Origin of the sequence: Pseudalkalibacillus sp. Hm43 (assembly GCF_051842935.1) — a bacterium.
Classification (GTDB): Bacteria; Bacillota; Bacilli; order Bacillales; family Fictibacillaceae; genus Pseudalkalibacillus.
The window spans coordinates 1-56,783 of sequence record NZ_JBPXRR010000003.1; the positions used below are offsets into that span (position 1 = coordinate 1).

Here is a 56,783-nt window from a genome sequence, read left to right on the forward strand (position 1 = left end):
AGATTTCCCATCGCGTCAAGCGAGTAAGATCCCTCAGAGATGATGAGGTTGATAGGTCTGGTGTGGAAGCGTGGTGACACGTGAAGCTGACAGATACTAATCGATCGAGGACTTAACCATAAAAATGAACGCGGACTAACAACGTCACGTCCTGTGACAACGTCCGCACTAGCACATCCTGTGCGTCGTGTTTTCAAGAACCGTTAGTTATCTAGTTTTGAGGGAACATTTTTCTAAAAAAGTCCTTGCAAAAGCATTTTCTTTTTAGTAATATATATCTTGTCCTTACTAAGGATTGTGATTGTGGATCATTTTGAAATGGTCTGGTGATGATGGCGAAGAGGTCACACCCGTTCCCATGCCGAACACGGAAGTTAAGCTCTTCAGCGCCAATGGTAATTGGGGGCTTCCCCCTGTGAGAGTAGGACATCGCCGGGCCAACCTATTTAATTTCAATGATTATTCCACAGTAGCTCAGTGGTAGAGCTATCGGCTGTTAACCGATCGGTCGCAGGTTCGAGTCCTGCCTGTGGAGCCATTTGCTTCCATAGCTCAGCAGGTAGAGCACTTCCATGGTAAGGAAGAGGTCAGCGGTTCGAACCCGCTTGGAAGCTCCATCAAAATTTCAATAATGGCCCCTTGGTCAAGTGGTTAAGACACCGCCCTTTCACGGCGGTAACACGGGTTCGAATCCCGTAGGGGTCACCATCCATATTGGAGGATTAGCTCAGCTGGGAGAGCACCTGCCTTACAAGCAGGGGGTCGGCGGTTCGATCCCGTCATCCTCCACCATTTAATCTTTGCTGGTCTCACAGATCAACGATCTGAAATCGGGACGACAAAAAAATGAGTAGCATCTTATATTACTACGCTGGCCTAGCTCAATTGGTAGAGCAACTGACTTGTAATCAGTAGGTTGGGGGTTCAAGTCCTCTGGCCAGCACCATCTTCATTTTAAATTAGACTATTTAGTCTTTTTTTATTGGAGGGGTAGCGAAGTGGCTAAACGCGGCGGACTGTAAATCCGCTCCCTCCGGGTTCGGCGGTTCGAATCCGTCCCCCTCCACCATTTATTTAAAAGACTGCGAGCCATTAGCTCAGTCGGTAGAGCATCTGACTTTTAATCAGAGGGTCGAAGGTTCGAGTCCTTCATGGCTCACCAGTTTAGATTCGCTCTGATTGGATATAATTATGATATATGCGGGTGTAGTTTAGTGGTAAAACAAGAGCCTTCCAAGCTCTGGTCGTGAGTTCGATTCTCATCACCCGCTCCATGGGGCCTTAGCTCAGCTGGGAGAGCGCCTGCCTTGCACGCAGGAGGTCAGCGGTTCGATCCCGCTAGGCTCCACCATTACATAAACTCTTCAACTCTCTAAACAAATGTTTAGAGAGTTTTTTAGTATTTAGCACATGCTATACACAGAAAATGTAAACGCTTTATAATTATCCAAAACCAGAGACAAAACCGGTTAAATAGCGTATAAGTATACAGGTTTATGTCTAGTTGAACCACAGTATGATGAACCCCTACAATAGAGAGTGGAGCGAAATCAATGAGGAGGAAAAATATGAACAAGAATATCGGAATCTTAGGTGTTCCTATGGACCTTGGACAAATGCGCCGAGGTGTTGATATGGGTCCAAGTGCAATGAGATATGCAGGTCTGATCGAACGCTTAGAGAACCTTGGTTATGAAGTAGAAGACCATGGTGATGTTGAAATCCCTCAAAGAGAGAAAGTAGCTAGCACTGAAACGAATTTGAAAAACCTGCAAGGGGTCATTGAAGCAAGTACACGTCTTGCAGAAGGTGTGGACAAGATCATCCAAGATGGACATTTCCCACTCGTTCTTGGAGGGGATCACAGTATCGCCATCGGAACACTTGCTGGAGTATCGAAGCATTATGATAACTTAGGTGTCATCTGGTATGATGCGCACGGTGATTTGAATACAGGCGATACGTCCCCAAGTGGGAACATCCATGGTATGCCACTTGCAGTCAGCTTGGGAATCGGACATGAGAAGCTGAAGGATATCGGTGGGTATGGACCTAAGATCAAGCCTGAGAACATCGTCATTATCGGTGCTCGATCTCTTGATGAAGGAGAACGTGTATTGATTCGTGAAAAAGGCATCAAAGTATTTACAATGCACGAAATCGATCGTATGGGAATGCCGAAGGTTATGGAGGAAGCGATTGAATATGTCTCCAAAAACACAGACGGTGTACACTTGAGCTTGGATCTTGATGGTCTCGATCCAGCAGAAGCACCTGGAGTAGGTACTCCGGTATTAGGTGGCATCAGTTATCGTGAAAGCCACTTGGCGATGGAAATGCTTGAAGAAGCGAAGATCATCACGTCTGCTGAATTTGTGGAAGTGAATCCGATACTGGATGACAAAAACAAAACTGCGACTTGTGCAGTTGGACTAGTTGGCTCTCTATTTGGAGAAAAGTTAATATAAGAGAAATTCATCAAAAGGACCTTACCGAATTGTTTCGGTAGGGTCCTTTTTTCACGATAAGAATTTATTGCGAATACGTTGGAATAAGTAAGTGTAAGGGCGGGGAGGAAAAAAGGGTGAATGAAAAAGTATCGGTGCTTATACCCACATATAATAACGGCAAATATTTAAGAGAAGCAATTGACAGTATGTATGCTCAAACGTATACAAATTGGGAAGTGATCTTGGTAGATGATGCATCAACTGATCGAAGTATAGATTCAATAAGCGCTCTTCTTGAGGATGAGCGAATCACATTGGTTAAAAATCATGAAAATCTAGGAAAGGGCAAATGTTTGAACAAAGGATTGCAACTGATCCATACCCGCTTTTTTCTAGAGTTAGATGGTGATGATTGGCTACCTTCAGATGCGTTAAAAGTATTGATGGAAACAGCAGGGAAATCTGAGAGTGATGTCGCTCTTTTTACAGGGAATGTTATGTGGGTGTTTGAGAATGAGAAGGGGAAACAAAGGACCAAATATGAGAAAACAATTATGACACATGGGCGTTCACCTAAAGATCGTTATGAGATCCTTCTATCCAATTATGTTCCATACCCGCGGTTTTATCGAACAGAGTGTGTCAAAAGCATCGGTGGGTGGCCGGTAGTGCCGTACGACGGAAGACATGCAGATGACTTGCATATTTTCCTAAGGCTAATTGAGAAATACCGATTTGAATGGATTGATCAATTGATTTACTATTACCGCATGTATTCCAACAATCAGACGAATCGTAATCGAAAATATATCCAAGAAACGGTTGAATGGATTGTCCGCAATACTCTAAAAAGGTGGGGCGACGAATATGATCCTGACTTCACCATCAAAGGCGGTTATAAAGTAGTCAATAGATTAAATCTGAAAAACTAACCGTCCATAATATGCACAGTAAAAATTATTCCTGTATAAAAAGAAAATAGCAGCTTCATGTCGAAGCTGCTTACTTAGGATACTTTTATCATTTCACTCTTGATTCCATCGTAACGGTTGAGGAGGTCATCCAAGTACTGACTAATTTCAACAACCTCTGAGGAAAATAACGGTTTTTCTTTCGCCAGGGTCAACATTCTTTTTCTAGAGGTTTCGATTTCGTTCAATAGATAACGTTCTTCAGCTGACAACTCGCCCACCTGCTTTCGCTCGTAATGGTTGTTACTCATAATACCCGATATCTGTAAACATAAACCTATTTTTAACAAAAATATTCATCACCTGGATGTTTTCCCATGTTAGAATATGAGTTGGATAGTACTAATGGGGTATAAGGAAAATTTTGAGATCGCAAAATCGGGGGTTCCTATATGGATATAACGGTGAAGCGTTTGGTTAGATCAGTCAAAAAAGGGGATCAGAAAGCATTCGAAGAGCTGGTTGAAATATATAAAGATAAGGTATATCATATCGTCTATCGCATGTTGGGGAACGTGCATGAGGCGGAAGACATCGCACAGGATGCCTTTGTACGTGCTTATATACATATCGAGAAGTATAATGAAGCACATAAATTTTCAACTTGGCTATATAGAATTGCAACCAATTTGACAATCGACCGTATAAGAAAGAAAAAACCAGATTATTATTTAGATGCAGAAGTTGCGGGTGGAGAAGGATTGACCCTTTATTCACAAGTTGCAGTTGCAGAACAATTACCTGAAGAAAAAATTGAAACCTTTGAGCTTCAAGAACGTATACAAAGAGAGATTCTACAACTGCCTCCTAAATATCGTTCAGCAATAGCTTTAAAATATTTGGAGGAATTATCACTGAAAGAAATCAGCGATATCTTACAGATACCCGTTTCTACAGTCAAGACAAGAATCCATCGTGGGAGAGAAGCACTTAGAAAACGGTTGAAAGATCTGGATGGATAGGAGGATATGAGATGAAATGTGATAAGAAATATTCGTCCTATATGCACAAATGGGTAGACGAAAGCATTGAACCTCTCGAAAAAATCGAATTACTACAACATATAAAGGGATGTTCGGATTGTCATGAACAATTCGAGGAATTGAAAAATGTGGATCGAATGCTCGTAAGTCATCATTCGATCAAGGCGCCGAATGGTTTTACTTCAAAAGTGATGGAACGGTTACCACGTGAAAAGTCCACCTCAAAAATGCGCAGATGGTTTAAACATCATCCGCTCCTGACAGCAGCTGTTGTATTTCTGATATTGATGTCAGGATCCATTTACAGTGAATGGGGAGGAAACAAGGATAACCCGATCTCTGTCACCGCAAACGGTGCTCAAGTGAAGATTGACGAACAGAGCAAGCGTGTCATCGTTCCAGAAGGAGAAACCGTTAAAGGAGATCTAGTCGTACGGAACGGTGATGTTGAAATTGCTGGGATGGTAGAAGGAAATGTGACTGTCATCAACGGAAAACACTATCTGGCTTCCGCAGGGCATATAGCCGGTGAAAGTGAAGAAATCCATCAAGTAACGGAATGGGTCTGGTACAGGTTGAAAGAAGGATTCATGGGCATCAAGAACTGGTTTGTATCCGATCATGAGTAGGATTTTATCAATAGGCATTCATATTGGACAGGCATGAACAAGTGAGCCTGTCCTTTTTTCACGTTTTCGCAGAAAGGGATCGAATTTGGTAGAGAACATTAATTATTCCTTTACAACGGAGACAGAATACACCTCAATGTCGAAAAATAGAAATAGCTGCAAATTATGATATAATGTAAGAGTTACACTAGTAACAAACTGACCATTGTTGGAAACAATGATTCTAAGTTGATCAGTTTGGAGGATGACGAGATGTTTCCCGTTGGAGACTTTAACGTATTGAACTACATAAACGATATAATAGATATCCTCTTAGTCACCTATGTGATCTATAAACTTATCATGCTTATCAAAGGGACAAAGGCGATTCAACTGTTGAAAGGAATCACCGTCATTGTGGCGGTCTGGTTCTTCAGTGGTATCTTCAAGCTCAACACGTTGAACTGGCTCATGAATGAGGCGATTACATACGGGATTTTGGCGATCATCATCATATTCCAGCCTGAGCTGCGGAGAGCACTTGAGCAGCTAGGACGGGGAAGGTTCTTTTCTAGAGGGATGATTGCTGAAGAAGAGAAGAATCAGAAGACGATAGAAGCGTTGATGAAGGCGACCAATTATATGGCCAAACGTCGTATCGGAGCTCTGATTACACTTGAAAGAGAAACCGGGTTGGATGATTATGTGGAAACCGGAATTCCGATCAATGCACATTTGAGTTCCGAGTTGTTGATCAACATTTTCATTCCGAACACACCGTTACATGATGGAGCTGTCATCATCAATGACGATCAAATCTTGTCAGCTGCAAGTTATCTGCCATTATCGGAGAGTCCATTCATCTCGAAGGAACTCGGAACGAGACACCGTGCAGCACTCGGTATTTCAGAAGTGACAGACGGACTGACACTGGTGGTTTCTGAAGAAACTGGGCATGTTTCCCTGACGAAAAATGGGGAGCTGTACCGTAACTTAGATGAAGAGATGTTACGAAAACTATTAGAGGCCGAGATTATGAATAAATCTAAAGCAACTTCCTCATCGAAGTGGAACTGGAGGGGGAAGAAAGATGGATAGATTGCTTAAGAGTCATTGGTTTGTAAAAATAACTGCCTTTCTAGTCGCTCTAATGATGTACACGTCTGTCAATATTACGAATCAGGAAGCGAATGAAACGAACACGGAGATCCCTACAACCGGAGAAGAAATATTTAAAACCGTTCCACTTGAAGCTGAATACGATGATAATAAATATGTTCTTATGGGCTTACCGGATCGTGTGAAAGTTGAGTTCAACGGATCTAGAGCAGACCTTACAAAATTAGGGTTGCAGAGAGGTCAGACAGCTTATGTCGACTTGTCTGATAAAGGCCCCGGTCAATATGAAGCGAACTTGAAAATAGATAATATTCCGAATGGGATTGAGTACACATTTGAGGAACCGACCGTAACGGTTACGCTTCACGAGAAGAAAACAGAAACGTTCCCTGTAACCGTTCAGCTGCTGGATGAAGATCAGCTTGCGGATGGGTACATTGCTGGCACGCCTGAAATAGAACAAGATGAAATTGAAATCACAGGTGCAAAAGAAATCATTGATGAGATTAAATATGTACGAGCTTTCATCAATGTCGGCGATGCAAAAGAGACGTTCACACGTGAAGTCAAGATCCAAGCACTGAACAAGAGTTATGATCCGATTGATATTGTCATTGATCCTTCTACAACAGAAGTGACAGTACCAATCGATAATCCTAGTAAAGATCTACCTGTATCCATCGAACGGGAAGGTTCCGTCCCTGATGGCATTGAAGTAAGATCCATCACAGCGGAAGAAGAGGAAATTACGATCCATGCACCAAAAGATGTCTTGGATCAGCTGGACACCATCAACATCCCTGTTGATTTAAGCAACATCACCGAGGATGAGACTATAGAGGTGGAGGTTCCTTTACCAGACGGAGCATTCTATACCTCACCGAAGAAAGTGAAAGTCATCATTGATGTTGAACAGGTGGAAGATTCCTCAGGGGACTCACCGAATGAAACGGCAAGTACGAAAACATTCAAAGACCTTCCAATTCAGATCATGGGATTAGGAGAAGACCGGGAAGGGACCATCAGAGAGCCTGAAAATGGCGTTATGGATTTGACGGTCTCCGGTAAGGAAGAAGATTTGAATGCTTTATCAGAAGATAAGATTACTGCTTTTGTAGATGCTGAAGATTTATCAGACGGAGAGCATGACGTAAATATCGAGGTTGAGTTACCGGAATCTTTTACGTATGACTCGAAGTTGAAGAAAGCGACCTTAACCATCAGCGAAAGAACTGCCTAATGTATAAGGGAAGAAGGAGCGATTGAATTAATGGGTAAATATTTTGGAACAGACGGAGTCAGAGGTGTAGCAAATACCGAACTAACACCTGAATTAGCATTCAAATTAGGGCGTTTTGGCGGTTATGTTCTGACGAAAGAAACCCAAAAGCCAAAAATCATCATTGGACGAGATACACGGATTTCTGGTCACATGCTTGAAGGAGCATTGGTAGCAGGACTCTTATCCATCGGTGCGGAAGTGATGCGGTTAGGCGTCATCTCTACGCCAGGTGTAGCGTATTTGACGAAAGCATTAGGTGCTCAGGCTGGTGTCATGATTTCGGCATCACACAATCCTGTTGGAGATAATGGAATCAAGTTCTTCGGATCAGATGGTTTTAAACTGTTGGATCAACAAGAACAGGAAATTGAGGAGCTCATCGATCAGGATGAGGATCAGTTACCTAGACCGACAGGAATGGATCTTGGACTTGTGAGTGATTATTTCGAGGGTGGACAGAAATATCTGCAGTTCTTGAAACAAACGATCGACGAGGATTTCTCGAACCTCCGTATTGCATTGGATTGTGCACACGGTGCTGTTTCTTCACTTGCACCTCATTTGTTCGCCGACTTGGATGCGGATATCACAACGATCGGATCATCCCCGAATGGATTGAACATCAATGATGGTGTCGGATCGACTCACCCAGAAAAATTGGTTGAGCTTGTGAAAGAAAAAGAAGCAGATATTGGTCTTGCGTTCGATGGTGATGGCGATCGTCTGATTGCTGTAGATGAGAACGGTCAGATTGTCGATGGAGACCAGATCATGTTCATTTGTGCGAAGCACTTCTACAATGAAGGCAGATTGAAGCATGATACAGTCGTATCAACTGTGATGAGTAACCTTGGTTTTTACAAAGGCTTGGAAGAGTCGAATATTCAATCCGAACAGACAGCTGTCGGGGACCGCTATGTGATGGAACGCATGCGTGCAGGTGATTTCAACCTCGGTGGTGAACAATCGGGTCATATCATCTTCTTGGACCATGGTACGACTGGAGACGGACTGCTTTCTGCCTTACAACTCGTGAACATCATGAAGTTGACGAACAAACCATTATCGGAATTGGCAGGGGAAATGAAGAAGTTCCCTCAGTGCCTGAAGAACGTCAAGGTGACCGATAAACATAAAGTTATGGAAAACCCTAGCGTTAAAGAAGCGATTGAAAGCGTAGAAGCTGAAACGAATGGTAATGGACGTGTCCTTGTACGACCGTCTGGTACAGAGCCGCTCGTCCGCGTCATGGTTGAAGCACCGACTGAAGAGCTGTGTGAAGCCTATGCAGACAAAATTGCACGTGTAGTAGAAAGTGAAATGGGGTACATTCAACAGTAAGGTCATAAATCGACATTCGATTCGAATACTATGCAGGGCAGCTCGAGCACACGAAACGAGCTGCTTTTGCATAAATTTATATAAGGTTTTGACCATAATAGGAAAAGCTATAGGAAAAGAAGAATTAATCATTGACGCTGTTTTTGTTCTGGTGTATGATATTTCCATTCGAGCAAAGAAAGGAGGATCGTAAGGAATACGCAACAAAAAGCGCCTGGACTATTTCATCGGATAAATTTCCGACACCGCGGCGGTGAACGAAATAGTTGACGAGGAAAGAGGTTTATCGAATCATCGGCGGGTACCTCTCGGTTTACATCGACCGGAAGATCCATACTGAAAACACTGAGGCGACTTGGTGAACAAAGGGATGGATCCGATGTAACAAAAACAAATAGATGTTGGGGATCGATCATCCCCTTTTTTGAGGCTGATTGCCCCCCAACAGGGAGGTTTATTTCTATGTGTGGAATCGTTGGTTATATCGGAAATGAAGATACGAAAGAAATTTTATTAAAAGGGCTAGAAAAACTTGAATACCGCGGTTATGACTCTGCAGGTATCGCTGTCATGAACGACGAAGGTGTTCATGTTTTCAAAGAAAAGGGACGTATTGCTACACTTCGTGAAAACGTAGATGGAAATGTACCAGCGACGATCGGAATCGGACATACACGCTGGGCGACGCATGGTGCACCAAGTAAGACGAACGCGCACCCTCACCAAAGTACGTCAAAACGTTTTACGCTTGTGCATAACGGAGTCATTGAAAACTTCACTCAAGTACGTAAGGAATTCTTGAAGGATGTTGAATTGACGAGTGAAACCGATACAGAAATCATCGTTCAATTGATCGAGCATTTCGTAAAGGAAGGCCTTGAAGTTGAAGCAGCGTTCCGCGAAACGCTTTCTCTATTGAAGGGTTCTTATGCACTTGCGTTACTCGATAATGAAAACCCGGAAGTCATTTATGTCGGGAAAAATAAAAGTCCATTGCTTGTCGGTCTAGGAAATGGCTACAACGTCGTAGCTAGTGACTCTATGGCAATGCTACAGAAGACCGATCAGTTCGTTGAATTGATGGATGAGGAAATTGTCCTTGTATCTAAGGATGAAGTGACAATCAAAGACTTAGATGGTGAAGTAAAGGAACGTGAACCGTTCACAGCAGAGCTTGATGCATCTGATATTGAAAAAGGAACGTATCCTCACTACATGCTGAAAGAAATCGATGAGCAACCCATCGTCATCCGTAACATCATCAACCAGTATCAAAACGAAAAAGATGAGCTGAAACTCGATGACGATATCCGTAAAGCGATGAAGAAAACGGACCGTGTTTACATCATCGCATGTGGAACGTCTTATCACGCTGGTCTTGTCGGGAAAGAACTGATTGAAAAAGTCGCTCACGTACCTGTTGAGGTGCATATTGCGAGTGAGTTCTCTTATAACATGCCGATGCTCTCTGAAAAGCCATTATTCATTTTCATCTCTCAAAGTGGAGAGACGGCAGACAGCCGTGCAGTACTCGTGCAGGTGAAGAAACTTGGTCATAAAGCACTCACCATCACGAACGTACCAGGATCGACACTGTCCCGTGAAGCGGATTACACATTGTTGCTGCACGCAGGACCAGAGATCGCGGTCGCTTCAACGAAAGCCTATACAGCACAAATCGCTGTTCTATCGATTCTTGCAGCTGACACAGCGAAGTCAAAAGGAGTCGACATGGACTTCGACTTGATGAAGGAATTGAGTATTGTCTCCAATGCGATTGAAGCATTATGCGATCAGAAAGAAGAATTCGAAAAAATCGCTCGTGAATATCTGTCTGTCACACGCAACTGCTTCTTCATCGGACGTGGCATGGACTACCATGTTGTCTTAGAAGGTGCGCTGAAGCTAAAGGAGATCTCTTACATCCAGGCAGAAGGATTCGCTGGAGGAGAGCTGAAGCACGGTACAATCGCGTTGATTGAAGAAGGAACACCTGTCATTGCACTTGCGACACAAGAACACGTGAACTTGAGCATCCGTGGAAACGTGAAAGAAGTGAGTGCTCGTGGAGCTTATACATGCACGATCAGTACAGAAAGCCTTGCGGATGAAGAAGATCGCATCGTCATTCCGGATGTGCATCCATTGCTCACACCTCTTGCGAGTGTCATCCCATTACAATTGATTTCTTACTACGCAGCACTGCACCGTGACTGCGACGTAGATAAACCACGTAACTTAGCTAAATCAGTTACTGTAGAATAACGAACCAAATCCTTGCAGGTTTCCATAACTGCAAGGATTTTTTATTTTTGGGTAATCTAAGCGTGAATGAATGTTAAGGAGGATGCTCATCATGCTTGAAGGTAAAACAGCCCTTATCACTGGCTCAGGGCAGGGTATTGGTTTAGAGATTGCTACGGAATTTGCCAAAGCCGGCGCAAAGGTCATGTTGAATGATATTAACGAAGATACATTGAAAGAGTCGGTGGACAGCTTAAATGCCCAGGGATATACGGTTGAAGGTGTTGTGGCAAACGTTGCAAAGGAAGAAGACGTTAAGAATGCCATCGAAAAAACAGTGGAGACGTTTGGACGGATCGACATTCTTGTCAATAATGCCGGCATCCAACACGTCGCACCAGTTGAAGAGTTTCCAAGCGAGAAATTCGATTTGATCCTCGATATCATGCTGAAAGGTCCTTTCTATGGAATCAAGTACGCCTTCCCACATATGAAAGAACAGGGCTACGGGCGTATATTGAACATGGCTTCCATCAATGGATTGATTGGATTCGCTGGAAAAGCGGGCTATAACAGTGCGAAACATGGGGTTATCGGTTTGACGAAAGTAGCTGCATTAGAAGGGGCAGATCATGGAGTCACTGTAAACGCAATTTGTCCAGGATATGTCGACACACCATTGGTTCAAAACCAATTGGAAGACTTGGCGAAGACCCGGAATATCGAAAAAGAAAAAGCGCTTGAAGAAGTCATCTATCCACTCGTACCTCAAAAAAGACTGATTCAAGTTCAGGAAGTAGCTGACTACGCAATCTTCCTTGTCAGTGAAAAAGCGAAAAGTATTACCGGACAAGCAGCTGTAATCGATGCTGGATACACTGCTCAGTAATATGCACATAAGTAAAGCTCAACCCAAAACGGGTCGAGCTTTTTTTGTATTTGTTGATTGGGATCAGCTTAGTTGATACCCATCATCGCAAGGAAGATGATCGCGATTGTTGCAATCATCGGAATGAGCAATCCGACGACAAATACATCCTTATACGAATCTTTATGGGTCAAGCCTGTTACAGTGAACAACGTCAGTAACGCACCATTATGGGGTAAAATGGACGCCCCGGAAGCTACGGATGTAATCCGGTGAAATGCTTCAAGGCTCATATTGTTGTTGGTAGCGATATTGTAATACTCCTCACCAAGAGCCTCCAACGCAATTCCCATACCACCGGAAGCAGAACCGGTAATCATGGCGAGTAATTGGACGGCAAATGCTTCAGAAAAGAATGGACTGAGCGGGATAGAGAAGATGAGATCTTTTACCGTATCAAAGCCAGGAGAAGCGGTTACCACGGATCCGAAACCAACGGCTGCACTCGTATTGATTGTTGCCAAAACCGACCCCGAAGCTCCGCCATTGATGGAACCGATGAATGCTTTGTATTGCTTATAGTTGAAGAGCATGATGAGTAAGATTCCAATCAATAAGGCAGTAAGGATACTGATATTTTCAAATGCGTTCAAGGTGATGACGACAGCAATCAGTGGAATGACCGATAAAATCCAGTTCGGGAGTTCATCTTCATCTACGCTGTTCACCTGATTATCCCCTTTAGGCTCGGTGAAAAGGTCATCCTTTTTCGTAAGTTGTCTCTCTCGGAACTTCAAGTAGAAGAAACCACCGACAGCCATGATCAATCCGGCAACGATCCCAAGAATGGGTGCTGCCATCGTTGATGTTTTGAATGTTTCAATCGGGATGATGTTTTGAATTTGCGGTGTTCCTGGTATAGCGGTCATCGTAAAAGTGAATGCGCCAAGAACGAAAGTGGATGGAATCAGCTTTCTAGAAACATTTGCTTTCCGGAACATGGCGACGGCCAACGGATACACGGCGAATACGACAACGAATAAACTAACGCCCCCATATGTCAGGATGGCAGCGGATAGGAGCATCCCTAGTATGGCGCGTTTTTCTCCAATGACGTTTGATATTTTGTACGCTACCGATTGTGCAGCACCGGTATCTTCCATCAGCTTTCCAAAGATCGCTCCGAATAAGAAGATCGGAAAGTACGACTTGGCAAAACCGACGAAACCAGCCATGTATGTACCTGTATACGTATCAAGGATATCCATCCCGCTTAATATGGCGACAATACCGGAAACCAGTGGTGCAATCCAAATGATAGACCAGCCCAGGTAAGCGAGTAACATCAATAATGCGAGTCCGATAAGGATACTGATCATTTCTTAGGTCCTCCTAAAAAATCATTTCTTGACCTTAATATGTCCAGATAACGTATTTCAATGAGAAACATTCCTGTTGGTGTTTTTTTGCCGGTTGTGAAATAATCTTCTCAAGGGAAATACGGATTGTGGGTGAGGGTATGAAAAGGATCCATTACAGCTGGGTCATATTGATTGTTACGTTCTTTTCCATTATTGTAGCGGGGATCATCCGATCATCTTCCGGCGTGTTCATCGATCCTTTTGAGAATGAGTTCAACTGGGATCGGTCCATCATATCGTTAGCCTTTGCAATCAGTTTGTTTTTGTACGGCATTTCAGGGCCATTTATGGCGGCGTTGATTGAAGTCCTCGGATTGAAGAAGATGATGGTGCTCTCCATGACCACGTTGCTTGGGGGTATCTTACTCACTTTCTTGATGCAAGAATCGTGGCAACTCATCTTGATTTGGGGTGTCATCATTGGACTTGGTTCTGGTTTGTTTTTAACCGTCCTCAGCCCCTATATCGCGAATCGTTGGTTTGAAGAACGAAGAGGTCTAGCAGTCGGAATACTGACCGCGAGCACTGCAACGGGTCAATTGATCTTACTTCCGGTTTTGGCATTGATCATCGAAAACTATTCCTGGCGTCATGCAGTTGGATTGATTCTCGTACTTTGTGCCTTGATGCTATTGATTATCCTATTGTTTATGAAGAATTCACCCAAGGATGTCGGAGTCTTACCGTATGGTCAAGAGGTGGAATCAGAGGAAGAAGAGGAAATACATAAAAGGAATCCAATTGTCATTGCGTTCAACGGATTGAAGGAAGCAGTCAGGGTGAAGGCATTTTGGCTCCTTGCAGGGAGTTTCTTCATATGCGGACTCTCCACAAGTGGACTGATCGGAACGCATTTCGTCTCTTACTGTATCGGCTATGGGATCCCTCTTGTAACGGCTGCCTGGTTATTATCGTTCATGGGCATCTTCGATTTGATCGGCACGACGATTTCCGGATGGTTGTCCGACCGTTTCGATAATCGCTGGCTCTTATTTTGGTATTACCTGTTGAGGGGTGCATCCCTTTTATTATTGCCGTTTGCTCTCTCTGAAGGTTCGATTGTATTGCTGACGATTTTCTCCATTTTTTACGGTTTGGATTGGATTGCAACTGTTCCACCGACAATCAGCATCTCGAGACAAATATTCGGAGTGAAAAAAAGCGGAATCGTATACGGCTGGATTTTCGCTTCACACCAAGCGGGTGCAGCCGTAGCTGCCTTTACTGGTGGAGTGATATACAAAATCTTCGACTCCTACACGTGGGCATTTTTATTAGCCGGCGTCTTTTGTGGGTTAGCAAGCTTGTTCGTTCTTGTCATTAAGAAGCAGAATTCGAAGGCCGATGTCGCACCAAGAATGATTTCTTAAAAAAAATGAAGAAAATAGGTTTCGAACTATGCGAAAGAGGGAATAAGTAATTTACCATTTTAGCGAGGAGGGGGAGTATGCAAGTGTTAAAGCCGTTGGACAAGAAGACAAGACCAGTGAAGTACTCATCCGATCCTGCCTTGAAAAAAGATTTGAAGCTACAAACAGAAGATAGGAAAGTGGAATTCAAACAAACTTTCTTGAATCCATGTTAATGAAAATGACGCTGAAAAGACCTAAGTTGAACAAGCTTAGGTCCTTTTTTATGCGCTGAAAATGCCAAGCTGTTTCATCATTTTTCTTGATCTGATCTTACTTTCGGCATTAGATCGACGTTCTTACAATATTGACTGAGTCCGATTGCACTGAAAAGAAGAAGGATGGCTCCACCTAAAAAGGATCCGAACCATATCATGCGTCTTTCCTGGCTCATTTCACATCACCTCAAGATTAACTTCCCCAATCCAGGCTATGTAGATTCGGTCGATAAGAAATCTTTCGTGATCGCGATGGCAGTTAAAGTGGCTCCTGCGGTCTGAGCATAGCTTCCGAAAGCCTGGATCTGAATCCCTTCCGCCATGTTGTCTTTTAAAATATACAGAACACCAATCGCTTCGAGTATCCCGCCGAATGACTGGAGCAATTGCCCTCGGGATGCGAGTTCAGCTTCAATGAGCTCACCCTCCAAATGAGACAAGGACTCCAGAAACGCACCGATCGATTGGATGGAGTCTCCGAAAAGGTCCAGAAACAATCCCTCAATTTCAAATCCTCGGATGATTTGGTAGGCGGCGTAACTATTCGTAATGTTTCCTGCCGATTGCAGCCAGGCTCCCAAAATTCCATCGCTGTTCTCAGGTTCGGTGTTGGTTTTACCAATCGCCTGCAAAGAGTTTCCGAATGCTTCAACACCGTTTCCAATCAAGGCAAGAGAATTTCCCTCTACATTATTTTCATCCTTTTCAAGAACGATGACGGTTTGTCCGGAAGCATTGATGAAGGTTCCTAAAGCTTGAATCCATACGCCTGCAACCTCCAGCAATTTCGGAAACATCCTACGCCCTCCCAAAAGACCGTTCTTAGATTACTATATACCGAAATGAAAACGTTGTTCGTTGAAAAAGGACATTGTTGGATGGAAATCGAACGAGGTACTTGTACTGAATTGAATATGGAAAGGAAGTGAGCGGATGATTACAGGATTGGATCATGTAGTCCATTTTACGAAACAGCCCGAAAGTGCGAAAAATGCGTTTGAATTGCTCGGCTTGAATGCCCTTTATGGAGGTGATCATCCCAACTGGGGAACGTATAATTGTTTGAGCTTTTATGAGCGCTTAGCCTACATTGAATGGATCGGCATCCAAAATAGGCAAGTCGCTGAACATTCGGATAACCCATTGATTCAACAAATTGCCTGGGATGCTGCAGCGGAACGAGAGGGGTTCTCCCAACTGGCTTTCCGGACGGACAGGTTACTGAATTTGAAAGATCATTTGGAAGCCGAAGGACATGAAACGATAGGACCTGTGCACGGTCAACGGAAAAAAGGGGATGGATCTTTATTGGAATGGTCGATGCTTTTCTTGAAACAGGATGATCATTCACCGATTCGATATCCATTCTTCATCGAATGGGGACAACCGGATACCGTTCGTGAACGTGAACTGGCCGCACTTATGGAACATCCTACAGGGCGCTCAGAGCTAGACTATGTTGGTTTTAACTGCGTAAACCCATCAGTGTGGGCTGATCGATACGGTTCTGTATTAATGGCTGAACGACAACCCGAAGAGAAGCAGGATGAATTCGGTGCATACTTTGAGTTGCGGATTCATTGGACGTCGGTTCGTTTTTATGACCATTCTGATTCCTCTTTCAGAGATCTCTCGCCTCACCCTGTCATTGTAGGCATTAAAGGATCCACTACAAATGGTTTGCAAAAGATGGCTGGCGGGGCCTATCATTTCCACGAGTAGACAAAATAGTTTGAAAAAAGACATCGTTTTATTTATTATGTGAAAAAAAGGAGGTGAGAGCTTCATGAAGCTGATCAATGAAACGGAAATACGTGAAAAGGTTACTGTGGGGAAACTGATTGAAAAAATGGATGCTTACCTTTCTGAGAACAGGGAGATGGAGATGATCGATCGGATGCATATGGAGGATGAAGGAAATACGGTACTGATCATGCCTTCCTTTGACCCCGACTATTATGCGATCAAACTTGCAGGAGTAGCACCTGGAAATCGAGAACTCCAAAAGCCGACGATTCATGCATCGGTCATCCTCCATGACCGAAATACGTTGGAGCCTTTAGCGTTCATGGACGGTACGGCAATTACAGAACTAAGGACAGGAGCGATCGGTGGTCTGAGCATGAAATATCTTTCTAAGAAATCTGCTCGAAGCATAGGGATCGTCGGAACAGGTATTCAGGGGTGGAGTCATCTCGAAGCCGGGATGGCCGTCAGGGATATTGAAGAAGTCTATTTACATAACCGTAGCCCTGAAAAACTTGAAGCGTTCAAGAACCGGGTCCGAGAAGCTTATCCAGATGTAACCGTAAAATCTGCGAGTGTAGAAGAGCTCGTCGAATCATCGGATATCATCGTGACGACTACGACTTCTTCAACGCCTGTATTACCAGATCGTGAGCCGAGCTTTTGGGAAGGAAAGCATATTGTGGCGGTCGGTTCGTTCAGACCGGACATGCAAGAACTCCCGGAGTCTCTGTTAAAGATCCAGCAGACATTTTTCGTGGATACTCCAACAGCTCTCAAGGAATCAGGAGACATGTTGAAAGCGAAAGAATTACATGGAGATGGGATAAGATTTTCTTCCCTTACGGAATTCATGGACAGATCCAATGAGATCGAACAACCGTTTACTGTATTCAAATCCGTTGGGATGGCTCTGTATGATTTGATTACGGCAAAAACGATCTACGAACAGAGTGTCCGATACAAAGCAACCCGTACATAATGACAAAAGGAGATGGAACAATGAATTTTGAGATATTCATGGGATTGATTGGCGTACCAGTCGGCATCATCTTAACAGCCATCATCTGTTATTTCGTGACTGGGAAGAAAGAAAAGAATGCAAGTGTTGAAGTGAACAAGGAAGGGGGCATTCCAAAATGAGTGCCCATCCTCTGACGATCACCGTTTTGGTCATCTACTTGCTCTTATTACTGCTCATCGGAGTGACGAGTTCGAAGAAAAGCTCGGGTGGACTGACAGATTTCTTCCTCGCTGGAAGAGGTCTTGGTAAGTGGACTGTAGCCTTAAGTGCAGTCAGCTCTGGACGGAGCGGCTGGCTTGTTCTTGGTGTGACCGGTATGGCATATGCGAGCGGACTCCTCGCAGTCTGGGCATTAGCCGGTTTCATCACTGTCGAAGTGTTCATGTTCTTTTTTGTGGCAAGGCGTTTCCGGAAGTACAGTGAAAAAACAGACAGCATTACCGTTCCGGATATATTGGAGACCCGATACAAAGACAAGTCCAATCTATTACGGATTACAAGCGCACTGATTATTGCGTTCTTCATGATTGCGTATGTTGGAAGCCAAGTTGTGGCCGGCGGTACAGCGTTCTCTTCTAGTCTCGGTTTTTCGACGACAGGAGGCATGTGGTTTACAGCGATCATCTTACTGGCTTATACCGTTCTCGGTGGCTTCCATGCGGTCAGTAAGACGGATGTGTTACAAGCCGGTTTCATGTTCTTGTCCCTCGTCGTCCTTCCGATTGTCGCCATCATAGGGTTAGGCGGTTTCGGGCCGATATTGGATGCATTGAATAACCAGGGTCCTTCCTATTACGGTGTGTTCAGCTTCGGTTTCGGTGCAGCGATGAGTTTGGTCGGTATCGGTTTCGGAAGTCCGGGCAATCCTCATATTCTTGTACGTTATATGTCTTTGAAAAACATTAAAGAAATGAGACAAGCAGCTCTCATCGGTTCGATCTGGAATGTTGTGATGGGATGGGGCGCAATCATGGTCGGATTAGCCGGACGTGCCTACTTCCCTGACATCTCTTCGTTACCTGATGAAAACCAGGAAGCGGTGTTCACCTCATTAGGGAGTGAATTGCTGAACCCGTTTTTCATGGGGATCTTGTTGGTCGCCATATTGGCAGCAATCATGTCTAGTGCGGACAGTCAGCTCCTGGTGGGATCTAGTTCCTTAGTACGGGATGTCTATGATCGTCTGCTTGGAAAAGGAAAAACATTAGATGGTAAAAAACTCGTCCTATACAGCCGAGTTTCTATTGGGTTACTCATGCTGCTGTCTGTGTGGCTTGCATTTTCTGCACAAGAATTCGTTTTCTGGATGGTGCTTTTTGCGTGGGGCGGCCTAGGCGCGTGCTTCGGACCTGCGTTGTTACTCACCTTTTACTGGAAAGGTACGACGAAACAGGGTGTTTTCTGGGGAATGATCGTCGGATTGATTACCGTCATCCTTGTCAAAAAGCAACCTGAGTGGACGTATGTTTTCCTTGGGGATGTGAAGGCGTTTTTCTCCAATATCCTGTTTGGCATCACGTATGAAGCGGTACCAGGCTTTCTCATGTCCTTACTTGTCACAGTTGGCGTGAGTCTATTTACGAAAAAACCAGCAGATGCAGAAGAAACGATTGATGACTTAGCTTCTTGATGAATTTTTGTAAAAAAATATGACTTACCCATAAAGAAGCTATGAGTAGCTCAATCATAGAAAATCAAAAAGTGGAAGACTCATTTGAGCTGACCCGTAATTTTCGGGTCAGCTTTTTTTATGGTAAAGAAAAGTTTTCCAAAAAATGCTTTACAATTTATGGAGAAGGTAATATAGTTAGTTACATAAGTAACTAACCAACTAAGTTCTGCATATACATGATTAAAGGTTGAGAAAGGAGGTTTCTGCTTGAAGCCTACATTAGATGAATCACAACCGATTTTTCACCAGATTGCTACGATGATCATGGATGAGATTGTAGAAGGGCGCATGAAAGAAGGAGAACGGGTTCCTTCGACGAATGAGCTGTCCCGTTTTTACAACATTAATCCGGCAACGGCTCGGAAAGGGCTCCAAACGCTGGTGGATTCAAACATCATATACAAACAAAGGGGTGTAGGGATGTTCGTGAAAGAAGGAGCGAAGCAACAGTTGATTGAGCAAAGGAAGAACGAATTTCATGCAGATTATATTGAACCATTGCTTAGGGAAGCACAGCGGATCCACTTAAGTGTGGATGCCGTGATCGATTTGATTAAAACAGGAAAGGGTGAATGACATGATTGAATTGAATGGAGTCAGCTACTCTTATCACGCAGAGCCGGTATTGCAGAAGGTTACGTTCAAAGAAACGGAACCTACGATAACCTGTCTTTGGGGTAGGAATGGCGCAGGGAAAACGACCGTGATGAAGCTCATCTCAGGAATCTATGCTCCGACCGATGGAGAAGTCCGCATCATGGATCAAATGCCATACAACAATGACGAAGCACAAAAATATCTCTGTTTCATGCAAGAGAACCATCCGTTCAACCCTGATTGGAAAGTGAAAGAAGTTCTTCACATTGCGAAAGCGTACCACCCGAATTGGAGTGATGAAACGGCCCAGCAATTGCTGAAGCTCTTCAAACTTCCGACTAAGAAGAAAATGAAGGCGTTGTCCAAAGGGATGAAGACGGCTGTGCAGCTCATCATCGGCATCTCGAGTCATGCGGACATCACCATCCTTGATGAACCGACGAACGGACTGGATGCGGTCATCCGAAAACAGTTTTATAAATTTTTGATGGACAGTTATGAAGAACATCCAAGACATTTCTTGCTTTCCACCCACCACATCAATGAAATTCAACCTCTATGTGAATCCATTGCCATTGTGCATAACAAAAACATCATCCTACATGAACAGATGGAAACGTTCAGGAACAGAGGGGTCATGTTAACGGGGGATTCTGCTAAAATCACTGAACTGACGACAGATGTAAAGGTTCTCGAAAGGGAAGAACTCAGTCACATCACAAGGGTGATGATAGATGAACTTTATACGGATCAGTGGAAGGATGTAGGGAGAGCCCATCCAGTGACGGTAGAGAAAGCAGACCTGCAGGATTACTTGATTAACCTGACAAGTGAACAAGAGGAGGTAAAAGTATGATGTCATCAATGAGTGGTACAGCTAGATTGATTTATTCGGATATTCGAAAGATTTCTCAACTCATGTGGTTGATTACCCTGTTGTTGGCAACTGCTTGGATCATATTTGGTATCACCCTTGACCCTACCGGTTTTTCAACAAGCATATCAGGTCCGTTATACATCGGCTTATTCATGGTGTATCCGATTATAGCGATCACCAACACCTTTAAATATGCGATCGGATTTGGAAGTACCCGTATTCAATATTTGAAAGTGTTCTATGGGATGGGCCTCCTGATGGTCCTCATCAATATGTTTCTGTTCAATGTGCTTTATGCGTTTCTCGGTATGCTTACGGAGCGGGGTATTCTAGGGTTTGAATTTCTTCACACAGGAATGATGTCTTCCTACAACGGGTTTTTGGATTATGTATGGATTGATATTATGGCAGGATTAGCGTTATTCGGCATTACATTTTTCATAGCGGCTACATGGTTCCGTTTCGGCTTCATCCGATTTTCAATTGGCTTCACTGTCATTGCATTCATCGGCTATATCTTTCACGTAACCGTCGCATATGACGCTTTCATTGAGTGGATGTTCACACTCGATAGCCTGGTCGGGTTCAGTTTATTCGGATTGATCGGTTTGGTCCTTCTGTTCGCTACTTTCCCGTTGCTCCGCAATGCGCCATTACATTATCAATCCTAAAAAAAGACGTGCAGCCAATTGGCTTGCACGTCTTACTAGTCATTACTTCACTTCAAAATGTTTTTCGATGTCGTCGAGCGTGAGGTTTGCAGCACGTACGCCGCCGGCAGTGTTCCAAACTGCGTCACTGACTTTGTGTACGTTGCCTTCCTTCACAACATCAAGGTTCTTCCAGAGGGAATCGTTCGTCCATTCTTCTTCCGTTTTTGTTGCATCACCTTCACCTGTTTCGAAAGTGAAGTAGAAGAGGATGTCTCCGTTCATATCCGGAATACGCTCTTTCGTTACTTCTTCAGCAAATTCCGCTTGATCTTGGGACTCAGGACGTTTGAATCCGAGCTGCTCAAGGATGACGCCTGAGAACGAATCTTTCATATAAATACGGGCTTTACCAGGCAAGAAGCGGACTACGGAAACTTCTTGGTTCACTTTGTCGCCAAGTTTACCTTTGATGTCTTCCACACGTTGGTCGAAGTCAGCCATCACTTTGTTTCCTTCTTCTTCTTTATTCAATGCTTTTGCATAAAGCTCGAAGTTTTCTTTCCAATCACCTTTTAACGTTTCAGAGAAGACGGTTGGAGCAATCTTATCCAATTGCTCATAGAACTTTTCTTGACGTAATTTGTTACCGATGATCAAGTCTGGATCAAGTGCAGCGATCGCTTCAAGGTTGATGTCACTCTCCGTCCCGACGACTTCGACACCTTCCATATCGGCTTTAATATGCTCATACCAAGGGTCACCTAACCAAGATTGGACAGCTCCGACTGGTGTGACACCCATAGATAGAAGCGCCTCAGTTCCTTCATTCGTCAAGATGACTACTTTCTCAGGTGTTTCAGGGACTTCAGTCGTACCCATTGCATGCTCGACTGTGTAAGATGACTTTTCTCCTGAATCAGCATCTTTTTCTTTCTCTTGGTCAGATCCTTCTTTAGATGATCCACCACACGCTGCTAGTACGACTGCAAGCGCTAAAATAAGTGAGAATAGGCTAAAGCCTTTCCATTTACGCATATGTTGTTCCTCCTATATATGTATATATTGATAATGAATCTCATTCACAATTAGTAGTGTATAACCGTTTTCATCATCTGTCAACATTAAATTGATAATGATTATCATTGACAGTAACTGTCTAGACTTATAGACTTAAATGGGAAAGTTTAAGATATGGAAAGGTCTATACATATGAGAGAACTATTAAATACGAACACGAAAAAAACGATAGGAATGTTTATCGGAGCACTTCTTGTCGTCATTTTTATTGGGTGCAGTATCGTGTATGGATATACGAAAGTGGATTGGGGGATGGTACTTGATTCCTTCCAACGTTTTGATGGAACGAATGAACACATCATCATTCAAGAAAGTCGTGTGCCGCGGGCACTCATCGGAGCTGCAGTCGGGGCGAGTCTCGCCATCGCTGGAGCATTGATGCAAGGCATTACCCGAAATCCGCTCGCATCACCAAGCATTTTCGGAATCAATGCAGGAGCGGGGTTCTTCATCGTCCTTGCTGTCACATTCTTTTCTGTTTCCTCCATCCATCAATTTGCATGGATCGCCTTTTTCGGGGCGATGGTGACAGCACTGCTTGTCTATTTCTTAGGAACATTAGGACGGGATGGACTGACACCTGTCAAATTGACGCTTGCAGGGGCTGCAATGGCGGCGATGTTTTCTTCATTGACTCAAGGGATGCTCGCCTTGAATGAAAAAGCATTGGATGAAGTGCTATTCTGGCTGACTGGTTCAGTCGAAGGCCGGAAGCTTGAAATCCTCACTGCAATGCTGCCCTACCTTATCATCGGATGGATCGGTTCTCTACTTCTTACTAGACAGATGAATCTGCTTGCGATGGGGGACGATGTTGCAACTGGTCTAGGACAGAAAACGGCCCTCGTAAAAATCGGTGCAGCTGTCGTCATCGTCTTGCTCGCTGGATCGTCTGTAGCGATAGCGGGTCCCGTCGGCTTTATCGGGATCGTCATTCCACATATCGCCCGTGGTTTAGTAGGCATCGACTATCGATGGGTCATACCTTATAGTGCTTTACTTGGAGCGATATTGTTACTTATTGCCGATATCGGTGCGCGATACATCATCATGCCAAAAGAAGTACCCGTCGGCGTGATGACTGCATTGATCGGAACACCATTCTTCATCTATATCGCTAGAAGGGGGTTGAATAAGCTATGAGTCAGTACCAACCCTTCCGGTCCAAATGGTTGTCTTACCTCGTTGACAAGAAAGCCTTGTTATACATTATTCTACTGGCTTCCGCTGTCATCGTACTCACCATACTCAGTGTAAGTATCGGTGAAATGAAGATTCATCCTATAGAAGTCATTAAAACATTTTTCGGCATGGGAAGTGACATGAACGAGTTAGTCATAACTTCGTTCCGCTTACCAAGAATTGTCTTGGCACTCCTTGCAGGTATGGCGTTGGCTGTATCTGGAGCCATATTGCAAGGCATTATCCGTAACCCGCTTGCGTCTCCGGATATCATCGGAATCACCGGTGGTGCATCACTAGCCGTTGTGACCTTTTTGACCATCTTCAGTGGAGAAAGAAGCAGTGCATTGACGGTGAGCATCAGCTGGCTCCCTGTAGCAGCCTTTCTAGGTGCACTCCTGTTAGGATTACTTGTGTACCTGTTGTCTTGGAAAAATGGCGTCACGCCAATCCGTCTCGTGTTGATCGGGATCGGCCTTGCAGCAGCTATGCAGGCATTGACGAACATGATGATACTATTCGGTCCGCTCTATCTGGCGACCCAGGCTCAGATTTGGATTACAGGTAGTGTGAACGGGGCGAACTGGAGCCAGGTTACGACCTTACTACCATGGGTATTGATTCTACTGTTCCTCGTTTGGATTTATGCGAGAAGGTTGAATATACAAGAGTTGGGGGATGAACTGGCGAAGGGCTTCGGAAGTGTCGTTCAGAAAGACAGGATGATCCTGCTTTTATTCAGCACTGCACTGGCAGGAGGCGCTGTTGCATTCGTTGGAGGCGTCGGTTTTGTCGGATTGATGGCACCGCATATCGGTCGGAAACTGGTCGGTTCCTCATTCGGAGCATTGATTCCTACATCAGCGTTAATTGGTGCATTGCTCGTGATGGGGGCAGACTTGATCGCGAGAACCGCCTTTTCACCATTGGAGATTCCGGCAGGAGTCTTCACGTCAGCAATCGGCGCGCCTTACTTTATTTACTTACTCTATCGTTCAAGAAACAAATAAAAAGCTCTTTTCTAAAAGATTGTTGCTTTTGTTTCATTTTTTAAAACTCGCCTTGTGCAAGTTGATTGAAGCGCAAGGTGCGAGACTCCTGCGGGATCAGCGGGACAGGTGAGACCAATCAATGTCGCAAAGCGACGATTGGGCTCACCGCACGCCCCGCGGAAAGCGAGCATCCTGAAGCGGAAATCAACAACTTTCAAGAGCAACAAAGTTTGCGAAAACAGCCACTAAAAAAGAAGCAGCCATGCAGCTGCTTCTTTTTTATTACTTTTTTGAATTAAATCTTGACGGTGATGTCAGCGTCTTTCTTCAACTCTTTCACTTTTTCAGTGACTTTTTTATTCTTTTTCTGATTCTCTAATTGTGTCTTGATATGATCTTTCACTTCTTCATACTTCGGCGCTTTGTCACCTTGTGCTTCTTTCATCTTGTTGTAATAATCTTTGACTTCCTTCTCAGAAACTTCATCTACATTGATTTCTTTTTCAACGTAAGTTGTATATTGGATACTTTCTCCGATTTCTTGCTTCAATTCTTTTTCGGTCAAGTCGTATTGCTTGAGTGCTTCTTGATACTTCTTGTCATTTTCAAATTGACCTTTGAAGTCTTCGAATTGCTTATCGATTTTGTCTTCGGAAGCTTCATAGCCTTTTTTCTCAGCTTCTTGCAGGACGATTTCATAATCGACCATACTGTTGATGATCTGATCCTTCATCTTTTTAGCTGTTTCTTTGGATGTAGGGTCTTGTCCCATTTGCTGATACTGCATTTGATACTGCTCTAAGAAGCGGTTGTATTCAGTACCTTTGATTTCTGCATCGTTGACAGTTACAACGACTTGATCTCCTTCAACCTTCTGCTTTTCTAGCTTCTTTTTCATTTCTTCCATCTGTTTTGCCTGATCTTCGGTTTGCTCTGTTTTTTCACCAGCGTTTTGTTTATTTGAATCTTTTCCTTCTTTGCTTTCTTCATTACCACCGCATGCAGTCAATGCAATTGCAAAAACAGCTGCGATTAGCCCATACATGATTTTTCTCAAGGAAAATTCTCCTTTCGATGTGTAATTGTCTTCAGTAGAGGAAGGGTTGTGTTGCCTCTGCTTATATCCTTCGAACTGAGATTTTATTTCTGTCACCATATGGTAGACTTTACAACTTGGGTGATTGTCATACCCAATTGGTCCCTAATGGTAATACAAATGTTGGGACTCGTAAACCCCTTATAAGAAAAAACAGCACTCCTGTAAGGAGCGCTGTTAGAAAGATGATACCGGGATTTTTTCAAGGACAGATTGTTCCATATGTGTTACGAAGAGGTTGGCATATTGCGGATCCCATTGGGTTCCGGCACCTTCTTTAATAATCTGTAAAGCTTTTTCAACCGGCATCCCTTTTCTGTATGGACGATCGGAAGTCATAGCATCGAACGCATCAGCGACGGCAATGATCCGTCCGAATTCAGGGATCTCTTTACCTTCCAAACCTTCCGGATATCCTCTACCGTCATACCGCTCATGGTGATAACACACACCAGGGATGAGTGGTTCCATCGCGCTATAAGGCTGCACCTGCTTTAAAATGTTCGCACCGATGGTCGGATGCTTTTTGATCCAATCAAACTCTTCATCTGTCAATTTACCATCCTTCAACAGTACGAAGTCTGGGACGCCGATTTTGCCAATGTCATGCAGTAGAGATGCATTTTTCAAATCAGTAAGCTTATGGTCGGATAGACCTGCTAGTTTCCCAATCTGGACTGAGAAATCGGAGACACGCTTGGAATGGCCCGCTGTATACGGGTCCCGCGCATCTAGAGTCATAGACATGACAGAATAGAAGCTTTCAATCAGCTGTTGATTCATTCGATCACGTTTTTCCAGCCCATCGACCATCTGGTTGAAACCGTTCACCAGATTGGAGAATTCGTCCGTATACGTATTGGAGGACTGCACAAATCGCCCCTTTTCAATCTGCTTCATGGAATCCGTCAGTTGATCGATCGGGTTTCCGATATCCCGATAAAATAAATAAGATCCAGTAAGAGAAAAGGCGACGGATATGACGAGGATCAATAATGCCCAGCTCCAATATTCAACCAACTGGATGGACTCTAGTTCACCTAATCGGACCTGTGACGCGAGACTGAACAATAAGAGCGGAAATACGCTCAAAAAGATCGTCGCAAATAAAAACTTCTTTCGGATCGACATGAGGACATCTGAGGTAGCAGACGGATCATGATCGAACCGCTTGATTGACTCGGCGCGAAAATGCTCCAGTACCGGCTGAATGCTTTTAGAAGTCAGGTAGTATTCTATCATGCCGTGAAAACTTGCGACCAGCACGGCTCCTATAATGGCATATAAAATGTAGATGGAAGGAATACCCAATAGATCTAGCTGGATAAAGAGATAGGCCAGTGTCGATGCGGGAATGGACAATCCGAACAAGTGAGGTCCAATCGTCCGTTTGAAAGCGAGTATCGGAAACCGCTCCGTTTGTTTATAGCTCTCGATGATTCGTTCTTTCGTAGGATGCGGATCTGTCAGTACATAGCGAATCGGCATCAAGTGTTTACGAAGGGTGAAAAGTTCGCACCCGATCATGATCATGAGTGAAGTACCAAGAATAAGCAGCATATAGAACGTTTCTCGTGGGGATAAGGTCAATGTTTGGAAGATGAACATACTTCCAATGCCTCCAACAGCAATGAAAGAGCCGATCAAATAGTTTTTGACCAATTGTTTGATGAATGTAGTATAAATCGTCATTCATTCCACTTCTTTCCTGTAACATAGGTTCAATATATCATATCAAAGTCGTAATTACGTGTTTTTTGACCGAAAAAAGTATTGACATTCTCGGGGTCATCCAGTAACTTAATTGAATAAACATACAAACAAATAAATAAAAATACAACAAAGGAGTGGAGCTGGATGAGCAAAGGGAAAGTGGTTTTAGCCTATTCTGGAGGATTGGATACCTCTGTATCAATCAAATGGATTCAAGAAAAATACGGTTATGATGTGATCGCGTTAGGATTGGATGTCGGTGAAGGGAAAGATCTTGAAAAAGTGAAACAGAAAGCACTTGATGTAGGAGCAGTAAAATCGATCGCCATTGATGCAAAAGCATTACTTGCAGAGGAATACTTAATGCCAGCTTTAAAAGCGAATTGCTTATATGAAGGCAAATATCCATTATCTTCTGCACTTTCCCGCCCACTCATCTCGAAGATGTTGGTTGAAGTGGCTGAACAAGAAGGGGCAGTCGCGGTTGCCCATGGTTGTACTGGCAAGGGGAATGATCAGGTGCGTTTCGAAGTATCGATCCAAGCGTTGAATCCGGATCTCCAAGTCATTGCGCCTGTACGTGAATGGGGGATGACACGTGATGAAGAAATCGCATATGCAACGGAAAAGGGGATTCCGATTCCAGTGGATCTCGACAATCCGTTTTCCATAGACGCGAATATCTGGGGGCGCGCATGTGAGGCTGGGGTATTGGAAGACCCTTGGATGGAAGCTCCCGAGAACGCGTTTGAGTGGACGAATCCAATTGAACAGACGCCGGATGTACCTGAATACGTGGAAGTCAGTTTTGTAGAAGGTGCACCGGTTTCAATAAACGGACAGAATTATCCACTTGTCGACTTGATCGAGAAACTGAATGAGATCGGTGGAAAGCATGGATTTGGTCGTATCGATCATATCGAGAATCGACTGGTCGGCATCAAGTCCCGTGAAGTATATGAAAATCCAGGAGCCTTACTACTGATACAAGCGCATAAAGAGCTCGAATTCCTGACCCTCACTCGTGAAGTGACGCAGTTCAAACAGCAAGTGGAACAACAGTTTGCGAAGCTCATTTACGAAGGATTATGGTATTCGCCGTTGCGTCAATCATTAGAAGCGTTTGTGAACGAGACGCAGAAATCAGTGACCGGCACGATCCGCATCAAGCTCCATAAAGGAAACGCAACCGTCGTGGGTCGTCAATCCGCCCATAGTTTATACAATGAACAACTGGCTACCTACTCCAAAGGCGATCTGTTCGACCACCATGCAGCGGTCGGCTTCATCAAGCTTTGGGGATTATCTACGAAAGTCCATGCAGAAGTTGCTCATAACAATCAGTCGATCGTTGGCAAAGCGGGGAAATCGTATGTCTAAGTTATGGGGCGGACGTTTTACGAAAGAAACGAATGAATGGGTAGAATCCTTCACAGCGTCGATTGAATTCGATCAGCAGCTCGCTCTTGAAGATATTGAGGGAAGTCTGGCCCACGTCCAAATGCTTGGTGAGTGCCAGATCATTTCAGAGGAAGATGCGAACTTGATCAGAAATGGCCTGCTTGCCTTGAAGGGGAAAATAGAACGGGGTGAATTGGAGTACGCCGTTGAGCACGAGGACATTCACATGAACATCGAGAAGCACTTGATAGATGAAATCGGAAATGTCGGTGGAAAGCTTCATACAGGTCGAAGCCGGAACGATCAGGTGGCGACGGATATGCATTTGTTTTTAAAAAGAAAAACGATTGAAATCATCGGTCTTGTTGATGAGGTGCAGCTGGCTATCCTACGTCAATCGAAGTCGAATGTCGAAACCGTCATACCGGGGTATACCCACCTGCAAAGAGCCCAACCGATTTCCTTTGCCCATCATTTGATGGCTTACTTCTGGATGCTAGAACGAGATAAAGAGCGATTGATTGATAGCTTGAAACGGATCGATGTGTTACCCCTAGGAGCAGGTGCATTGGCAGGAACGACCTTCGCCATCAATCGAGAGCGTGTAGCGCAATTGCTCGGATTCGAATCGGTCTATCCGAACAGTATGGATGCTGTGAGTGATCGGGATTTCATACTGGAGTTCCTTTCCATTGCGTCCATTATAATGACGCACATCTCTCGCTTATCCGAAGAAATGGTAATCTGGTCGAGTCAGGAATTCGGATTCATCGAACTAGATGATTCCTTCTGCACCGGTTCGAGTATCATGCCGCAGAAGAAGAATCCCGATGTTCCAGAGCTGTTGCGAGCAAAGACAGGTCGTACGTATGGAAATTTGATGGGATTGCTGACGGTTTTGAAAGGATTGCCGCTAGCGTATAACAAAGATATGCAGGAGGATAAGGAAGGGATGTTCGACACGGTAAAAACAGTCGAAGGGACGCTGAAGCTTCTTGCTCCGATGATCGATACGATGAACGTGAATGTGAAGGCGATGCGAAAGGCGGTAGCAGAGGACTATTCAAACGCCACTGATCTGGCAGATTACCTCGTGACAAAAGGGATGCCGTTCAGAGAAGCGCACTCCGTAGTCGGAAGGATCGTGCTCCGTGCCATCCAACAGAAGGTATATTTGTGCGACATATCAATGGATGAGTATCAATCTTTCAGCGAGCTGATCGATGAGGATGTGTACGATGTTCTGAAACCGGAAAATGTCGTAGCCGCAAGGAATAGTGAGGGTGGAACCTCGCAGCAGCAAGTCCGTAAGCAGATTGAATTAGCAGAGACGAGGCTGCTTAAAAAGGAAGCACCTGTAACGTAGCAGGATGTAACGACAGATTACATGATGAAAAGAGGTTGCCCAATTTGGGGCAACCTCTTTTTTTAAACGATATAAGGTGAAACGAGGAAGATGACGATCAGCGTATTGAACATCGTAAAGTAACCGAATTCTTGATACAGGCTCCATTGTCTCTGACGTACAAATTGTGTAAATAGAGCACTCAACAACACAATCAAGATCGGCAAGAAGATGGAGTAGGAAGGAAACGATAGATATTCGGGTGAAAATCTATCGAACATCGGTGTGAAGAATTGCTGCATCAAGTAATACTGGCAAATGGCGAACAATCCGATTGCGCTGTAGCGCACCCAGCTTCGTTTCTGCTCAATAGCATCTTCATTCCAGAACGAGATGCAGAACAAGAGAATCGCGGCAGGCGCAATCCACATGACAGATACCAATAACAGGATGAATCCATACGGAAGCGAAGAAATCCCTGTAAAAAATCCTTGGACAAAATCACTCGGTTGGTATTCCTGTGCCTTTTGGACGAGTACAGGTTGATCGGAAACCCCCATCAATTTCACGTTCTTCCCTTTATAGTCGAGCCAGAAAATTTCACCTTCACTTACATATTGGTGACTATTTGAAATGGATGTCGTCGCACTGATGTGGTTCGCCACCCATCTTTCTGGTTTGACTTGTTTGGCCTTGTACACATTCCAGCTTTGGATCTTTGCTGTAATCATCCCTCTAGCAGATAAGGTGACTTCCGGTCCGTCATCCGTCAGAATGAGGTTGAAGTCATCAACGACCCTCATGCGGCTGTTCGTAAATGTATCGTAGACTTTAATTTCTTTAAATGAAGGTTCTTCTTGGGAGGCGGTAAATAGATTATAGTAGCCTCTGATCGTAACGGTACCAGCATGGGTTTGTCTTGTTGTGTAAATTAAATGGATACCTTCCTCGTTTTGAGACAGGTCGACGGTATCCACCAATTCTCCCGATAATGAAGGAAGGTTGAAGGTATACGACTTGTCCGCTTTTTCTTCCTTGGTTTCAAAAACATGAACGTCAAACGACAGGTCCTCTCTTTTAACGACAGCAGCATACAATCCATCAGTATCATCACTTGCAAAAAGCCCACTAATAGGAAGATCTGTTTGTGCAAGTTCAGAAGTGATTAGGGTACTCGTATCCAATTTGAAGATACGGTTCTTTTTCCAATAATAGACGGCGTTTTCTGCGGACGTTAACCCTTGGACTTCGGTGTCTACAATCTCGCTATTATCACCATCAAAATGGATCAGTTCATTCTTTTCGATATAGATCGCTTTGTTTTCTTTCGCCCAGAACTTTGAAGATAAGCTCAACTCAACAGGAAGTGTTTCTTTTTTTGTGACTTCCAACGTCTCATTCAGCTGCAGATTCGTCAGTTGATCGTCTTCATTATAATGAACGTCATAACCGGAATCTGTCTTATCGACGCGTAAGACTTTCCCTTTCGCCCCTTCGGTGACGACTATATTTCTGCTCGAACCTTCTGATGTAAGGTCACGTTCTTTGCCAGCGTGATGGACGGTCAATAATCCGATCATCACGATGAGTAATAGTAAAGGCAGATAAAGTGTGCCTTTTCGTTTCACGTGTCGCACCATATTATGGTCCCCCTTTTGTAACGTGAATGTCAATTTATGTATTCCTTCGTTATCGTACCATACGGTCGACTCTAGGAATAGTTTCACTTTTTGTCATTTTTCATAAAAGGGATTTGTAAATGAAGACCGAATCTATGTTAGTAAAAGATAGAGAAGGAGCATGTTATGAAGCGTTACGTAGCGGTACTGGATATTGTGTTCTATGTCGTATTCCCGTTGATCGTCTGGCATGGGGGACGAGATCTGATCGGTGATTATTATGCGATGCTCGTATCATCTGTACCTGGTATCCTTTATAGTATTTACCGGTTCTATGAGATCAGAAAACTGAATGTGTTCGGTTTGTTCATGCTAGGGAACCTGGTGGTAGGAACCCTTTTGGATGTATTGGCAGGCTCAGCAATGCAATTATTATGGAATAATGTTTTCTATGGATATGCGATGGCGCTCCTATTTATCGGGACGGCTGTTTTGAAAAAGCCGATTGCCTTATACTTCGGACTTGATTTGATGGAATTGCAAGGATTCGAGAAGTCGAAACTTAAGCCTTTATTCAATAAGAAGAAAATCTTCATGATTTTTACGTTGATTACGGTGGCGTTTGCGTTGCGGGACGTGATTCAGGCGACATTTAAAATCTGGCTGATTCAAGAATATGGCGTCGAGGCTTTCGATAAAGGACTGATCGCAAGACAAGTGATCAGCTGGGGATTCTCCATATTTACGGTTATCGGATTCGTCTACATAACGAAACTTCTTCAAGGGGAAAAGGCATTTCAGGAAATGTTCCGGCATTCGAGCTTGAACAAAAGTACTGAAGCGAAAGTGGTGGATGGACAGAAAGGTTGATTGTGCAGAATGGGGAATTTGATTTTGTTGAGCAGTATTGATGAGACATTGGATCACGCTTTGAAGGATGAAATGCAATCGATCGTATCGGAGCGTAGTAGGCTCGGGTATATACCTTCTCAATATGATGAAACGAGGTTCTTTTTCCATAAAACGAAGCCATTCTTGGAGGAATTCGGGTTTGATGAGTTTTATTATGCTGATATCGACAAAGAATTCGAGGATATCCATTTAGAGCAATTGAAAACATGTGATGCGATTTATCTCTCTGGTGGGAATACATTTTACTTTTTAAACAACCTGAGGAAGCGAGGGATGATTCCTTTTTTGCAGTCATTTGTCGAAAGAGGGGGTATACTCATAGGGGTAAGTGCAGGAGCGATGATCATGACCTCTACTATCGAGGCTGCTCAGTTTCTGGATCCGAATGAAATCGGATTAGACGACTTGAATGGACTTGGATTAGTGGATGTTCATTTTTTGCCGCATTCCGGTAAGGTTAGTGACCATATGGAAGAAGTAAAAGACGGTTTAACCGGACAGGTGTATGCGTGCAAAGATCGTGCGGGACTCATCGTTCATAATGGCACTGTTCAAACCTATGGCAAAATTGAAAGATGGAAATGATTAACCCGGATCTGAATGCCAGATCCGGGTTTTCTTATTGTTTCATCCGTACCAGGTACCGTTTATAAACCTTGTTGTACCAAGGGTTTATTTTTGGTGCCTGGCACTTGACATGGAAGCTTGGCGATCCTTATACTAATATTCAAAAGAACGTTTGAATGATAAGGGGTGAAATGGATTGGCGAAGGAAGATGTTTGTAAAGTCACATGTGTGCATGAAGACAAGGTGAATCGGATCAAAGGGAACATCGCTGAAACAGATCCAATGTCTGTAGCGAAGATCTTCAAAGCATTATCTGAAGATACACGCATCAAAATTGCATACGCCTTATCGTTAGAGGACGAATTGTGCGTATGTGATGTTTCCAATATAGTGGATTGTACCGTCGCGACAGCTTCCCATCATTTACGTTTGCTTCGGAATATGGGACTTGCGAAATATAGAAAAGAAGGAAAACTCGTATACTACTCATTAGACGATGATCATGTTCGACAAATCATCCAAATGGCATTCTCTCACCTAGAGGAGGGGAAACACATTGGAACAAGCTGAACAATTGAGCCAAGAGCAGAAAGTATATAGAATATCAGGCTTCACCTGAGCGAACTGTGCCAAAAAGTTCGAAACGAACGTGAAACACCTGGATGGTGTTTCTGATGCAAAAGTAAACTTTACAGCTTCTAAGCTGACGATTACAGGTCAAGCAGATATAAAAGAAATTGAAAAGGCAGGCGCTTTCGAAAACCTGAGAGTCCGACCGGATCATGAGCAGGAAGAAGAGACGAAAGAGCCCTTCTTGAAAAAACATCTGAATGTTGTCATTTCTGCGATTCTTCTGGTTCTCGGTTGGTCGCTAAGTCTTGCAAATGGGGAAGGATCACTACTGTCCAACGGGCTGTATGCAGGGTCCATCCTTGTCGGAGGCTATCGCCTTTTCCAAACGGGGTTAAAAAACCTGATACGTCTTGATTTTGATATGAGAACACTGATGACGATTGCGATCATCGGGGCCGCTATCATAGGTGAATGGGGCGAAGGTGCGATGGTCGTCATCCTATTCGCCATCAGTGAGATCCTTGAAGCTTATTCGATGGATAAGGCCCGGCAATCGATTCGCGGATTGATGGAAATTGCACCGAAAGAGGCGACGATTCGTCGAAACGGAGAAGAAATCACCATTCCAGTAGATGACGTCCAAGTCGGAGATACGATGATTGTCTTACCTGGTCAAAAACTCGCGATGGACGGAGTTGTGACAAGAGGAAGCTCTTCCATCAATCAATCAGCGATTACAGGAGAGTCCGTACCTGTCCAGATGGACGAGGGAGACGAGGTTTTCGCGGGTACACTGAATGTAGAAGGGTTTCTAGAGGTTGAGGTTACGAAGCGTGTGGAAGACACGACCCTCTCCAAAATCATTCATCTGGTCGAAGAGGCACAAGAAGAACGTGCGCCTTCCCAATCTTTCGTCGATAAATTTGCGAAGTATTATACCCCTGCGATCATTTTAATCGCGATCGGAGTGGCGACCATTCCTCCATTACTCGGAGCAAATTGGAGCGAGTGGGTCTATCAAGGTCTTGCAGTGCTCGTAGTCGGTTGCCCTTGTGCACTCGTCATTTCTACGCCAGTGTCCATTGTGACAGCTGTCGGAAATGCAGCTCGTAACGGGATATTGGTCAAAGGAGGCGTCTATCTCGAGGAAGCTGGCAAGCTGAAGTCCATTGCGTTTGATAAAACCGGTACATTGACGAATGGTGTACCTGAAGTGACCGACATCATCAACCTTGAGGGGTATGACGAAGATACGGTACTGAAGATCGCAGCCTTGTTGGAAAGCCGTTCTCAGCATCCTCTCGCATCTGCCATTTTAAAAAGAGCAGATCAAGCGGGAGTGGATGTCGACAATGATGATTTAGAATCCTTTACTTCCATTACCGGTAAGGGTATCAAAGGAACAATTGCTGGGGAGGTTTATTACGCAGGGAGCATTTCGCTCTTCAACGAGGACCTAAACCTCTCTCTTACCGAAGACACCGACCTGGCCATTGATCGACTTAGATCAGAAGGGAAAACGGTGCTTGCGATCGGAACGGAAAAAGCACTGCTAGGGGTATTCGCTGTCGCCGACACGATTCGGAAGGAAAGTCCGGAAGTGGTCAAAGCCCTGCATCAATTGGGTATCAAAAATACAATCATGCTCACAGGTGACCATGAACGGACGGCCCAAAGCATTGCTAAACAGATGAACATCACAACGGTGAAGGCAGAGCTCTTACCTGAAGAAAAACTCAATTATATTAAAGAATATAGAGATAAGTATGGCAGTGTCGCCATGATTGGAGATGGCGTGAATGATGCTCCTGCATTGGCATCTTCAACAGTCGGAATCGCCATGGGCGGTGCAGGAACCGACACCGCCATTGAAACGGCAGACATCGCCTTGATGGGAGACGATCTCCGTAAATTACCATACGCAATCAAGTTAAGCCGTAAAACGCTGAACATCATCAAACAGAATATCGGTTTTTCAATCGGAATCAAGATTGTAGCGCTCTTATTAGTCGTGCCAGGATGGCTGACATTATGGATTGCCATTTTCGCCGACATGGGGGCAACACTACTCGTCACACTGAACGGCCTACGCCTACTCCGGTTGAAAGACTAAAGACCTACCGTGCCAGGTACCTCTCAGAAAGCTTGATATCATCTCTTTCTTTTGAGGTGCCTGGCACTGCTTACACCCTCAGGGGTATAAGCAGAAGACTTGAACCGCATGCAGCAAACGGGTAAGATGGATTCAAGAAATGAAGTAAAAGCAGATGGGTTTGCATTTATTGTATAGATGTTGTATTATACCCATAGGGGTATTAAAAGTAAGTATTTGAAAGGAGGTCCACACCTCATGGAATATACAGATCAAATGAAAAACCGCGTAAAGCGTATCGAAGGACAAGTTCGTGGTGTCCTCAAAATGATGGAAGAAGAAAAAGACTGTAAGGACCTCGTTACGCAAATGTCAGCCATCCGTAGTGCGCTGGATCGTACGATTGGGTTAGTTGTTGGAACAAACCTTGAGCAATGTGTGCGTGAGCAAATGGATAAGGGCGAAAACACAGAGGAGCTCATCCAAGAAGCTGTCAATCTACTTGTCAAAAGCCGATAAAAAACAAAGGTGTTGACACATTATCTAATGTGTCATATTATACCCTTAGGGGTATCAAGAACACCTTTTTATTTTTAAGTATTATAATACCTATAGGGGTATGAGTATATAAAGTCAATTACAATACAGGAGGTCATATAAAATGACAGAACAAAAGAAAGACAAAACAACGATCGTCCTATTCAGTGGAGATCTTGACAAAGCAATTGCGGCATACATCATTGCCAACGGTGCTGCAGCCTATGATCACGAGGTGACGATCTTCCATACATTCTGGGGATTGAATACACTCCGTAAAGATGAGCAAGTTCCAGTGAAAAAAGGAATGCTCGAGAAGATGTTCGGCCGTATGATGCCACGTGGTACAAACAAACTTGGACTTTCTAAGATGAACATGGCTGGAATGGGTCCAAAAATGATCAAGAAAGTCATGAAAAAACACAACGTTTCAACACTTCCAGAGCTTGTTGAAATGGCTCAAATGCAAGGGGTGAACCTTGTCGCATGTACGATGACGATGGATCTACTCGGTCTTCAAAAAGAAGAACTGTTGGATGACATCGACTACGCAGGTGTTGCAGCATACCTTGGGGAAGCGAACGAAGGTAAAGTTAACTTATTCATCTAATTTTTTATGTTTAAAATAATACCCCAGGGGCTATTGTACAACTGTGATTTCATATCAAGGAGGATTTACGAATGGTTAAAACAATCGAACCTAAGAAAGTTGAAGAAAAATTAGTGAAGAGTGAAAGACTAAGTATCATTGATGTTCGTAAAGATGAAGAGGTTGCAAAAGGAATGATCCCTGGTGCCACTCACATTCCTCTAGACGAGATTCCTGATCGTTTCAATGAAATTCCGAAGGATGAAGAGCATGTGATGGTCTGCCGTTCCGGTGGCCGTAGCGGTAAAGCTGCTCAATTTTTACAAGAAAAAGGTTACGATGTCCTGAACATGACTGGCGGTATGCTGGCATGGGACGGTCAGACTCAACCTAAAAAATAACTCTCAAACTGAAGGAGGCAATTACACATGATTAAAACAGACCACGTATTGGATGCAAAAGGGCTTGCATGCCCAATGCCGATTGTAAAGACGAAAAAAGCGATTGGAGAGGTAGACCCGGGTCAGGTACTTGAAATCCAAGCGACTGACAAAGGATCAACAGCAGACCTTCAAGCATGGGCGAAGTCAACGGGTCATCAGTATCTCGGGACGAAAGAAGAAGGAGATGTACTCAAACACTACCTTCGCAAAGCAAGTGAAGCAGAAACGAAAGAAGAATCAAGCTACCCTCATGTCATTAACAACGATGAATTGAAAACGAAGCTTGGAAATGAAGACATCGTCGTACTTGATGTACGTGAACCAGCAGAATATGCCTTCAGCCGTATTCCTGGAGCGAAATCCATTCCTCTAGGTGAGCTGGAAGAACGCATGAGCGAATTGAATGAAGAAGACAATATTCATGTTGTTTGTCGAACTGGAAACCGTAGTGACCGAGCTGCACAAATATTATCTGAAAAAGGCTATAAGAACGTATTGAACGTCGTCCCTGGTATGTCCAAATGGGATGGCGAGACAGAAAACGACTAATACAAAAATCAGGAGGTTTTTCAAATGGCAAGAAAAGTAGCAATCATTGCAAGTAACGGTAGTCTATTCGACGCTTATAAAGTATTCAACGTAGCAACTGCAGCAGCAGCATCTGACTCTGAAGTGGCGATCTTCTTTACATTTGAAGGATTGAACTTGATTCATAAGGAAGGCCATAAGCAACTGCCGATTCCAGAAGGGAAAGAGCATTACGAAGAAGGTTTCAAGAATTCTAATGTGCCTTCCATTCCTGAGCTCGTTGAAATGGCGCAAGAACTGGATGTTAAATTGATTGGTTGTCAAATGACAATGGATGTCATGGGACTAGAGAAAGAACACTTTGTAGATGGAATTGATGTTGGTGGAGCTGTGACATTCCTTGACTTTGCTGAAAATGCTGATGTCACACTCACCTTTTAATAAAGGAGGAGAGAGAAATTATGGCACTTAAAAAAATGACGGCTAAAGAAGTCGCACAAAAAGTCATCAATAATGAAAGACTATTCATTCTGGATGTTCGTAACGAAGAAGCTCACCAAGACTGGAAAATTGAAGGTGAGTCAGTCGAAATGATTAACATTCCGTATTTTGATTTGATTGAAGGGGTCGATCATATCCTTGATCAACTCCCAGATGATACTGAAAAACTGGTAGTCTGTGCGAAAGAAGGTTCATCCAAGTTCGTAGGTGAACAACTTGTTGAAGCAGGTGTTGAAAATGTTTCTTATCTCCAAGGTGGGATGAAAACATGGAGTGAACACCTTGAACCGGTCAAAATCGGTGATCTGAAAGATGGCGGAGCGATTTATCAATTCGTCCGTATCGGTAAAGGTTGCCTTTCATACCTCGTTGAATCCAACGGAGAAGCGATGATCATCGATTCAAACCGTATGACGGAGCCGTATGAAGCATTCGTAAATGAAAAAAGCTTGAACGTTAAGCATATCGCCGATACGCACCTTCACGCTGATCATATTTCCGGTGGTCGTAAGCTTGCAGAAATTTTCGGAGCAGAATACTACTTGCCACCGAAAGACGCAACGGAAGTCACATTTGACTATAAGCGACTTGAAGAAGGAAATGATCTGACGGTAGGAAATACGAAGATTCAAGTACAACCGATCTATTCACCAGGACACACGATTGGAAGTACCTCTTTCATTGTAGATGATCAATATCTACTAACAGGAGATATCCTTTTCGTGAAATCAATCGGTCGTCCAGACCTAGCTGGTAAAGCTGAAGACTGGGTCGGTGACTTGAGAGATACACTCTATCGCAAGTATAAAGAGCTTTCAGATGAACTCGTTGTTCTTCCAGCACACTTCTCTAAGATGGAAGAATTGAACGAAGACGGATCTGTCAAAGCGAAGCTCGGCGATCTATATGCGAAAAACAGTGGATTGAATGTGGAGGATGAAGGTGAGTTCCGTAAGCTTGTGACTGAAAACCTTCCACCACAACCGAATGCGTATCAAGAAATCCGTGAAACGAATATGGGTAAAATCAACCCTGAAGATGAAGAGCAACGTGAAATGGAAATTGGACCAAACCGCTGTGCGGTAGAAGGATAAAAATAACCACAACTATTAGGAGGTCATAAATATGAATTCAGATAAAGTATTAGATGCAAAAGGACTAGCATGTCCAATGCCAATCGTAAAAACGAAGAAAGCAATCGATGAAATCAACTCTGGTGAAGTACTAGAAATCCATGCAACAGATAAAGGTGCAAAAAGTGACCTTACAGCTTGGGTGAAGTCTGGCGGACACGAACTGCTTCAAGATGCAGAAGAAGACGGCGTGTTCAAGTTCTGGATCAAAAAAGCGTAACGAACAACTAAAGGGGCTGTGGGAGCAGCCCCTTTTCATGTAAAAGGTTATAGAAGGAGAGGTAGACCATGGATATCGCATTTATCATAACCATCTTCATGATCGGGTTCGTCGGTTCCTTCGTTTCTGGAATGGTCGGAATCGGTGGATCCATCATTAAATATCCAATGCTATTATATATCCCGGCATTACTCGGATTCTCTGCCTTTACAGCCCATGAAGTTTCAGGCATCAGCGCCGTTCAAGTTTTCTTTGCAACCATCGGTGGTGTGTGGGCATATCGAAAAGGTGGATATCTGAACAAAACATTGATTATCTATATGGGTTCGAGTGTATTGCTCGGTAGCTTTATCGGAGCTTACGGTTCAAGATTCCTATCAGAGAGCGGCATCAACATCGTTTATGGAATTTTGGCGACCATCGCAGCCATCATGATGTTCATCCCTAAGAAAGGGTTGGACGATCAAGATATGAACAGTGTCACGTTCAACAAATGGTTAGCAGCTGGACTTGCTTTTGCTGTCGGAGTCGGAGCAGGTATCGTAGGAGCGGCAGGTGCGTTCATTCTAGTACCAATCATGCTCGTCGTTTTGAAAATCCCGACGCGTATGACGATCGCGACGTCACTTGCGATTACGTTCATATCATCAATCGGAGCCACGGTCGGGAAAATTTCGACAGGTCAGGTGCTGTTAGTTCCAGCCATCATCATGGTGATTGCCAGCTTGATTGCATCTCCATTAGGAGCTCACTTCGGTAAAAGAGTGAACACGAAGATCTTGCAATGGATATTAGCACTATTGATCGTAGCAACATCCATTAAGATTTGGCTGGATATCTTCAGCTGACTTTATATGTTTCAATATACGTTTCTAGGGCAGGGTGAAATTCTTTTTCGTAATGTCGATCCGGGCATTGCTTGATCGTCTTCAAGTTAAAGAATCCCTGTCCTTTACTATATAAAGGCTTTTTACAAACGGGACATGTATCTTTGAGAAGGCTCATAAGATAGACACCTCCAATTAAAAAAAATTTAATTCCTATGTGATTACTAAGGATTATAGCATGAATGTAGAATAGGTTCCAAACAAAAGGGAGTGGGAAGACTTGTCAGAGAAACGATTCAAGCCTGAAAAAGCAGCAAAATTGTTCAGTGAAGAAAGGAAAAAGATACTGCCAATTCAAGAAATCATGGAAATCTTGCAACTAAATCGTGAAGCTTCTATTGCAGATCTTGGAGCAGGAAACGGGTATTTTGCGGTTCCTTTTGCCAAAGCAACCAAACGGGTCTATGCTGTAGATATAGAACCTGAGATGCTCAACATGTTGAAAGAATATGCGGCTGAAAAAGGTGTATCCAATATAGAATATGTTGAAAGTGATCTTGAAGAGATTCAATTGGGCGACGGATTGGTTGAACTGGTGTTCGTCGCATTCGTCATCCATGAAGTAAATCATATTGATAAATCTTTGGAAGAGTTCAGAAGGATATCAAAGCCGGGTGCTGAAATCGTGTTGCTAGAGTGGAAACCCGAGGAATACCCTGAAATGGGACCTCCTTCACATGAGAGGATTGCTCCGCAAGATCTCATTGACACTCTTGAGAAGAATGGTTTTCATGCATCCGTTATCTATGAAAATGAAAAAGTATATGGGGTTAAAGCTTTATCCCAACAATAGTAGATGAGGAGGTTTAATACCTCCTCCATACATATGAAGGAGTAAATGATGAGCTATATTCAAATCGGGAGCATGATCATCCGGACGGAATGGATCCTTTTAGCTGTCACCATCATCGTAGGATTTGTCGTTGCAAAGATACAATTACATAATCATGCTGAGAGGAAAAAGTACGTTGATACAATCTTCAATGCTGTCCTGATTGGTTTATTGGTCTGGAAAGGTAGTATTATACTCTTTCAACCTTTTATGGTCATAGATCATCCAATGTCATTGTTGTATTTTACAGGTGGTGTAAAAGGGGTGTGGCTTGGGTTGATTTCAGGAGCTGCCTACCTTATCTACAAAATGAAGAAAGATCAGATGGATCACTCGCTCATGGTCGGGATTGTCCTAAAAAGCTGGACGACAGGCATACTGATCCTCATCATCCTTCAATCAATCCTGGGGTTCAAGGTTTCTATTCTAGTATTTGTTTTGCTAGCACTCGGAATAGTCGGTTTACTCATAGATATATTCCTGAAGAAAGGAGCGGCAATAATGGGGAGACTCCTATTATTGTTCATTGTGATGGGTTTAGTAGGATGGTCGATTTACGATCATTTACTTTTAACTGAATCGGATTCGAATGCATCGGATATGTCGAGGAATGAAAAGGCAGAAGTCGGAATAGCAATCGGCGATCGTGCACCAGAATTCGAACTTGCAACTCTCGATGGACAACAGGTCAGACTGTCTGATTATCGGGGCAAAAGGGTAGTGGTGAACGTTTGGGCGACATGGTGTCCACCTTGCCAGGCGGAAATCCCTGAAATGGTGAAGTTTTATGAAGAATATTCGAATCAGGATATCGAAATTCTTGCCGTGAATATGACGAACTCTGAGAAGAAAGTGGAAGATGTGAAGCAATTTGCCGATGAGTATGGCATCAACTTTCCGATTCTGATGGATCAGGAAGCAGAGGTTGCATCAACCTATCAAGCTTTTACCATACCTACAACTTTCATAATAGATAATGCAGGCATCATCGTTGAGAAAATCGCTGGACCAATGTCATATGAATGGATGGAGAAAAACATCGTAACAAAATAACAGGAATGCGTTTGGTAAATAATCATCACGGGTACAACAAAATACGTAGCAGGGTATGTTTGTGTTATCATGAATATTGAAAATGACCTAAAAGGAGATGATTCCATGTTCCACTACACAGTCATGACGGACAAGAACATTGATGAAGCTTGCGAAACGTTAGAAAACCAGTTGAAAGAAGAACAGTTTGGCGTACTTTGGGACTTTGACTTGAAAAGCAAATTGAATGAAAAAGGATTGGACTTCAACCGTGAATTCAGGATCTTGGAAGTGTGTAATCCGAAAGAAGCACAACGTGTTTTGAATCAGAACCTCATGGTTGGATACTTCTTGCCTTGTAAAATGGTCGTTTACAAAGACGGTGACCAAACGAAAATTGGAATGCCAAAGCCGACTTCTCTTGTGACGATGGTCGATGACCAAGAAATCACCGACATGGCAGAAGACATTGAAAAACGCTTGATCGCTTGCATGGACAAAAGTGTTTAAAGTCTATTTTAGTGGATGAAGCATAGAATAGAAGGGTAAGCAAAGGTTACAAGTTCATTACAAAACGCGATCCCTGTTTCAAGCGTGCAACAGCAGGGAAAAGAATAGAATACAAAATTCGATTTGTGATGAATTTTACAATGACATCCTTCGCTAGTGATGATATAATAAAAAAAGATTTTCAAGAAAAAGTAAAAACGCAGGTGCGCCAACACCTGCGTAACATACGATAAGCTTTTCCCTATGTGGGAATCGGCTTGGACGAAAGTAGACCGTGACCTAAGTGCTCAGCTCAAGGACGGTCTATTTTTTATACGGGAATGACAATACGCTGATAATCAACGTGGCAAACGAGATGGTAACCATCAACGTTTGAAAGACTGTCATCTTTACACCACCCCTTTCGAGTGTAGTGCCGACCGCCCATGAGAAGGGTAACTTATCGTATTTATACAATTTTATCACTTATGGAAAAATTTCTCATGATACATACGAACCACTTATGGCACGTCCAAACTCCTACGAAATCGGCATTCTGTCGCTAATGTCCAGTTAATTGAGAAAAAAGTCTTGCTTATTGTGTACAGCCCAAGAATTGGGGTACAGTATTCTATAGATTAAATTTCATGTCAATGGAGGGGAACGATGAGTTTACAGACCTTACAGAATGAAATCATTCAAAAATTACACGTAGAACCGAACATAACGCCTGAAGAAGAAATCCGTAGACGGATTGATTTATTGAAAGATTATGTGAAAACGACGGGAATGAAAGGGTATGTCCTGGGAATCAGTGGTGGACAAGACTCCTCCCTGGCAGGAAAGCTCGCTCAGATGGCAGCAAAAGAGTTACGGGATGACACAGGAGACGAGTATACGTTCATCGCAGTTCGACTTCCGTACGGTGTGCAGAAAGATGAAGATGATGCACAGAAAGCGTTGAAATTCATTGATCCGGATCGTACGCTCACCTTTAATGTGAAGGAAGCAGTCGATGCTTCGTACCAAGCATTCCGGGATGCGACGGGTGAGGATTTGAGTGACTTTCTGAAGGGGAATACGAAAGCACGAGAACGAATGAAAGTTCAGTATGATCTAGCAGCTCATTATAACTTGTTAGTCATTGGCACCGACCATGCAGCTGAAGCAGTGACTGGATTCTACACAAAACATGGTGATGGGGCATGTGACATTGCGCCATTGTTCGGTTTGAATAAACGTCAAGGGAAAATGCTGTTGAAAGAACTTGGAGCAGAGGAAGCGCTATATACGAAAGTTCCGACAGCGGATCTGGAGGACGATCGACCAGGTCTCCCGGACGAAGAGGCACTAGGTGTCACATATGATGAAATAGACGATTACCTTGAAGGTAAGGAAATCGATTCGGATGCGAAAGAAAAGCTCGAGAATCATTACGTGAAGACGCGTCATAAACGTGAAGGCGAAGTGACGCTGTATGATGATTGGTGGAAGCAGCACGCATAAGAAATGAATGAAACCCGGAAGAGGTGAATAACCTTTTCCGGGTTTTCTTAGTTTTCTGTATGTGCTCTAATATGAAGGTCAAAACAGTATATGAAGAAGGACCAGTAGCAGAAAGAGATAGGCTGTATACCGATGATACCTTCGTCTTCTTCCAGAAGATTTCTGCTTTCGTAAGTAACCGGTTGTCAAAAGTGCACCGAGCGAGAACACAGCTAGTATACCAAGCTGACCGGTGGATGTTACAGCACTTCCGATTGATAGCATATAGGAAATATGCATGAGGATGGCAGCCAATCCATGTAACCCGGCGGCGACATGAAACCGGATGTACACCCTTGTGAATATGACGAGTTTCCGTCTGGCCGGAGTTCTGCCTAACTTACCGATCATCCGTAAGAAGAGGTACAGGATGAAAGCCAGGATGAAATAAACAAGAGCTGTATAAGCCCATAAGACGGCCGTTTCATATCCTTCTTCCCTCGTAAGTATATACAGGAACCAAGGCAACGAAACAATCATCACGATCACCGTGCTCTTCCACACATTCAATTGATAGAGAAACCTCATAACTAACACCTTCAACACCACCAATTCGTCTATCCCCTATTCTATCAGTACCAGGCACCGTCAGAGAAGCCCGGTGAATCAACGTTTAAAATCGGTGCCAGGCACCGGCAAAAAAGCCTATGAAATCGGGATTTTTTTGAGGTGCCTGGCACTAAATTGTATAAATCTTGTAATTTCTGAATAAAATAGTAAAAATCACTCATTTTAGAAAAGTGGGTGATTTTTCGGTTTTGCTTGGTTAATTGTTGGGTAAAAGATATCACTTCATGTTAAAGGGTGAGATGAAGCGTGACGAACATCGCGAGTGGAGACTTGTTCATCATCGGTGGTAATGAAGATAAGGAAGGCGATTTGGAGGTGCTGTCCATCTTTGTACAGGATGCCCTGGAAAGAGGCGGTTCAATCGGAGTACTCACGACAGCGACAGGCTATCCTGAAGAAGTTGGCGGTGAGTACAGGGATATATTCATGAAACTTGGTGCCTCCAAGGTAGAGCTCATACATATAGATACCCGTGGTAAGGCGGAAGAAGCGCCTTATACACAAATGGTCAGTACGCTGTCAGCATTGTTCATTACGGGTGGTGACCAGAATCGTCTGTCGAGTATCATTGGTGGTACGACCTTCTTCAAGGAAGTCCAGAAGGCGTGGCAGAACGGACTGATCATCGCTGGAACCAGTGCAGGTGCTGCTATCATGAGCAGGCATATGATCGTGTCTGGAAAGACGAAGGTCAAACATGACAAAATCAATGTTGAAATCGGCGTCGGATTCGGATTCCTCGAAGATGTCGTCATCGATCAGCATTTTTCGCAGCGCGCGCGTTTTGGAAGATTGTTATACGCGATTGCGCAGAACCCTCAGATTATCGGGGTTGGAATCGATGAAAACACGGCCATCTGGGTAAAGGACGGCGGCAGATACTTCGAGGTGATCGGCGAGCATTCGGTCACAGTCATCGATGGATGCAAGCTGTCATTCGTCGACATTGCCGATGAAGCAGAGAGTGATGAAGTGACCATCGCAGGTGTACAACTCCACTCCATTGCGAAAGGCTACCAATTTGACATGGAAAATCGGCAGTTAATTATGAAGGAGAAGGGAACAGCCCAATGAAAATCAATAAAGTGAAGTATCTTACTGGGCCGAATTATTATAGTTATAAACCGACGATTTGGCTTGAGTTGGACATTGAACATTTCGAAGAGTTGCCCTCCAACAAGATCCCTGGATTCACAGATCGCTTGCTAGAAGCGATGCCGAGTTTGTACACCCATACTTGCTCTCGTGGTTATGAGGGTGGATTTGTTGAGCGTTTACGTGAAGGAACGTGGATGGGGCATATTCTCGAGCATATGGCGATCGAGCTTCAATCTCTTGCTGGAATCGATGTGAAGCGTGGTAAGACCGTTACGAGTGAACGGAAAGGGATCTATTATGTCACCTTCCGATATGAAGAGAAAAAATCCGGTATCTATGCCTTCGAAGCTGCGATGGAAATTGTCGAAGCCGTTGTAGATGGACAACCTGTCAGCATAGAACCTTATGTGAAAAAAATAGAAGCGCTTTATTTTGCCAATAAATTAGGACCAAGTACAGAAGCGGTTTATAAAGCCGCCTATGAGCGGATGATCCCGGTCGAGCAAATTGATGACGACAGCATACTTCGCCTGGGGACTGGGCGTAAGCAGAAAAGGATGGAAGCGACGATGTCGAGTGAAACCTCTTTTCTTGCGGTCGAGTATGCTTGTGATAAAGAAATGACGAAACGGATGCTCGATGAGGTGAGCCTACCGGTTCCAGAAGGGTGCGTCATTTCGAATGAGGAAGAACTGTTGGAAGAAGCTGAACACTTAGGCTATCCACTTGTTTTGAAACCGATCAACGGCCGCCAAGGTCAAGGCGTATCAACGAACATCCAATCGAAGGACGAGTTACTTTCCGCTTTCGATCAGCAGAAGGATGTCGATAAATTGATTTTAGAGCGGTACTATCCAGGGGATGACTATCGTTTTACGGTCGTCAACGGTGAGTTGATTGCTGCTAGCCTACGCCTACCTCCATATGTCATTGGAAATGGGAAAGATTCAGTACGATCTCTGATTGAAGAGGAAAATAAAAACCCTCTCCGAGGAGAGGGCCACGAAAAGCCGATGACTAAAATACCGATTAATGAATCGGTAAAACAATATTTGAATCAAGCGGGGTTTGATCTGGATACTGTAGTGGAATATGGCAGGGTCATCCCATTGTTAGGGAACGCGAACCTTTCTACTGGAGGTCTCGCCATTGACGTTACCGACCAAGTGCATCCTTCTTACCGCGAGATTGCGGAGAGCTCAGCCAAAACAATCGGACTCGATATTGCAGGAATCGATATGATCATCGATGACATCAAAGCCGAATTCAAACCAGGCCGGGCTGCCGTACTTGAAGTGAATGCAGCACCAGGCATTCGCATGCACCATTACCCAAGCTCAGGAACAGCAAGAGATGTAGGTGGTGCGATCATCGATTACTTATTCAAAGACTATCGGGATGCGGCAATTCCAACAGTTGCGGTAACTGGGACGAATGGAAAAACGACGACTGTACGTCTGATCTCCCACTTTCTGCAACAAAGCGGTAAAACCATTGGGATGGCTCATTCGGATGGGGTCTATATCGGGAAGCGTTGTGTTGATAAAGGAGACTGTAGTGGACCAGGCAGTGCCCGGAAAGTACTGCATCATCCGGAAGTCGATGCGGCTGTTCTCGAAACGGCTCGAGGCGGTATGCTCCGAGAAGGGACAGCATTCCGTTATTGCGATGTCGGAATCGTGACGAACGTCTCGGAAGACCATCTCGGTCTTGATGGGATCGAAACGATGGAAGAACTGATCAAGCTGAAGCGGTTGATTCCAGAAATCGTTCGCCCGGAAGGCTACAGCATCCTCAACGCGGATGACGAAGCGGTTGCAGATATGGCGGGATACACGAAAGGATCTGTCGTATTTACATCCCTTAAAGTGGATAATCCAATCATCCAAAAGCACATGGAGCGCAAGCAGGAATGCTGGTATGTCCAGGATGACTGGATCATGCATGCAAAGGACGGACAGGTTGACCGATTTATGAAGTATGCGGACATTCCGATTACATTCAACGGATACGCGCAGCATAATGTCAGCAATCTGCTCCAAGCGCTGGCGTCAGCTCATGTCTTAGGCGTATCTTACGAGATGTTACGCACGAAAGCGATGTCGTTCTTCCCAGATTTCCTTCAAAGTCCAGGGCGTTTCAATAAGATCGACCAGGATGGAAGAACGATTGTCATAGACTATGCCCATAACACCGCTGGATTGAAGGCAATCTATAACACGGTCAGAGCGATTCCATGCGAGCGGCTTATCACAGCCGTTTCAGCTCCAGGAGACCGACTCAATGAGGACATTCGGAACATGGCGGATATCATCGGAAAAGAAACAGACATCGTTGTCATCAAGGAAGATGAAAATCTTCGGGGCCGGAAACCGAAAGAGGTAGCAGCGATATTGGATGAAGTGTTATCCAAACACCTTCCGTCCAATGAAAGGATCATTGAACTGGATGAACGGAAAGCGTTCCAAGTAGCATGGGAATCATCGCAACCAGGTGACCTGTTGCTGTTCTTGTATGATACTTTCAGTTCTGTCGAAAGCTTTTTCAAGGATAACAAGCAGCAGAAGAGGAAAATCATCGAACGAAAATATCGAAAAACCTCCTCCTTATAAGAGAACAAGAAAAAGTCAGACATTCCGATACGACATGTTTTGCACCTCCATCTACATGGTGTAAGCTGAAGTAAAGAATGACCTGACTTTTTTATATGGATGGAGGCGTTATCTTTGACGGTGTTACCAAGCTTTCGATTGGACGAAAAGCTCGCAGTGGTTACAGGTGCAGGGAGAGGGATCGGAAAGGCAATTGCAATCGGCTATGCTGAAGCAGGCGCAGATGTTGTCCTGCTTTCAAGGACAGAATCGGACTTAGAGCAAACAGCTGAAGAAATCCGTCAACATGGACGGCAAGCTCATATTTACCCGACTGATGTGACCGATGCAGATCAGCTGGATCGTGTTGTGAAGAACGTCATCAATGATCACGGGCAGGTGGATATCCTTGTGAACAATGCCGGGATGAATATCCGGACTCCTGCATTTGAAGTCACGGAAGAGGAATGGCAGTCCATCATGGATACGAATCTCCGCTCTGCATTCCAACTATCACAGAAATTCGGCGTCCATATGAAAGAAAGTGGTGGAGGTCGAATCATCAATATTGCATCTGTTGCCGGCACGACAGCTTTAAGAACAGGCGTCGTTTACGCGGCAACGAAAGCAGCTATGATCCAGATGACGAAAAATCTGGCACTGGAGTGGGGAGAGTATGGGATTCAGGTAAATTCGATTGGTCCCTGGTATTTCAAGACACCATTGACAGAAAATCTATTATCTGATGAAAAATACTTGAACGACATCCTCTCTCGAACACCTTTAAATCGGGTCGGAGAACTGCCGGAATTGGTCGGTCCTGCGGTATTCTTAGCATCAGATGCATCTTCCTATGTAACGGGACAAACCTTATTCGTCGATGGCGGAATGACCATATACGGTTTCTAATGGAAAAGAGGCTGACACTTAGTCGGCCTCTTTTTTATGAAATGATTAGTCGCGGGCGTAGCTGACATCCTTGGTCGGATGCATGAACGGACTTCCGTTCGGTACTTGATTCTTTTCTGCAAGCTCACGGTTTTCAGATGAATTCCACCCTATATCATTATAAGGATGGACCCACTGATCTCCAGACATGATGGACGGATCGACATCATCACTCCAGTTTTGGAGAGGTGAATTGTCGGATTCGTAGTGACTATCACCGATTGTCACACCATATTCATTCACAAACGGTTGTCTTTCATTCTGGTCGACCTGATTGAAAATCGGGGCGTTGGCTTGATGGGGTAAAGTTCCCTCGATGGATGGATTTTTGTCTTTACGCTCCATTCGTTTCACCTCCAAGAAGAGGATAACGTTAGTTTGAACCAATCTCCTTCACATTATGTTTACCGGATGACCCCAGATTCGATGATGTTCGTTTTGACTATAACTTTCACATCCAATTCGGGATAAACTTCCTGCCACTTTTTATGATCCCAGTTGCGGAAATGGGCTTTGGCTTTTTTTCCAAATCCTACTGGATCCACATTGTTTTCTTGAAAGAATGTAATCATGGTTTCCAGTTCTTTTTTAAGTTGTTTATCAATCTCCACCTCAACCTTTTTGATCTGTTTTTCGATACCTTTTACGTTTCCATAATACTCATTGATGAAACCTTTTAGAGTGAGATGAAACGTAATCTTTGGTGCTTCTGCTGTGCCGGAAATCTTCACCTTTCGTTCAGATTTAATATGTGACAATGAGACACCAGCTTCTAGATTCTCAAGTTTAATAATTAAATTCCCACTTCTTACAGGTTCTTGTAACATTGTAAATCGATATAAGATGTCTTCGTCGATACTCGTTACATATTCATCATCTTTAAATAAAGCAAGTCCTTTTAATTTGATTTGGCCTTTATCGAGAGCGATCAACGGTAAAAACGGATCTATTCCTTCAGCATAAAATGACTGAAAGAATAGATGGATGTTTGTTTTAGGGATTGTCTCAGATTGCATGTTGTGTTCAATGATCTTAGATACATAAATACCCAAATCATTATTTTGGAGAGTCTGCTGTTTGACAAAATCTCTGACCTTCCCATCATATACAGCTAATTTCAAGTTTGAACTAACACTCGGGTCACGCTGGGCTACATCTGTAGCTTCCATTACCCCTTGTCTTGCAAAAGCCTCTCCGAAAATGGCTACTTCAAGCTTTCCGTTTCCTACAGGTTTAGGTGTGTTTAACATGAAATGTTTTTCAAGATCCTTCCCAAATTCTCCTTCAGACGTGAAAAATTCATTCCGAATTTTACCTTCAGCTTCAAAAATGGGTGTTGCAATTGTTGCTTCAATCTTATCATCTCGATCTTCAACTAAATCATAGCCTACAAAGGTGACCAATGTGATATCATCAAGTACCTTTGGACTGGTTGAACACCCTAGGAGAGTTACACATGAAAGAAGGACAAGTAAGGTTTTCATTATTTGGTCGCACTCCTTTTGAAACGGATATGGAAAACGAGAAACAAGAAAGGGATATAAAAATAGAGGATGTATAATCCGCTTTTAGAAATGCCGTTGATGAACATATCAATATATTTTCGATCTTCTAGGCCGATATTGATCACGTATGCAATCAACAACATCACGATTAAGACCCAGCGCTGTCTAAAGGGTGCAAGGCGTTTTACGGCTCTGCTTGAACACCAAAAGGCAATACAGACATTCGGGAAAATGATGAGCGCCCAAGTGGCGATTGCGATATATTCAAATCGTTCGACGAAAGGAAACTCCACGATTTTGAACATGCTTAATGTCGCCCATATCATCCGCTGCAATTGTTCCTCACTGAAATAAATGAATGAAGCCAGGGCTACCGCAACATAGATGAAAGTAGAAAAGAGGATCCCCAGTTGGGCCCATTTCTGTGATTTCTCCCCGTTTTTGATAAATGGATAGATCATAAGCAGAACCTCGAAACCGATATACTCCAATACGGCTACCTTAGATGAAAGGAAAATTTCTTTTACCGAATGGTTCATAACAGGAAAAATAAAATTCCAATCTCCGTAACGAAACGGGTAGTATAAAAAGAATATAAGGAAGGATGGGATGAGGACTCCAAAGAAAGCCACTCCTGTTACAACACGGAATCCACCGGAAATTGTGTAATAAGTGAGTAGTAAAAATACAAATAAAAACCAATATAAATTCAAGTTGGGAAACATCCATACTTGGACGGTTTCTATATAACTTCGTAGAACTGTAATTCCTAACGCTAAAAAATAGAGGGCAAATAGAAAGCTGAAGAAGTTTCCTATCCATTTTCCAAATGCCCTTCTGTGAATAGAGATTAAATCTCCCTTTTCCTTATTCATCATGGTATACATCATCCAAAGGATGATGTGGATCGTGATACTCGTAAGGATGATGGACAACCAGGAATCATACCCAGCATCACGGGCGATATAACGTTCATATCCTAATACCCCGATTCCGATTTGCATGGTATGAGTCAAAAAGAAAGCTAAGCCAGCCGACACAAGGAATCGATCTTTGATTGATGTACTCATACAATGCTCCTTCCATCATTCGTCGATGTCATTTTTACTCTTTGCTTTCTTCTTATCGAACCGTTTCGTTTGTTGAGTCTGCAAATTGACAGGCCTCAACGATTGTGAAGCAAAAGGTAATCGTACGATGGTATCTTTGAAATCTGCAATGCGGGGAGGGAATAAGGGCTGCAAATAAGGTCGCCCAAGTGATTCAAGCCTTAATAAATGGACCAATACAAAACAGAAGCAGATGACAATTCCTAACAAACCCCATAATTGCGCGAAAAAGAGAAACGGAAAGCGAATCAGTCGAATTGTATTACCCATCTTGTAGACGGGAGTCGTAAAGGAAGCGAGAGCAGATAATGCGACGATAATGAGTAGAACGTTACTCGTCAGACCTGCTTCAACGGACGCCGTCCCGATTACGATACCTCCTACGATACCGATGGTCTGACCGACCTTGGTCGGCAGTCTTGCTCCTGCCTCACGTAAAAGTTCAATTGTGAGCTCCAAAATGAGGGCTTCCAATATGGGTGGAAACGGCACCGTGCTCCTGGAGGTAATCAATGTACTGAGCAAATCTTTTGGAATCAGCTCATAGTGAAAGGTCATGACAGCAACATAGATCGGTGTTGCCAGTACAGAGAAAAATACCGAAAACATCCGGATAAGACGGAAAGTTGTCGCAAGATGCCAATTCAAGAAATAATCCTCGAAAGCAGAGAAGAACTCCAACAGGTTCGTTGGACCAATCAAAACCTGTGGGGAACCGTCTACCACAATGGCGACCTTACCTTCACCTAAGACAGAAGCCACTCGGTCGGGTCTTTCCGTATCAATCAGCTGTGGGAAGGGCGAATTTTGGTTGTCTGCAATCAGTTGAGTGATGAATGAGCTGTCGCTGATCTGATCGAACTCTATGTTTTCAATTCTTTGGATAACGGTTTGTACGTTTTCTTCATTTGCTACCGTTGATACATATAGAATGTTGATCCGTGTGTGGGACCTTGTCCCGACTTTGATTTCTTTTGCGTTCAGATGAATGTCGGGCAACCTTTTTCGAATCAAGTGGATATTCGTGTCGAGTGATTCTACAAATGCTTCTTTCGGTCCCAAGACACTGAATTCAATCTCGGGTGCTGCAACCTCACGAGTAGAGCTGGATAACGCCTTGATCAGAAGACATTCATCGCTCTTCTGGCGTAATTGAATGATGATGTAACCTTTCAGGAAGTGCCGTTTTATTTTTGTTACATCTTTCGTAACTTCCATGCCCTCGATCGGTATGTAGCCTTTGATTTCCTGTAGGGATTTCAGGTTGTTTTGTTGTAAATAAGGTAAGACATCGCGATGTAAAGTTTCGATATCCACAAGCGTCTTTAAATAAGAAATCCAAACAGAGCCGTGTATATTAACGAGTTCATAATGAACAAAATCCTCGGAGTTACGGGCTAAATCAAAAAGGTCCGAAAGGGTTGCTGGCTCTTCATTTGTGTTTTTGTTGGTTTTTTTCAGCCACTTAAACATCACATATCCCCCCTTTCAAGAGTGCAGACCTATTTAGTTTTACGGTTACCAAAAATTTGTAAAACTATGCGATACTAGAAGAAACGAAATGTTTTTAATCCGTAAATATAAAAAATGTCCTATAAATGAAAATTCCGTATTTGAAACTTTTTTCTGAGAAAAACGACTAAGTAGGTAAGAGGGGGAGAAAATCGTGGTGGAACACATATTTAACCGGTTATATGTTGACTATCACCAGTCACTATATCAGTTCTTGATCTACATGTTACGAGACCGGGATACAGCTGAGGAACTTGTACAGGATGTCTACATCAAAGTCATGCATTCCTATGACAAGTTCAAAGGGGACAGCAGTGAAAAGACTTGGCTGTTTTCCATCGCGCGTAATGTGGCCATTGATCACATACGGAAATCAAAGCGACAGAGTAAGACATTCTTTGGTGTTTTCAACATAGATGACAGAAAGGATCAGTTGGTGCATCCAGATCGTCTTCCGGATGAAATCATAGAGCAGAATGAGTCCGTGAAACAATTATACACAGCCTTAGAACAGTGCAAGACTGAGCATAGAGAACTGATTCTGTTGCGATACATCCATGGGTTTTCAATTCGTGAATCAGCGTCCATCATGGGTTGGACAGAAGGGAAAGTCAAAACCGTCCAACATCGGACACTGAAGACATTGAAAGGAATCCTTGACGACAGCAAGAAGGAGGAAGAATTGTCAAATGGGACAATCTAAATGGAATGAGGAAAAGATCATACAAACTCTCCGAGAATTCCCGAAAGTGGAAGACTCAAGATCTAAAGAGGAGTTGTTCGATCAAATTCAAAATAAAATGGGACAAGAAGAATCAGAGAAAAAGGCGAAACCGTTTCGATTCATGCCTGTTTTAGCGGCTGCCTGTATTTTAGCGATAGCAGCCATCATATCTCCGACAATCATGGACCAATTCGATCTTCCAAAAGGTGAGATTTCGCAAGAAGAAAATGGCTCGGCACTTTCAACAAGCACAAAATCACCAGATGAGAAAGAAGCACCGGTTTCTGAGCAAGTGGAACCTGCCGAACCGACAGAAGAGGCAGCGGATACTTCCGAAGTAGTGCCGTATGCGCAAGTGGAAGAAGAGTTTAAATATCATGCAGGGATAACGGAGGTTCCAGAGGATAAACAAGTGGTTACCACCTACTATCCGGATCAGGAAGCAATGGGCGTCGTGCCAGTATCTTTCCTGGCTGAGAAAGAGTTATCTAGAGTAGAAGCATTGCAGCAGGCTCTATCATCGATTTCTTCACAAGAACTAGGATTATCGGAGTCAGGATTAGCAAGTGTAAACCTGTTAGAATACCCAAATAATACGTTTGTGGTCGATATAAAGTCGGGTGCAATTCAAGGATCTACTGGCGAACGTATTTTTGTCAATACAGTCAAGGGCACTGCGCATAGCTTAGGTTATGACTACATTACATTTAAAACTGAAGGTGAGAACGGATATGATTTCTCCCATTTAGGTTCGATTGAAACCATTGAAGTGAGTGCACCCGAAAAAGGGGTCAGCGCAATCCTTACCGATACAGGCACGTTGCTGCTCGTCAATGGGATACAGTTGAATGGAGATGTACAACTAAGGACGTTTGAAGATGCACTGCATTGGATGAGCAAAGATATGGAAGGCTTTGGCTACCAAGAGACGATACTAGAGAACGTCTTCTTCAAAGAAATCACTGAAGACGGAAAGAAGGTTACCATCGAATTTTCGGAAGGGACGACACTTGAAGACAACATGAAATTTGTTGCGATGCTGGAGTCTATCCTCATGGCGGCTAATCAATTTGGCTATGAACAAGTGGATTTCATCAATGCACCAATTGAACAAATCGGACCTTATCAATTGAGTGGTACGTTACCTGTTTTGAAAGCACCAAATGTGATTCGACCATAATTGAACATACAAAAAAGGGCTCTCCGCTAGGGGGAGCCCTTTACTTGTGCTTATTGTGCATTGAAAGGAAGAATCTTCACTTCCACTCGTCTGTTCTTCGCGCGTCCTTCAGGTGTGTCATTTGACGCGACTGGTTGGTATTCACCATATCCTGCCTGACTGAATTTCGTAGGGTCGAGCTGATTGTTCTGAAGCAGAAGTTCCATGAAGTTGATGGAACGTTGCGCACTCAACTCCCAGTTGGAGCGGAAGTTGGTGTTTTTGATCGGGATATCGTCTGTATGCCCAGCGATGACGATCTGTCGAGGAGGATCTGTCACTAATAATTGAGAGATTTCCTTTGCCAGGTTTAAAGCACCTTCTTTGATCTCAGCACTCCCGGAGTCGAACAATGCTTTGTCCAGTATGGTGATGATCAGTCCACTCTCTGTAAGCGTCGTTTTCAAGCTTTTGTTCAGATCGTTTGCTTCAATATAATCATCAATTCGTTCTTTGATTTCCTGTAATTGCAGTTGATCCAGTTCGCCGTTCGTTTTTCTGTCATCTGTCGGTATTAATGCATTTTCGCTCGTCGGAATCGAAGTCTGTTCAACGATACTGACTGGACTTGTATAATCCAGTGGACCAGTTCCGCCGTTCAAGGCACTTTTGAATGAATTGGCCATATTCTCAAATTTCGCAGCGTCAACCGTACTCACCGCAAACAAGACGATGAAGAGGGCCAACAGCAATGTCAGCATATCTGCATAGGGGATGA

The 56,783-nt window shown here is 43.7% G+C and carries 59 protein-coding genes, 9 tRNA genes and 2 rRNA genes (1 of these 70 running past the window's edge); 54 read left to right on the forward strand and 16 right to left on the reverse strand.

Annotated elements, in window-relative coordinates:
- From ACSVDE_RS17505 to ACSVDE_RS17565, 13 genes are all read left to right on the forward strand, one after another.
- Positions 1–120, forward strand: a 23S ribosomal RNA gene (locus ACSVDE_RS17505); the annotation flags it as partial.
- 202 nt (positions 121–322) lie between these two features.
- Positions 323–438, forward strand: a 5S ribosomal RNA gene (gene rrf / locus ACSVDE_RS17510).
- A 25-nt stretch (positions 439–463) separates the two neighbouring features.
- Positions 464–538 (forward strand) — tRNA-Asn (locus ACSVDE_RS17515).
- A gap of 3 nt (positions 539–541) precedes the next feature.
- Positions 542–617: transfer RNA gene (locus ACSVDE_RS17520), tRNA-Thr, on the forward strand.
- Positions 618–633: 16 nt separating this feature from the next.
- A tRNA-Glu gene (locus tag ACSVDE_RS17525) sits at positions 634–708 on the forward strand.
- 8 nt (positions 709–716) lie between these two features.
- Positions 717–792 (forward strand) — tRNA-Val (locus ACSVDE_RS17530).
- Positions 793–870: 78 nt separating this feature from the next.
- Positions 871–946: transfer RNA gene (locus tag ACSVDE_RS17535), tRNA-Thr, on the forward strand.
- A 38-nt stretch (positions 947–984) separates the two neighbouring features.
- Positions 985–1,069 (forward strand) — tRNA-Tyr (locus tag ACSVDE_RS17540).
- Positions 1,070–1,086: 17 nt separating this feature from the next.
- A tRNA-Lys gene (locus ACSVDE_RS17545) sits at positions 1,087–1,162 on the forward strand.
- 38 nt (positions 1,163–1,200) lie between these two features.
- Positions 1,201–1,274: transfer RNA gene (locus ACSVDE_RS17550), tRNA-Gly, on the forward strand.
- Between the two features lies 1 nt (position 1,275).
- Positions 1,276–1,351: transfer RNA gene (locus tag ACSVDE_RS17555), tRNA-Ala, on the forward strand.
- Between the two features lie 217 nt (positions 1,352–1,568).
- Positions 1,569–2,468, forward strand: a complete 900-nt coding sequence (gene rocF, locus ACSVDE_RS17560; protein WP_439302266.1) for an arginase — start codon at positions 1,569–1,571, stop codon at positions 2,466–2,468.
- Between the two features lie 116 nt (positions 2,469–2,584).
- A complete protein-coding gene (locus tag ACSVDE_RS17565; protein WP_439302267.1) occupies positions 2,585–3,382 on the forward strand; it encodes a glycosyltransferase family 2 protein in 798 nt (265 codons plus the stop codon).
- A 74-nt stretch (positions 3,383–3,456) separates the two neighbouring features.
- Here ACSVDE_RS17565 and ACSVDE_RS17570 read toward each other — a convergent pair whose 3' ends face one another.
- The gene (locus tag ACSVDE_RS17570; protein ID WP_439302268.1) at positions 3,457–3,633 is read right to left on the reverse strand and encodes a Spo0E family sporulation regulatory protein-aspartic acid phosphatase; all 177 of its coding nucleotides are present in this window, start codon (positions 3,631–3,633) and stop codon (positions 3,457–3,459) included.
- A 180-nt stretch (positions 3,634–3,813) separates the two neighbouring features.
- Between ACSVDE_RS17570 and sigW the strand changes: the two genes are divergently transcribed.
- The 7 genes from sigW to ACSVDE_RS17605 all read left to right on the forward strand — a co-directional run bounded on the left by sigW (position 3,814) and on the right by ACSVDE_RS17605 (position 11,887).
- A complete protein-coding gene (gene sigW / locus ACSVDE_RS17575) occupies positions 3,814–4,383 on the forward strand; it encodes an RNA polymerase sigma factor SigW (RefSeq protein ID WP_439302269.1) in 570 nt (189 codons plus the stop codon).
- Between the two features lie 11 nt (positions 4,384–4,394).
- Positions 4,395–5,033 carry an anti-sigma factor gene (locus ACSVDE_RS17580; protein WP_439302270.1) on the forward strand — a complete coding sequence of 213 codons (639 nt, stop codon included), beginning with the start codon at positions 4,395–4,397 and terminating at the stop codon, positions 5,031–5,033.
- A 252-nt stretch (positions 5,034–5,285) separates the two neighbouring features.
- Positions 5,286–6,110 (forward strand): diadenylate cyclase CdaA, encoded by an 825-nt coding sequence (gene cdaA / locus ACSVDE_RS17585; RefSeq protein WP_439302271.1) that lies wholly within the window; start codon positions 5,286–5,288, stop codon positions 6,108–6,110.
- On the forward strand, positions 6,103–7,371 hold the full coding sequence (locus tag ACSVDE_RS17590; protein WP_439302272.1) for a CdaR family protein: 1,269 nt from the start codon (positions 6,103–6,105) through the stop codon (positions 7,369–7,371). The genes cdaA and ACSVDE_RS17590 overlap by 8 nt, the downstream gene beginning before the upstream one ends.
- Before the next feature lie 30 nt (positions 7,372–7,401).
- Positions 7,402–8,754, forward strand: a complete 1,353-nt coding sequence (gene glmM / locus ACSVDE_RS17595; protein ID WP_439302273.1) for a phosphoglucosamine mutase — start codon at positions 7,402–7,404, stop codon at positions 8,752–8,754.
- A 462-nt stretch (positions 8,755–9,216) separates the two neighbouring features.
- The gene (glmS, locus tag ACSVDE_RS17600; RefSeq protein WP_439302274.1) at positions 9,217–11,019 is read left to right on the forward strand and encodes a glutamine--fructose-6-phosphate transaminase (isomerizing); all 1,803 of its coding nucleotides are present in this window, start codon (positions 9,217–9,219) and stop codon (positions 11,017–11,019) included.
- A gap of 91 nt (positions 11,020–11,110) precedes the next feature.
- Positions 11,111–11,887, forward strand: coding sequence for a 3-hydroxybutyrate dehydrogenase (locus ACSVDE_RS17605; protein ID WP_439302275.1), 777 nt, complete (start codon positions 11,111–11,113; stop codon positions 11,885–11,887).
- A 68-nt stretch (positions 11,888–11,955) separates the two neighbouring features.
- On the opposite strand, the gene ACSVDE_RS17610 is transcribed toward ACSVDE_RS17605, so the two are convergent.
- The gene (locus tag ACSVDE_RS17610; RefSeq protein WP_439302276.1) at positions 11,956–13,245 is read right to left on the reverse strand and encodes a GntP family permease; all 1,290 of its coding nucleotides are present in this window, start codon (positions 13,243–13,245) and stop codon (positions 11,956–11,958) included.
- 140 nt (positions 13,246–13,385) lie between these two features.
- Between ACSVDE_RS17610 and ACSVDE_RS17615 the strand changes: the two genes are divergently transcribed.
- Positions 13,386–14,657 (forward strand): MFS transporter, encoded by a 1,272-nt coding sequence (locus tag ACSVDE_RS17615; protein ID WP_439302277.1) that lies wholly within the window; start codon positions 13,386–13,388, stop codon positions 14,655–14,657.
- Between the two features lie 77 nt (positions 14,658–14,734).
- Positions 14,735–14,872 carry a hypothetical protein gene (locus ACSVDE_RS17620; RefSeq protein ID WP_439302278.1) on the forward strand — a complete coding sequence of 46 codons (138 nt, stop codon included), beginning with the start codon at positions 14,735–14,737 and terminating at the stop codon, positions 14,870–14,872.
- 77 nt (positions 14,873–14,949) lie between these two features.
- Here ACSVDE_RS17620 and ACSVDE_RS17625 read toward each other — a convergent pair whose 3' ends face one another.
- Together ACSVDE_RS17625 and ACSVDE_RS17630 are read right to left on the reverse strand one after the other, a co-directional pair.
- On the reverse strand, positions 14,950–15,090 hold the full coding sequence (locus ACSVDE_RS17625) for a hypothetical protein (protein ID WP_439302279.1): 141 nt from the start codon (positions 15,088–15,090) through the stop codon (positions 14,950–14,952).
- Positions 15,091–15,126: 36 nt separating this feature from the next.
- Positions 15,127–15,711 (reverse strand): DUF6944 family repetitive protein, encoded by a 585-nt coding sequence (locus ACSVDE_RS17630; RefSeq protein WP_439302280.1) that lies wholly within the window; start codon positions 15,709–15,711, stop codon positions 15,127–15,129.
- A gap of 136 nt (positions 15,712–15,847) precedes the next feature.
- Here ACSVDE_RS17630 and ACSVDE_RS17635 point away from each other — a divergent pair, with 136 nt between their 5' ends.
- The 7 genes from ACSVDE_RS17635 (at position 15,848) to ACSVDE_RS17665 (ending at position 21,501) form a co-directional block, all read left to right on the forward strand.
- On the forward strand, positions 15,848–16,636 hold the full coding sequence (locus ACSVDE_RS17635; RefSeq protein WP_439302281.1) for a VOC family protein: 789 nt from the start codon (positions 15,848–15,850) through the stop codon (positions 16,634–16,636).
- Positions 16,637–16,700: 64 nt separating this feature from the next.
- On the forward strand, positions 16,701–17,642 hold the full coding sequence (locus ACSVDE_RS17640; RefSeq protein ID WP_439302282.1) for an ornithine cyclodeaminase family protein: 942 nt from the start codon (positions 16,701–16,703) through the stop codon (positions 17,640–17,642).
- Between the two features lie 20 nt (positions 17,643–17,662).
- Positions 17,663–17,803: a hypothetical protein gene (locus ACSVDE_RS17645; RefSeq protein ID WP_439302283.1), complete on the forward strand. Its 141-nt coding sequence runs from the start codon at positions 17,663–17,665 to the stop codon at positions 17,801–17,803.
- Positions 17,800–19,314 carry a sodium/proline symporter gene (locus tag ACSVDE_RS17650; RefSeq protein ID WP_439302284.1) on the forward strand — a complete coding sequence of 505 codons (1,515 nt, stop codon included), beginning with the start codon at positions 17,800–17,802 and terminating at the stop codon, positions 19,312–19,314. The genes ACSVDE_RS17645 and ACSVDE_RS17650 overlap by 4 nt, the downstream gene beginning before the upstream one ends.
- Before the next feature lie 249 nt (positions 19,315–19,563).
- Entirely contained in the window at positions 19,564–19,932 is a 369-nt protein-coding gene (locus tag ACSVDE_RS17655) for a GntR family transcriptional regulator (protein ID WP_439302285.1), read from the forward strand.
- A 1-nt stretch (position 19,933) separates the two neighbouring features.
- Positions 19,934–20,809, forward strand: coding sequence for an ATP-binding cassette domain-containing protein (locus tag ACSVDE_RS17660; protein ID WP_439302286.1), 876 nt, complete (start codon positions 19,934–19,936; stop codon positions 20,807–20,809).
- Positions 20,806–21,501: a hypothetical protein gene (locus ACSVDE_RS17665; protein ID WP_439302287.1), complete on the forward strand. Its 696-nt coding sequence runs from the start codon at positions 20,806–20,808 to the stop codon at positions 21,499–21,501. Before ACSVDE_RS17660 ends, ACSVDE_RS17665 begins: the two co-directional genes overlap by 4 nt.
- A gap of 42 nt (positions 21,502–21,543) precedes the next feature.
- Here the strand turns inward: ACSVDE_RS17665 and ACSVDE_RS17670 are convergent, their stop codons facing one another.
- Positions 21,544–22,518: an ABC transporter substrate-binding protein gene (locus tag ACSVDE_RS17670; RefSeq protein WP_439302288.1), complete on the reverse strand. Its 975-nt coding sequence runs from the start codon at positions 22,516–22,518 to the stop codon at positions 21,544–21,546.
- A 174-nt stretch (positions 22,519–22,692) separates the two neighbouring features.
- Here ACSVDE_RS17670 and ACSVDE_RS17675 point away from each other — a divergent pair, with 174 nt between their 5' ends.
- Both ACSVDE_RS17675 and ACSVDE_RS17680 read left to right on the forward strand, forming a co-directional pair.
- On the forward strand, positions 22,693–23,703 hold the full coding sequence (locus tag ACSVDE_RS17675) for a FecCD family ABC transporter permease (RefSeq protein ID WP_439302289.1): 1,011 nt from the start codon (positions 22,693–22,695) through the stop codon (positions 23,701–23,703).
- Positions 23,700–24,752 (forward strand): FecCD family ABC transporter permease, encoded by a 1,053-nt coding sequence (locus ACSVDE_RS17680; protein WP_439302290.1) that lies wholly within the window; start codon positions 23,700–23,702, stop codon positions 24,750–24,752. Before ACSVDE_RS17675 ends, ACSVDE_RS17680 begins: the two co-directional genes overlap by 4 nt.
- A gap of 277 nt (positions 24,753–25,029) precedes the next feature.
- On the opposite strand, the gene ACSVDE_RS17685 is transcribed toward ACSVDE_RS17680, so the two are convergent.
- Positions 25,030–25,791, reverse strand: coding sequence for a SurA N-terminal domain-containing protein (locus tag ACSVDE_RS17685; protein ID WP_439302291.1), 762 nt, complete (start codon positions 25,789–25,791; stop codon positions 25,030–25,032).
- Positions 25,792–26,007: 216 nt separating this feature from the next.
- Positions 26,008–27,522: an HD domain-containing phosphohydrolase gene (locus ACSVDE_RS17690; RefSeq protein WP_439302292.1), complete on the reverse strand. Its 1,515-nt coding sequence runs from the start codon at positions 27,520–27,522 to the stop codon at positions 26,008–26,010.
- 165 nt (positions 27,523–27,687) lie between these two features.
- Between ACSVDE_RS17690 and ACSVDE_RS17695 the strand changes: the two genes are divergently transcribed.
- Positions 27,688–28,923 (forward strand): argininosuccinate synthase, encoded by a 1,236-nt coding sequence (locus ACSVDE_RS17695; RefSeq protein WP_439302293.1) that lies wholly within the window; start codon positions 27,688–27,690, stop codon positions 28,921–28,923.
- Positions 28,916–30,310 carry an argininosuccinate lyase gene (gene argH / locus ACSVDE_RS17700; protein ID WP_439302294.1) on the forward strand — a complete coding sequence of 465 codons (1,395 nt, stop codon included), beginning with the start codon at positions 28,916–28,918 and terminating at the stop codon, positions 30,308–30,310. Before ACSVDE_RS17695 ends, argH begins: the two co-directional genes overlap by 8 nt.
- Positions 30,311–30,372: 62 nt before the next feature.
- Here the strand turns inward: argH and ACSVDE_RS17705 are convergent, their stop codons facing one another.
- Positions 30,373–31,929: a hypothetical protein gene (locus tag ACSVDE_RS17705; RefSeq protein WP_439302295.1), complete on the reverse strand. Its 1,557-nt coding sequence runs from the start codon at positions 31,927–31,929 to the stop codon at positions 30,373–30,375.
- 165 nt (positions 31,930–32,094) lie between these two features.
- Here ACSVDE_RS17705 and ACSVDE_RS17710 point away from each other — a divergent pair, with 165 nt between their 5' ends.
- The 12 genes from ACSVDE_RS17710 to ACSVDE_RS17765 all read left to right on the forward strand — a co-directional run bounded on the left by ACSVDE_RS17710 (position 32,095) and on the right by ACSVDE_RS17765 (position 40,852).
- Complete coding sequence (locus tag ACSVDE_RS17710) at positions 32,095–32,778, forward strand: VC0807 family protein (RefSeq protein ID WP_439302296.1); 684 nt, start codon at positions 32,095–32,097, stop codon at positions 32,776–32,778.
- A 9-nt stretch (positions 32,779–32,787) separates the two neighbouring features.
- A complete protein-coding gene (locus tag ACSVDE_RS17715) occupies positions 32,788–33,405 on the forward strand; it encodes a Type 1 glutamine amidotransferase-like domain-containing protein (protein ID WP_439302297.1) in 618 nt (205 codons plus the stop codon).
- Positions 33,406–33,583: 178 nt separating this feature from the next.
- Positions 33,584–33,958, forward strand: coding sequence for an ArsR/SmtB family transcription factor (locus tag ACSVDE_RS17720; RefSeq protein ID WP_439302298.1), 375 nt, complete (start codon positions 33,584–33,586; stop codon positions 33,956–33,958).
- Positions 33,945–36,074: a heavy metal translocating P-type ATPase gene (locus ACSVDE_RS17725; protein ID WP_439302299.1), complete on the forward strand. Its 2,130-nt coding sequence runs from the start codon at positions 33,945–33,947 to the stop codon at positions 36,072–36,074. Before ACSVDE_RS17720 ends, ACSVDE_RS17725 begins: the two co-directional genes overlap by 14 nt.
- A 237-nt stretch (positions 36,075–36,311) precedes the next feature.
- Complete coding sequence (locus ACSVDE_RS17730; protein WP_226552281.1) at positions 36,312–36,572, forward strand: metal-sensitive transcriptional regulator; 261 nt, start codon at positions 36,312–36,314, stop codon at positions 36,570–36,572.
- A gap of 142 nt (positions 36,573–36,714) precedes the next feature.
- Positions 36,715–37,200: a DsrE/DsrF/DrsH-like family protein gene (locus ACSVDE_RS17735; protein ID WP_349409187.1), complete on the forward strand. Its 486-nt coding sequence runs from the start codon at positions 36,715–36,717 to the stop codon at positions 37,198–37,200.
- 71 nt (positions 37,201–37,271) lie between these two features.
- Positions 37,272–37,580, forward strand: a complete 309-nt coding sequence (locus ACSVDE_RS17740; protein ID WP_439302300.1) for a rhodanese-like domain-containing protein — start codon at positions 37,272–37,274, stop codon at positions 37,578–37,580.
- Between the two features lie 27 nt (positions 37,581–37,607).
- Positions 37,608–38,171, forward strand: a complete 564-nt coding sequence (locus tag ACSVDE_RS17745) for a sulfurtransferase TusA family protein (RefSeq protein WP_439302301.1) — start codon at positions 37,608–37,610, stop codon at positions 38,169–38,171.
- Between the two features lie 24 nt (positions 38,172–38,195).
- Positions 38,196–38,591 (forward strand): DsrE/DsrF/DrsH-like family protein, encoded by a 396-nt coding sequence (locus ACSVDE_RS17750; protein ID WP_439302302.1) that lies wholly within the window; start codon positions 38,196–38,198, stop codon positions 38,589–38,591.
- Positions 38,592–38,611: 20 nt separating this feature from the next.
- Positions 38,612–39,745, forward strand: coding sequence for an MBL fold metallo-hydrolase (locus ACSVDE_RS17755; protein WP_439302303.1), 1,134 nt, complete (start codon positions 38,612–38,614; stop codon positions 39,743–39,745).
- Positions 39,746–39,776: 31 nt separating this feature from the next.
- Positions 39,777–40,004, forward strand: a complete 228-nt coding sequence (locus ACSVDE_RS17760) for a sulfurtransferase TusA family protein (RefSeq protein WP_439302304.1) — start codon at positions 39,777–39,779, stop codon at positions 40,002–40,004.
- A 68-nt stretch (positions 40,005–40,072) separates the two neighbouring features.
- Positions 40,073–40,852 (forward strand): sulfite exporter TauE/SafE family protein, encoded by a 780-nt coding sequence (locus ACSVDE_RS17765; protein WP_439302305.1) that lies wholly within the window; start codon positions 40,073–40,075, stop codon positions 40,850–40,852.
- Here the strand turns inward: ACSVDE_RS17765 and ACSVDE_RS17770 are convergent.
- Positions 40,845–41,009: a hypothetical protein gene (locus ACSVDE_RS17770; protein WP_439302306.1), complete on the reverse strand. Its 165-nt coding sequence runs from the start codon at positions 41,007–41,009 to the stop codon at positions 40,845–40,847. The genes ACSVDE_RS17765 and ACSVDE_RS17770 overlap by 8 nt on opposite strands.
- A gap of 102 nt (positions 41,010–41,111) precedes the next feature.
- Here ACSVDE_RS17770 and ACSVDE_RS17775 point away from each other — a divergent pair, with 102 nt between their 5' ends.
- From ACSVDE_RS17775 to ACSVDE_RS17785, 3 genes are all read left to right on the forward strand, one after another.
- Positions 41,112–41,684: a class I SAM-dependent methyltransferase gene (locus ACSVDE_RS17775; RefSeq protein WP_439302307.1), complete on the forward strand. Its 573-nt coding sequence runs from the start codon at positions 41,112–41,114 to the stop codon at positions 41,682–41,684.
- Positions 41,685–41,732: 48 nt separating this feature from the next.
- Positions 41,733–42,776 (forward strand): peroxiredoxin family protein, encoded by a 1,044-nt coding sequence (locus ACSVDE_RS17780; RefSeq protein ID WP_439302308.1) that lies wholly within the window; start codon positions 41,733–41,735, stop codon positions 42,774–42,776.
- A 105-nt stretch (positions 42,777–42,881) separates the two neighbouring features.
- Positions 42,882–43,265: a DUF302 domain-containing protein gene (locus ACSVDE_RS17785; RefSeq protein WP_439302309.1), complete on the forward strand. Its 384-nt coding sequence runs from the start codon at positions 42,882–42,884 to the stop codon at positions 43,263–43,265.
- A gap of 303 nt (positions 43,266–43,568) precedes the next feature.
- Here ACSVDE_RS17785 and ACSVDE_RS17790 read toward each other — a convergent pair whose 3' ends face one another.
- Complete coding sequence (locus ACSVDE_RS17790) at positions 43,569–43,652, reverse strand: putative holin-like toxin (protein ID WP_369010071.1); 84 nt, start codon at positions 43,650–43,652, stop codon at positions 43,569–43,571.
- 258 nt (positions 43,653–43,910) lie between these two features.
- On the opposite strand from ACSVDE_RS17790, the gene nadE reads away from it, so the two are divergent.
- Positions 43,911–44,750, forward strand: a complete 840-nt coding sequence (nadE, locus tag ACSVDE_RS17795) for an ammonia-dependent NAD(+) synthetase (RefSeq protein ID WP_439302310.1) — start codon at positions 43,911–43,913, stop codon at positions 44,748–44,750.
- Between the two features lie 78 nt (positions 44,751–44,828).
- On the opposite strand, the gene ACSVDE_RS17800 is transcribed toward nadE, so the two are convergent.
- Entirely contained in the window at positions 44,829–45,317 is a 489-nt protein-coding gene (locus tag ACSVDE_RS17800; protein WP_439302311.1) for a hypothetical protein, read from the reverse strand.
- Positions 45,318–45,605: 288 nt separating this feature from the next.
- Here ACSVDE_RS17800 and ACSVDE_RS17805 point away from each other — a divergent pair, with 288 nt between their 5' ends.
- The 3 genes from ACSVDE_RS17805 to ACSVDE_RS17815 all read left to right on the forward strand — a co-directional run bounded on the left by ACSVDE_RS17805 (position 45,606) and on the right by ACSVDE_RS17815 (position 49,957).
- Positions 45,606–46,433 (forward strand): cyanophycinase, encoded by an 828-nt coding sequence (locus ACSVDE_RS17805; RefSeq protein ID WP_439302312.1) that lies wholly within the window; start codon positions 45,606–45,608, stop codon positions 46,431–46,433.
- A complete protein-coding gene (gene cphA / locus ACSVDE_RS17810) occupies positions 46,430–49,069 on the forward strand; it encodes a cyanophycin synthetase (protein ID WP_439302313.1) in 2,640 nt (879 codons plus the stop codon). The genes ACSVDE_RS17805 and cphA overlap by 4 nt, the downstream gene beginning before the upstream one ends.
- A 114-nt stretch (positions 49,070–49,183) precedes the next feature.
- On the forward strand, positions 49,184–49,957 hold the full coding sequence (locus tag ACSVDE_RS17815) for an SDR family NAD(P)-dependent oxidoreductase (RefSeq protein ID WP_439302314.1): 774 nt from the start codon (positions 49,184–49,186) through the stop codon (positions 49,955–49,957).
- Positions 49,958–50,002: 45 nt separating this feature from the next.
- On the opposite strand, the gene ACSVDE_RS17820 is transcribed toward ACSVDE_RS17815, so the two are convergent.
- The 4 genes from ACSVDE_RS17820 to ACSVDE_RS17835 are packed head-to-tail and all read right to left on the reverse strand — an operon-like array spanning position 50,003 to position 54,083.
- Positions 50,003–50,341, reverse strand: a complete 339-nt coding sequence (locus ACSVDE_RS17820; RefSeq protein WP_439302315.1) for a DUF3905 domain-containing protein — start codon at positions 50,339–50,341, stop codon at positions 50,003–50,005.
- 59 nt (positions 50,342–50,400) lie between these two features.
- On the reverse strand, positions 50,401–51,480 hold the full coding sequence (locus ACSVDE_RS17825) for a Ger(x)C family spore germination protein (protein WP_439302316.1): 1,080 nt from the start codon (positions 51,478–51,480) through the stop codon (positions 50,401–50,403).
- On the reverse strand, positions 51,480–52,571 hold the full coding sequence (locus ACSVDE_RS17830; protein ID WP_439302317.1) for a GerAB/ArcD/ProY family transporter: 1,092 nt from the start codon (positions 52,569–52,571) through the stop codon (positions 51,480–51,482). Before ACSVDE_RS17830 ends, ACSVDE_RS17825 begins: the two co-directional genes overlap by 1 nt.
- A gap of 15 nt (positions 52,572–52,586) precedes the next feature.
- Entirely contained in the window at positions 52,587–54,083 is a 1,497-nt protein-coding gene (locus ACSVDE_RS17835; protein WP_439302318.1) for a spore germination protein, read from the reverse strand.
- Positions 54,084–54,276: 193 nt separating this feature from the next.
- On the opposite strand from ACSVDE_RS17835, the gene ACSVDE_RS17840 reads away from it, so the two are divergent.
- On the forward strand, positions 54,277–54,825 hold the full coding sequence (locus tag ACSVDE_RS17840; protein WP_439302319.1) for a sigma-70 family RNA polymerase sigma factor: 549 nt from the start codon (positions 54,277–54,279) through the stop codon (positions 54,823–54,825).
- Positions 54,812–56,026, forward strand: coding sequence for a hypothetical protein (locus tag ACSVDE_RS17845; protein WP_439302320.1), 1,215 nt, complete (start codon positions 54,812–54,814; stop codon positions 56,024–56,026). The genes ACSVDE_RS17840 and ACSVDE_RS17845 overlap by 14 nt, the downstream gene beginning before the upstream one ends.
- A 50-nt stretch (positions 56,027–56,076) precedes the next feature.
- On the opposite strand, the gene motB is transcribed toward ACSVDE_RS17845, so the two are convergent.
- A protein-coding gene (gene motB / locus ACSVDE_RS17850) for a flagellar motor protein MotB (protein WP_439302321.1) crosses the window boundary here: on the reverse strand, positions 56,077–56,783 show its 3' portion. 52 nt of this gene lie beyond the right edge of the window; 707 of the gene's 759 nt are visible here — the last part of the coding sequence; its start codon lies off the right edge, out of view — the gene reads right to left on this strand; the stop codon is at positions 56,077–56,079.

Excerpts from the sequence above, each read along its gene's own strand:
- ACSVDE_RS17645 (WP_439302283.1), top strand. The coding sequence starts at position 17,663 with ATGAATTTTGAGATATTCATGGGATTGATTGGCGTACCAGTCGGCATC.
- ACSVDE_RS17835 (WP_439302318.1), bottom strand. The coding sequence starts at position 54,083 with ATGTTTAAGTGGCTGAAAAAAACCAACAAAAACACAAATGAAGAGCCA.
- ACSVDE_RS17730 (WP_226552281.1), top strand. The coding sequence starts at position 36,312 with ATGGAATATACAGATCAAATGAAAAACCGCGTAAAGCGTATCGAAGGA.
- ACSVDE_RS17605 (WP_439302275.1), top strand. The coding sequence starts at position 11,111 with ATGCTTGAAGGTAAAACAGCCCTTATCACTGGCTCAGGGCAGGGTATT.
- sigW (WP_439302269.1), top strand. The coding sequence starts at position 3,814 with ATGGATATAACGGTGAAGCGTTTGGTTAGATCAGTCAAAAAAGGGGAT.
- ACSVDE_RS17800 (WP_439302311.1), bottom strand. The coding sequence starts at position 45,317 with ATGAGGTTTCTCTATCAATTGAATGTGTGGAAGAGCACGGTGATCGTG.
- ACSVDE_RS17670 (WP_439302288.1), bottom strand. The coding sequence starts at position 22,518 with ATGCGTAAATGGAAAGGCTTTAGCCTATTCTCACTTATTTTAGCGCTT.
- ACSVDE_RS17750 (WP_439302302.1), top strand. The coding sequence starts at position 38,196 with ATGGCAAGAAAAGTAGCAATCATTGCAAGTAACGGTAGTCTATTCGAC.
- cphA (WP_439302313.1), top strand. The coding sequence starts at position 46,430 with ATGAAAATCAATAAAGTGAAGTATCTTACTGGGCCGAATTATTATAGT.
- ACSVDE_RS17770 (WP_439302306.1), bottom strand. The coding sequence starts at position 41,009 with ATGAGCCTTCTCAAAGATACATGTCCCGTTTGTAAAAAGCCTTTATAT.
- ACSVDE_RS17680 (WP_439302290.1), top strand. The coding sequence starts at position 23,700 with ATGAGTCAGTACCAACCCTTCCGGTCCAAATGGTTGTCTTACCTCGTT.
- ACSVDE_RS17615 (WP_439302277.1), top strand. The coding sequence starts at position 13,386 with ATGAAAAGGATCCATTACAGCTGGGTCATATTGATTGTTACGTTCTTT.
- ACSVDE_RS17590 (WP_439302272.1), top strand. The coding sequence starts at position 6,103 with ATGGATAGATTGCTTAAGAGTCATTGGTTTGTAAAAATAACTGCCTTT.
- ACSVDE_RS17695 (WP_439302293.1), top strand. The coding sequence starts at position 27,688 with ATGAGCAAAGGGAAAGTGGTTTTAGCCTATTCTGGAGGATTGGATACC.
- ACSVDE_RS17690 (WP_439302292.1), bottom strand. The coding sequence starts at position 27,522 with ATGACGATTTATACTACATTCATCAAACAATTGGTCAAAAACTATTTG.
- ACSVDE_RS17630 (WP_439302280.1), bottom strand. The coding sequence starts at position 15,711 with ATGTTTCCGAAATTGCTGGAGGTTGCAGGCGTATGGATTCAAGCTTTA.
- argH (WP_439302294.1), top strand. The coding sequence starts at position 28,916 with ATGTCTAAGTTATGGGGCGGACGTTTTACGAAAGAAACGAATGAATGG.
- ACSVDE_RS17675 (WP_439302289.1), top strand. The coding sequence starts at position 22,693 with ATGAGAGAACTATTAAATACGAACACGAAAAAAACGATAGGAATGTTT.
- ACSVDE_RS17780 (WP_439302308.1), top strand. The coding sequence starts at position 41,733 with ATGAGCTATATTCAAATCGGGAGCATGATCATCCGGACGGAATGGATC.
- ACSVDE_RS17830 (WP_439302317.1), bottom strand. The coding sequence starts at position 52,571 with ATGAGTACATCAATCAAAGATCGATTCCTTGTGTCGGCTGGCTTAGCT.
- ACSVDE_RS17760 (WP_439302304.1), top strand. The coding sequence starts at position 39,777 with ATGAATTCAGATAAAGTATTAGATGCAAAAGGACTAGCATGTCCAATG.
- ACSVDE_RS17625 (WP_439302279.1), bottom strand. The coding sequence starts at position 15,090 with ATGAGCCAGGAAAGACGCATGATATGGTTCGGATCCTTTTTAGGTGGA.
- ACSVDE_RS17705 (WP_439302295.1), bottom strand. The coding sequence starts at position 31,929 with ATGGTGCGACACGTGAAACGAAAAGGCACACTTTATCTGCCTTTACTA.
- ACSVDE_RS17635 (WP_439302281.1), top strand. The coding sequence starts at position 15,848 with ATGATTACAGGATTGGATCATGTAGTCCATTTTACGAAACAGCCCGAA.
- ACSVDE_RS17640 (WP_439302282.1), top strand. The coding sequence starts at position 16,701 with ATGAAGCTGATCAATGAAACGGAAATACGTGAAAAGGTTACTGTGGGG.
- rocF (WP_439302266.1), top strand. The coding sequence starts at position 1,569 with ATGAACAAGAATATCGGAATCTTAGGTGTTCCTATGGACCTTGGACAA.
- ACSVDE_RS17660 (WP_439302286.1), top strand. The coding sequence starts at position 19,934 with ATGATTGAATTGAATGGAGTCAGCTACTCTTATCACGCAGAGCCGGTA.
- ACSVDE_RS17715 (WP_439302297.1), top strand. The coding sequence starts at position 32,788 with ATGGGGAATTTGATTTTGTTGAGCAGTATTGATGAGACATTGGATCAC.
- ACSVDE_RS17710 (WP_439302296.1), top strand. The coding sequence starts at position 32,095 with ATGAAGCGTTACGTAGCGGTACTGGATATTGTGTTCTATGTCGTATTC.
- glmS (WP_439302274.1), top strand. The coding sequence starts at position 9,217 with ATGTGTGGAATCGTTGGTTATATCGGAAATGAAGATACGAAAGAAATT.
- ACSVDE_RS17620 (WP_439302278.1), top strand. The coding sequence starts at position 14,735 with ATGCAAGTGTTAAAGCCGTTGGACAAGAAGACAAGACCAGTGAAGTAC.
- cdaA (WP_439302271.1), top strand. The coding sequence starts at position 5,286 with ATGTTTCCCGTTGGAGACTTTAACGTATTGAACTACATAAACGATATA.
- ACSVDE_RS17650 (WP_439302284.1), top strand. The coding sequence starts at position 17,800 with ATGAGTGCCCATCCTCTGACGATCACCGTTTTGGTCATCTACTTGCTC.
- ACSVDE_RS17610 (WP_439302276.1), bottom strand. The coding sequence starts at position 13,245 with ATGATCAGTATCCTTATCGGACTCGCATTATTGATGTTACTCGCTTAC.
- nadE (WP_439302310.1), top strand. The coding sequence starts at position 43,911 with ATGAGTTTACAGACCTTACAGAATGAAATCATTCAAAAATTACACGTA.
- ACSVDE_RS17845 (WP_439302320.1), top strand. The coding sequence starts at position 54,812 with ATGGGACAATCTAAATGGAATGAGGAAAAGATCATACAAACTCTCCGA.
- ACSVDE_RS17740 (WP_439302300.1), top strand. The coding sequence starts at position 37,272 with ATGGTTAAAACAATCGAACCTAAGAAAGTTGAAGAAAAATTAGTGAAG.
- ACSVDE_RS17755 (WP_439302303.1), top strand. The coding sequence starts at position 38,612 with ATGGCACTTAAAAAAATGACGGCTAAAGAAGTCGCACAAAAAGTCATC.
- ACSVDE_RS17745 (WP_439302301.1), top strand. The coding sequence starts at position 37,608 with ATGATTAAAACAGACCACGTATTGGATGCAAAAGGGCTTGCATGCCCA.
- ACSVDE_RS17665 (WP_439302287.1), top strand. The coding sequence starts at position 20,806 with ATGATGTCATCAATGAGTGGTACAGCTAGATTGATTTATTCGGATATT.
- ACSVDE_RS17785 (WP_439302309.1), top strand. The coding sequence starts at position 42,882 with ATGTTCCACTACACAGTCATGACGGACAAGAACATTGATGAAGCTTGC.
- glmM (WP_439302273.1), top strand. The coding sequence starts at position 7,402 with ATGGGTAAATATTTTGGAACAGACGGAGTCAGAGGTGTAGCAAATACC.
- ACSVDE_RS17820 (WP_439302315.1), bottom strand. The coding sequence starts at position 50,341 with ATGGAGCGTAAAGACAAAAATCCATCCATCGAGGGAACTTTACCCCAT.
- ACSVDE_RS17825 (WP_439302316.1), bottom strand. The coding sequence starts at position 51,480 with ATGAAAACCTTACTTGTCCTTCTTTCATGTGTAACTCTCCTAGGGTGT.
- ACSVDE_RS17790 (WP_369010071.1), bottom strand. The coding sequence starts at position 43,652 with ATGACAGTCTTTCAAACGTTGATGGTTACCATCTCGTTTGCCACGTTG.
- ACSVDE_RS17580 (WP_439302270.1), top strand. The coding sequence starts at position 4,395 with ATGAAATGTGATAAGAAATATTCGTCCTATATGCACAAATGGGTAGAC.
- ACSVDE_RS17765 (WP_439302305.1), top strand. The coding sequence starts at position 40,073 with ATGGATATCGCATTTATCATAACCATCTTCATGATCGGGTTCGTCGGT.
- ACSVDE_RS17735 (WP_349409187.1), top strand. The coding sequence starts at position 36,715 with ATGACAGAACAAAAGAAAGACAAAACAACGATCGTCCTATTCAGTGGA.